The sequence below is a fragment of the uncultured Megamonas sp. genome (genome assembly GCF_958438645.1).
Lineage (GTDB): Bacteria > Bacillota > Negativicutes > Selenomonadales > Selenomonadaceae > Megamonas.
In genome coordinates this window covers 1-57671 of the sequence record NZ_CAUBSM010000004.1, presented here as the reverse complement: position 1 = coordinate 57671, position 57671 = coordinate 1, and the positions used below count along the sequence as shown (strand labels likewise).

General features: G+C 30.6%; 54 protein-coding genes (1 of these 54 running past the window's edge). 27 read left to right on the top strand and 27 right to left on the bottom strand.

Annotated elements, in window-relative coordinates:
• A protein-coding gene (mgtA, locus tag Q5I67_RS04760; RefSeq protein ID WP_302486526.1) for a magnesium-translocating P-type ATPase crosses the window boundary here: on the bottom strand, nt 1-1326 show its 5' portion. It extends 1398 nt beyond the left edge of the window; only the first 1326 of its 2724 coding nucleotides appear in the window; the start codon lies at nt 1324-1326; its stop codon lies beyond the left edge, outside the window.
• A gap of 233 nt (nt 1327-1559) precedes the next feature.
• Here mgtA and Q5I67_RS04755 point away from each other — a divergent pair, with 233 nt between their 5' ends.
• From Q5I67_RS04755 to Q5I67_RS04745, 3 genes are all read left to right on the top strand, one after another.
• Nucleotides 1560-3173: an MBL fold metallo-hydrolase RNA specificity domain-containing protein gene (locus Q5I67_RS04755; RefSeq protein WP_302486525.1), complete on the top strand. Its 1614-nt coding sequence runs from the start codon at nt 1560-1562 to the stop codon at nt 3171-3173.
• A gap of 107 nt (nt 3174-3280) precedes the next feature.
• Nucleotides 3281-3625 carry a DUF1292 domain-containing protein gene (locus tag Q5I67_RS04750; RefSeq protein WP_296896633.1) on the top strand — a complete coding sequence of 115 codons (345 nt, stop codon included), beginning with the start codon at nt 3281-3283 and terminating at the stop codon, nt 3623-3625.
• Between the two features lie 102 nt (nt 3626-3727).
• Nucleotides 3728-4588: a DUF4261 domain-containing protein gene (locus Q5I67_RS04745; RefSeq protein WP_302486524.1), complete on the top strand. Its 861-nt coding sequence runs from the start codon at nt 3728-3730 to the stop codon at nt 4586-4588.
• 63 nt (nt 4589-4651) lie between these two features.
• On the opposite strand, the gene dapA is transcribed toward Q5I67_RS04745, so the two are convergent.
• On the bottom strand, nt 4652-5548 hold the full coding sequence (gene dapA / locus Q5I67_RS04740) for a 4-hydroxy-tetrahydrodipicolinate synthase (protein ID WP_296923180.1): 897 nt from the start codon (nt 5546-5548) through the stop codon (nt 4652-4654).
• A 376-nt stretch (nt 5549-5924) separates the two neighbouring features.
• On the opposite strand from dapA, the gene Q5I67_RS04735 reads away from it, so the two are divergent.
• A complete protein-coding gene (locus Q5I67_RS04735) occupies nt 5925-6074 on the top strand; it encodes a hypothetical protein (RefSeq protein WP_302486523.1) in 150 nt (49 codons plus the stop codon).
• A gap of 74 nt (nt 6075-6148) precedes the next feature.
• On the opposite strand, the gene Q5I67_RS04730 is transcribed toward Q5I67_RS04735, so the two are convergent.
• On the bottom strand, nt 6149-7564 hold the full coding sequence (locus Q5I67_RS04730) for a sodium:alanine symporter family protein (protein ID WP_296898386.1): 1416 nt from the start codon (nt 7562-7564) through the stop codon (nt 6149-6151).
• 206 nt (nt 7565-7770) lie between these two features.
• Here Q5I67_RS04730 and Q5I67_RS04725 point away from each other — a divergent pair, with 206 nt between their 5' ends.
• Complete coding sequence (locus Q5I67_RS04725; protein WP_302486522.1) at nt 7771-11226, top strand: DNA polymerase III subunit alpha; 3456 nt, start codon at nt 7771-7773, stop codon at nt 11224-11226.
• 64 nt (nt 11227-11290) lie between these two features.
• Here Q5I67_RS04725 and Q5I67_RS04720 read toward each other — a convergent pair whose 3' ends face one another.
• Nucleotides 11291-11755, bottom strand: coding sequence for a regulatory protein RecX (locus Q5I67_RS04720; RefSeq protein WP_302486521.1), 465 nt, complete (start codon nt 11753-11755; stop codon nt 11291-11293).
• Nucleotides 11739-12809, bottom strand: coding sequence for a recombinase RecA (recA, locus tag Q5I67_RS04715; protein WP_302486520.1), 1071 nt, complete (start codon nt 12807-12809; stop codon nt 11739-11741). Before recA ends, Q5I67_RS04720 begins: the two co-directional genes overlap by 17 nt.
• A 200-nt stretch (nt 12810-13009) precedes the next feature.
• Between recA and Q5I67_RS04710 the strand changes: the two genes are divergently transcribed.
• The 3 genes from Q5I67_RS04710 (at nt 13010) to Q5I67_RS04700 (ending at nt 16778) form a co-directional block, all read left to right on the top strand.
• A complete protein-coding gene (locus Q5I67_RS04710) occupies nt 13010-13339 on the top strand; it encodes a DUF5713 family protein (RefSeq protein WP_302486519.1) in 330 nt (109 codons plus the stop codon).
• Between the two features lie 87 nt (nt 13340-13426).
• Nucleotides 13427-15346 carry a peptidase U32 family protein gene (locus tag Q5I67_RS04705; protein WP_302486518.1) on the top strand — a complete coding sequence of 640 codons (1920 nt, stop codon included), beginning with the start codon at nt 13427-13429 and terminating at the stop codon, nt 15344-15346.
• 142 nt (nt 15347-15488) lie between these two features.
• Nucleotides 15489-16778: an aspartate aminotransferase family protein gene (locus tag Q5I67_RS04700; RefSeq protein WP_302486517.1), complete on the top strand. Its 1290-nt coding sequence runs from the start codon at nt 15489-15491 to the stop codon at nt 16776-16778.
• Between the two features lie 68 nt (nt 16779-16846).
• Here Q5I67_RS04700 and zwf read toward each other — a convergent pair whose 3' ends face one another.
• Together zwf and Q5I67_RS04690 are read right to left on the bottom strand one after the other, a co-directional pair.
• A complete protein-coding gene (zwf, locus tag Q5I67_RS04695; protein ID WP_302486516.1) occupies nt 16847-18238 on the bottom strand; it encodes a glucose-6-phosphate dehydrogenase in 1392 nt (463 codons plus the stop codon).
• Nucleotides 18239-18286: 48 nt separating this feature from the next.
• Nucleotides 18287-19240 (bottom strand): beta-propeller fold lactonase family protein, encoded by a 954-nt coding sequence (locus tag Q5I67_RS04690; protein ID WP_302486515.1) that lies wholly within the window; start codon nt 19238-19240, stop codon nt 18287-18289.
• A gap of 306 nt (nt 19241-19546) precedes the next feature.
• Between Q5I67_RS04690 and Q5I67_RS04685 the strand changes: the two genes are divergently transcribed.
• From Q5I67_RS04685 to eno, 5 genes are all read left to right on the top strand, one after another.
• Nucleotides 19547-19825, top strand: a complete 279-nt coding sequence (locus Q5I67_RS04685; RefSeq protein ID WP_117585524.1) for an acylphosphatase — start codon at nt 19547-19549, stop codon at nt 19823-19825.
• 305 nt (nt 19826-20130) lie between these two features.
• Complete coding sequence (gene aroQ / locus Q5I67_RS04680; protein WP_115151440.1) at nt 20131-20580, top strand: type II 3-dehydroquinate dehydratase; 450 nt, start codon at nt 20131-20133, stop codon at nt 20578-20580.
• Nucleotides 20581-20583: 3 nt separating this feature from the next.
• A complete protein-coding gene (locus tag Q5I67_RS04675) occupies nt 20584-21663 on the top strand; it encodes a Xaa-Pro peptidase family protein (protein WP_302486514.1) in 1080 nt (359 codons plus the stop codon).
• Between the two features lie 74 nt (nt 21664-21737).
• Nucleotides 21738-22295, top strand: coding sequence for an elongation factor P (gene efp / locus Q5I67_RS04670; RefSeq protein WP_015562232.1), 558 nt, complete (start codon nt 21738-21740; stop codon nt 22293-22295).
• A gap of 169 nt (nt 22296-22464) precedes the next feature.
• Nucleotides 22465-23763 carry a phosphopyruvate hydratase gene (gene eno, locus Q5I67_RS04665; protein WP_302486513.1) on the top strand — a complete coding sequence of 433 codons (1299 nt, stop codon included), beginning with the start codon at nt 22465-22467 and terminating at the stop codon, nt 23761-23763.
• Nucleotides 23764-23864: 101 nt separating this feature from the next.
• On the opposite strand, the gene Q5I67_RS04660 is transcribed toward eno, so the two are convergent.
• From Q5I67_RS04660 to rsmB, 3 genes are read right to left on the bottom strand one after another with little or no spacing between them, the layout of a single operon-like run.
• Nucleotides 23865-24629 (bottom strand): FhaA domain-containing protein, encoded by a 765-nt coding sequence (locus Q5I67_RS04660; protein ID WP_296897526.1) that lies wholly within the window; start codon nt 24627-24629, stop codon nt 23865-23867.
• Between the two features lie 22 nt (nt 24630-24651).
• Nucleotides 24652-25689 carry a 23S rRNA (adenine(2503)-C(2))-methyltransferase RlmN gene (rlmN, locus tag Q5I67_RS04655; RefSeq protein ID WP_302486512.1) on the bottom strand — a complete coding sequence of 346 codons (1038 nt, stop codon included), beginning with the start codon at nt 25687-25689 and terminating at the stop codon, nt 24652-24654.
• A 45-nt stretch (nt 25690-25734) separates the two neighbouring features.
• Entirely contained in the window at nt 25735-27063 is a 1329-nt protein-coding gene (gene rsmB, locus Q5I67_RS04650; protein ID WP_302486511.1) for a 16S rRNA (cytosine(967)-C(5))-methyltransferase RsmB, read from the bottom strand.
• A gap of 250 nt (nt 27064-27313) precedes the next feature.
• On the opposite strand from rsmB, the gene Q5I67_RS04645 reads away from it, so the two are divergent.
• Nucleotides 27314-28195 carry a zinc ribbon domain-containing protein gene (locus Q5I67_RS04645; RefSeq protein WP_302486510.1) on the top strand — a complete coding sequence of 294 codons (882 nt, stop codon included), beginning with the start codon at nt 27314-27316 and terminating at the stop codon, nt 28193-28195.
• Between the two features lie 68 nt (nt 28196-28263).
• Here the strand turns inward: Q5I67_RS04645 and Q5I67_RS04640 are convergent, their stop codons facing one another.
• Genes Q5I67_RS04640 through mqnE (Q5I67_RS04625) form a run of 4 tightly spaced genes read right to left on the bottom strand, consistent with a single transcriptional unit; the run spans nt 28264 to nt 32362 of the window.
• Nucleotides 28264-29097, bottom strand: coding sequence for an MTAP family purine nucleoside phosphorylase (locus Q5I67_RS04640; RefSeq protein ID WP_022228147.1), 834 nt, complete (start codon nt 29095-29097; stop codon nt 28264-28266).
• A 25-nt stretch (nt 29098-29122) separates the two neighbouring features.
• Nucleotides 29123-30154: a cyclic dehypoxanthinyl futalosine synthase gene (mqnC, locus tag Q5I67_RS04635; protein WP_302486509.1), complete on the bottom strand. Its 1032-nt coding sequence runs from the start codon at nt 30152-30154 to the stop codon at nt 29123-29125.
• Nucleotides 30155-30170: 16 nt separating this feature from the next.
• Nucleotides 30171-31247 (bottom strand): aminofutalosine synthase MqnE, encoded by a 1077-nt coding sequence (gene mqnE / locus Q5I67_RS04630; RefSeq protein WP_302486508.1) that lies wholly within the window; start codon nt 31245-31247, stop codon nt 30171-30173.
• Nucleotides 31248-31276: 29 nt separating this feature from the next.
• Nucleotides 31277-32362 (bottom strand): aminofutalosine synthase MqnE, encoded by a 1086-nt coding sequence (mqnE, locus tag Q5I67_RS04625; RefSeq protein WP_278474685.1) that lies wholly within the window; start codon nt 32360-32362, stop codon nt 31277-31279.
• A gap of 169 nt (nt 32363-32531) precedes the next feature.
• On the opposite strand from mqnE (Q5I67_RS04625), the gene Q5I67_RS04620 reads away from it, so the two are divergent.
• Together Q5I67_RS04620 and Q5I67_RS04615 are read left to right on the top strand one after the other, a co-directional pair.
• Nucleotides 32532-33476 carry an AEC family transporter gene (locus tag Q5I67_RS04620; RefSeq protein WP_302486507.1) on the top strand — a complete coding sequence of 315 codons (945 nt, stop codon included), beginning with the start codon at nt 32532-32534 and terminating at the stop codon, nt 33474-33476.
• Nucleotides 33477-33666: 190 nt separating this feature from the next.
• On the top strand, nt 33667-36861 hold the full coding sequence (locus Q5I67_RS04615) for a hypothetical protein (RefSeq protein ID WP_302486506.1): 3195 nt from the start codon (nt 33667-33669) through the stop codon (nt 36859-36861).
• A gap of 85 nt (nt 36862-36946) precedes the next feature.
• Here the strand turns inward: Q5I67_RS04615 and Q5I67_RS04610 are convergent, their stop codons facing one another.
• The 9 genes from Q5I67_RS04610 to Q5I67_RS04575 form a co-directional block, all read right to left on the bottom strand.
• A complete protein-coding gene (locus Q5I67_RS04610; protein ID WP_302486505.1) occupies nt 36947-37651 on the bottom strand; it encodes a carboxymuconolactone decarboxylase family protein in 705 nt (234 codons plus the stop codon).
• A gap of 29 nt (nt 37652-37680) precedes the next feature.
• Nucleotides 37681-38346, bottom strand: coding sequence for a flavodoxin family protein (locus Q5I67_RS04605; protein WP_302486504.1), 666 nt, complete (start codon nt 38344-38346; stop codon nt 37681-37683).
• Between the two features lie 14 nt (nt 38347-38360).
• A complete protein-coding gene (locus tag Q5I67_RS04600) occupies nt 38361-38867 on the bottom strand; it encodes a cyclophilin-like fold protein (protein WP_302486503.1) in 507 nt (168 codons plus the stop codon).
• Between the two features lie 46 nt (nt 38868-38913).
• On the bottom strand, nt 38914-39561 hold the full coding sequence (locus tag Q5I67_RS10415) for a DUF4405 domain-containing protein (RefSeq protein WP_368043393.1): 648 nt from the start codon (nt 39559-39561) through the stop codon (nt 38914-38916).
• Between the two features lie 99 nt (nt 39562-39660).
• Nucleotides 39661-40131, bottom strand: a complete 471-nt coding sequence (locus Q5I67_RS04595) for a flavodoxin (protein WP_302486502.1) — start codon at nt 40129-40131, stop codon at nt 39661-39663.
• Nucleotides 40132-40147: 16 nt separating this feature from the next.
• Nucleotides 40148-41149 carry an aldo/keto reductase gene (locus Q5I67_RS04590; protein ID WP_302486501.1) on the bottom strand — a complete coding sequence of 334 codons (1002 nt, stop codon included), beginning with the start codon at nt 41147-41149 and terminating at the stop codon, nt 40148-40150.
• A 31-nt stretch (nt 41150-41180) separates the two neighbouring features.
• The gene (locus Q5I67_RS04585; protein ID WP_302486500.1) at nt 41181-42032 is read right to left on the bottom strand and encodes an aldo/keto reductase; all 852 of its coding nucleotides are present in this window, start codon (nt 42030-42032) and stop codon (nt 41181-41183) included.
• 71 nt (nt 42033-42103) lie between these two features.
• Entirely contained in the window at nt 42104-42457 is a 354-nt protein-coding gene (locus Q5I67_RS04580; protein WP_296898088.1) for a helix-turn-helix domain-containing protein, read from the bottom strand.
• A 155-nt stretch (nt 42458-42612) separates the two neighbouring features.
• Nucleotides 42613-43482, bottom strand: coding sequence for a LysR family transcriptional regulator (locus Q5I67_RS04575; RefSeq protein WP_302486499.1), 870 nt, complete (start codon nt 43480-43482; stop codon nt 42613-42615).
• 141 nt (nt 43483-43623) lie between these two features.
• Here Q5I67_RS04575 and Q5I67_RS04570 point away from each other — a divergent pair, with 141 nt between their 5' ends.
• From Q5I67_RS04570 to Q5I67_RS04525, 10 genes are all read left to right on the top strand, one after another.
• Complete coding sequence (locus Q5I67_RS04570; RefSeq protein WP_302486498.1) at nt 43624-44571, top strand: NAD(P)-dependent oxidoreductase; 948 nt, start codon at nt 43624-43626, stop codon at nt 44569-44571.
• A gap of 160 nt (nt 44572-44731) precedes the next feature.
• Nucleotides 44732-44962 (top strand): preprotein translocase subunit SecG, encoded by a 231-nt coding sequence (gene secG, locus Q5I67_RS04565; protein ID WP_008537917.1) that lies wholly within the window; start codon nt 44732-44734, stop codon nt 44960-44962.
• 122 nt (nt 44963-45084) lie between these two features.
• Nucleotides 45085-45819, top strand: a complete 735-nt coding sequence (locus Q5I67_RS04560; protein ID WP_296898094.1) for a carboxylesterase — start codon at nt 45085-45087, stop codon at nt 45817-45819.
• A gap of 33 nt (nt 45820-45852) precedes the next feature.
• Nucleotides 45853-48339, top strand: coding sequence for a ribonuclease R (gene rnr, locus Q5I67_RS04555; RefSeq protein ID WP_302486497.1), 2487 nt, complete (start codon nt 45853-45855; stop codon nt 48337-48339).
• A gap of 30 nt (nt 48340-48369) precedes the next feature.
• Nucleotides 48370-48843, top strand: a complete 474-nt coding sequence (gene smpB, locus Q5I67_RS04550; protein ID WP_296898098.1) for an SsrA-binding protein SmpB — start codon at nt 48370-48372, stop codon at nt 48841-48843.
• Between the two features lie 32 nt (nt 48844-48875).
• A complete protein-coding gene (gene mltG / locus Q5I67_RS04545) occupies nt 48876-49910 on the top strand; it encodes an endolytic transglycosylase MltG (RefSeq protein ID WP_302486496.1) in 1035 nt (344 codons plus the stop codon).
• Between the two features lie 24 nt (nt 49911-49934).
• A complete protein-coding gene (locus Q5I67_RS04540; protein WP_302486495.1) occupies nt 49935-50537 on the top strand; it encodes an O-methyltransferase in 603 nt (200 codons plus the stop codon).
• Nucleotides 50538-50552: 15 nt separating this feature from the next.
• On the top strand, nt 50553-51797 hold the full coding sequence (locus tag Q5I67_RS04535; protein ID WP_302486494.1) for a U32 family peptidase: 1245 nt from the start codon (nt 50553-50555) through the stop codon (nt 51795-51797).
• A gap of 88 nt (nt 51798-51885) precedes the next feature.
• Nucleotides 51886-52392 (top strand): helix-turn-helix domain-containing protein, encoded by a 507-nt coding sequence (locus Q5I67_RS04530; RefSeq protein WP_302486150.1) that lies wholly within the window; start codon nt 51886-51888, stop codon nt 52390-52392.
• On the top strand, nt 52368-53240 hold the full coding sequence (locus tag Q5I67_RS04525; RefSeq protein ID WP_302486493.1) for an IS3 family transposase: 873 nt from the start codon (nt 52368-52370) through the stop codon (nt 53238-53240). Before Q5I67_RS04530 ends, Q5I67_RS04525 begins: the two co-directional genes overlap by 25 nt.
• 102 nt (nt 53241-53342) lie before the next feature.
• On the opposite strand, the gene Q5I67_RS04520 is transcribed toward Q5I67_RS04525, so the two are convergent.
• Together Q5I67_RS04520 and Q5I67_RS04515 are read right to left on the bottom strand one after the other, a co-directional pair.
• Entirely contained in the window at nt 53343-53912 is a 570-nt protein-coding gene (locus Q5I67_RS04520; RefSeq protein WP_302486492.1) for a hypothetical protein, read from the bottom strand.
• A 71-nt stretch (nt 53913-53983) separates the two neighbouring features.
• The gene (locus Q5I67_RS04515) at nt 53984-54805 is read right to left on the bottom strand and encodes a hypothetical protein (RefSeq protein WP_302486491.1); all 822 of its coding nucleotides are present in this window, start codon (nt 54803-54805) and stop codon (nt 53984-53986) included.
• Between the two features lie 172 nt (nt 54806-54977).
• Here Q5I67_RS04515 and Q5I67_RS04510 point away from each other — a divergent pair, with 172 nt between their 5' ends.
• Entirely contained in the window at nt 54978-55517 is a 540-nt protein-coding gene (locus tag Q5I67_RS04510; protein ID WP_204966749.1) for an amidase domain-containing protein, read from the top strand.
• Between the two features lie 41 nt (nt 55518-55558).
• Here the strand turns inward: Q5I67_RS04510 and Q5I67_RS04505 are convergent, their stop codons facing one another.
• Nucleotides 55559-56911: a tetratricopeptide repeat protein gene (locus Q5I67_RS04505; RefSeq protein ID WP_302486490.1), complete on the bottom strand. Its 1353-nt coding sequence runs from the start codon at nt 56909-56911 to the stop codon at nt 55559-55561.
• Nucleotides 56912-57129: 218 nt separating this feature from the next.
• Nucleotides 57130-57630, bottom strand: a complete 501-nt coding sequence (locus tag Q5I67_RS04500) for a hypothetical protein (RefSeq protein ID WP_302486489.1) — start codon at nt 57628-57630, stop codon at nt 57130-57132.
• Nucleotides 57631-57671: the final 41 nt, after the last annotated feature.

The following is a 57671-nucleotide window of genomic DNA, read 5'->3' as shown; positions in this document are numbered from 1 at the left end:
CTTTACTACTATAGAAAGACGACGACGTGAAAAATCGAAAGGTATTTCATCTACTTTTGTATAGGCACTAGATAGATTTATTAAGTTAGGATTATTTTGTTCAATTTCTTCTGTTTTATTAATGATAGCTATATCCATTAAATTTTTATAGCCTGTTTGAAAATAACTATTTAAATAGGCATGACGTAAAACACGACTATCTTCATTTCCCAGTACATCTAAATGGTATTCTAAAACAACTTTATTCATGGTTAATGTACCAGTTTTATCAGTACAAAGAATATCCATAGCACCAAAATTTTGAATGGAATTTAAGTTTTTTACGATAGTTTTTTTCTTAGACATAGAAACGGCACCTTTAGCTAAGCAAGTAGTAACTATCATAGGTAACATTTCAGGTGTTAAGCCTACAGCAATGGAGATAGCAAATAAGAAAGCTTCTACCCAATCATTTTTAGTTATGCCATTGACAAAAAATACTATGGGTACCATAAATAACATAAAACGAATTAAAACCCAAGAGACAGAATTGACGCCTTTAGTAAAATTTGTTTCCACAGGTGTAGTAGAAACAGATGAAGCGATTGAACCAAATAAAGTATTATTGCCAACACCGATTACTACAGCAGTGGCACTGCCACTTATTACATTACTTCCCATGAATAAAATATTATTATAATCAGTAATAGAAAGATTTTTTTCTTGATAAGTTTTAGCAAATTTTTCTACTGGTTCACTTTCACCTGTTAATGAGGCTTGGCTAATGAATAAATCTTTAGCTTCTAAAATTCTAGCATCAGCAGGAATCATATCACCAGCACTTAGATGAATAATATCACCAATTACTACATCTTCTAAAGGAATTTCTGCTTTAGGGTGATATTGTCTAGTAACAGTGCAAGTAGTTGTTATTAAAGATAGAAGTTTTTCGGCTGCATTACCGGAACGGCTTTCTTGAACAAAACGCAAAGAGCCAGATATAAAGACCATTGTAAGAATTATAATAACGGTTACAGGATTTACATCATCAGGGCTGTTTTGCATGATAGGAATAATAATATCAGTAAAAATAGAAACTATAGCCAGACAAAATAAAATTGCTGTAAATGGGTTTATAAAAGCATTAGCAATACGTTTAATTAAAGATAATTTTTTTCCATGCACAATTTTATTATTGCCATATAAATTAAGATGTTCTTTAATTGTTTGCTCACTTAATCCCGTAAAAGAAGTGTTAAGAGCTTGTAATATTAGTTTGGTTGAATTAGTAGCACAAAAAATAATTTGTTCGTTCATTTTTTTTAGTGTTTTTGGATTAGTTGTCACAATTCTCCCTCCATAAAAATAAAATTAATAAATCACGTAACAAAGTATAAATTATTTGTTTATGTAATCATATGGCAGAATTCTTGCGATTTTATTACTTTTTTATAAAGATTTGAAAGAGCATATTATTTAATGAGATTTTAATGAAAGTTTTAAAGGGTTTTAATTTATATTTTTAGAATATATACAATATAAAGAAAATAATTAAAATCCTTAATAAAGGAGGGGTTTTTATGAATTTACAATTTTTAGGTGCGGCTCATACGGTTACAGGTTCTTGTTATTTATTAGAAGCAAATGACCATAAAATATTGATTGATTGCGGTATGTTTCAAGGTGCTAGAAATTTACGTGATTTAAATTATGAAGATTTTCGTTTTGTGCCATCGGATATTGATTGTGTGCTATTAACACATGCTCATGTAGATCATTGCGGTCTTATTCCTAAATTATGTAAACAGGGTTTTAAAGGCAGTATTTATGCGACAAAAGCAACTTGTGATTTAGTAAATATCATGCTTCCGGATAGTGCACATATTCAAGAAGCAGATGCTCAGATAACAAATCGTAAAGGGCAACGTATGGGTAAAACACCGATTGCTCCATTATATACTATAGATGATGCTATGGCTTCGTTAAAGCAATTTGTAGCGATTAATTATGATCAAGAAATAAATCCAGTAAATGGTATACGAGCTATTTATAAAGATGCTGGTCACATCATGGGATCAGCAATAATTGAAGTATATGTAATGGAAAATGGTGAAGAAACTAAAATTGTATTTACTGGTGATTTAGGACAACCTGATCAACCGATTATAAAAGACCCTACTCATATACAAGAAGCTGATTATTTAGTAATAGAGTCTACTTATGGTGATCGTAAACATCAAATTTATGATAAGGAAACCCCATTGGCTGAAATTGTAAATGATACAATGGACAGAGGAGGAAATTTAATTATTCCATCATTTGCAGTAGGTCGTACGCAGACTATGTTGTATTATTTATTCAAATTATGGAAAGCAAATCGCATTGAAGATTATTCAATCGTTGTCGATAGTCCTCTTGCTGTTGAAGCAACAAGAATTTTTGCTAAGAATACACAATATTTTGATGAAGAAGCAACGGAATATATAAAAAAACATGGTAAATTGCCTCAAATGCCACAATTACGTCTTTGTGAAAGTGCAAATGAATCTAAGGCTTTAAATACAGAAGAAGGCTCACGTATCATTCTATCAGCTAGTGGCATGGCGGATGCAGGTCGTGTACTTCATCATTTAAAACATAATCTTTGGCGTCCAGAATCTACAATTTTATTTGTAGGTTATCAAGCTGAAGGAAGTTTAGGCAGAAGATTGCTAGATGGTGCCAAGAAAGTAAAAGTATTAGGCGAAGAAATCAGCGTAAAAGCTAGAATTGTAAATATGGATGGATTTTCTGCTCATGCTGATTATTCACAGATGGAAGAATGGTTACAACATTTAACTATGTATAATGCTAAGCAGGTATTTGTAGTACATGGTGAAGCTACTGCAAGTAAAGCTGTAAAAGAAATGATAGAAGAAGAATTTGGCTGGAATGCATATATCCCATTTTATGCAGATAGAGCAATTATGAGTAAAACTGCATGTGAAATTAAAGCTGCAAATATTCCTCAAGTATCTGTACAGAAAGATATGGAAGAATTCTTTGTGGATATTGATGCAGATTATAGACAATTGCGTCGTAGAATTATTAATCTTGTGGTTAAAAATCCAGAACTTATGCCAGCAGCTATGAATACTATTCAAAAAGGATGGCGTTATGTTAAACGTTTGTTTAAGGATTTTGGTATTAGCTGATATTTTTCTTTATAAAAATTTTATCTGCTTTTTACGATAAATATTTTGGCAAGAAGAAAGAAATATGGTATCATTAGATTAAAGTTAAATCTTAGGAGGATTATATAATGGAAGAATTAAAAAACAATTCCGTTGTTGAAGAAGATAATGAAGGTACTGTAGTTGTTATTACTGACGAAGAAGGTAATGAATACAATTACGTAGAAGAAATGGTTTTCGATGCAGGTAGCGATAAATATGCGATTTTAGTTAGCATTGATGGCGACGAAGAATGCGAATGCCATGAACATGATGAAGAATGCGGCTGCGATGAAGAAGTAGATGTAATCTTAGCAAAAATTGTTAAAGATGAAAATGGTGAAGTTGAATATATTGAACCAACAGATGAAGAATTCGATTTAGCTCAAAAAGCTTATGAAGAATTAATGGATAAACTTGAAGCTGAAGAATAATCATCTAAAATGATTTTAATTCTATAAGTGTTAAAGAAGGTACCATAATAATGGTATCTTCTTTTTTGTGAATATATATTTTAATTGAGGTAGATTAAATTAATGGAAAATTTAGTTGAAGATATAAGTAAATCAGTAGTTATCGAATTACTTTTTGAAGAAGAACCTATAAGACCTACAGCAAATGCTATTTTTCGTGAAGCTAGAAATATATTTGGCGATATAAATATCGTTAGTAGAGATGAAAATGATACAGAGTTCAGCATGGATAAATTTGTAGCATATAATAAAGATAATACGACATCTGCTGTTGGTTTAGCTATGGGAAATGTATTATCTTTTGACGATAAGAAATCTGTAAGTGAATTTGAACGTACACAGATTTGGAATGTGGCTAATAGCGATGAATTATTAAGTAAATATAAGTATTGTGTTAAGATATGGGATGTTAATGCTCAAAGACAAATACCAAAAGAACGTGCTGTTATGCTTGTCGATTGGTTAAATATTGCTTTAAAATTATTTCCTAAATGTCAGGCTATATGGATAAAATCAGCAGGAAAATTCCAATTGGCACAATCTATAAAAAATCTTAAGGAAAACGGTATTGTTAAATATTTATTTAGCATGGTAAATATTCGTTTCTTTAATGTACCGCATACAAATGAATTTATCGTGGATAGCGTAGGTTTAGCAAATATTGGTTTGAGTGATGTACAATTTCATTTTAAAGGTATGAATCCAAATAAAGTTGCTAATTTAGCATATAGTTTAGCTCGTTATGTTTTAAATAATGATGATGTTTTGATAAAAGATGGCGATACGATTGACGGTATGAATGATGAAGGTAAAATGACACCAGATGTTCAATGGATTTGCAGATATGAAGATTCTTTAATTGAGCCACTTCGTCCAGTGTTAGATATAAATACTGGTAAATATGCTGCTGGCGATAGAAATTAAAAAAAACACTTTCTAATTTTAGATATTTCTAAGTTAGAAAGTGTTTTTTTATTTAAGTATTAATTATTTTATTAAGTTAAATTTACGCATTGCAGTTTTTAATTGTTCAAGATGAGCATCTTCCATTTCACAAAGAGGCATACGTAATGGTCCCATATTAAAGCCCATTAAACGAAGAGCAACTTTTACAGGAATAGGGTTTACTTCACAGAATAAAGCTTGAATTAATGGGATGTATTCAATTTGTTTTTTTGCAGCTTCTGCAACTTTGCCATCAAAAAACAATTGACACATATCATGTGTTTGCTGTGGCATAATATTAGAGAGTACAGAAATAACGCCTTGTGCACCTAATGACATTAATGGGATAACTTGATCATCGTTACCAGAATAGAATGTAAGTTTGTCACCGCAAAGAGACATTGTTTCAGCGACTTGACTGATATTTCCGCTTGCTTCTTTTACAGCTGCGATACGTGGATGTTCTGCTAAAACAGCATATGTTTCTGGTTTGATACCTACGCCAGTACGAGATGGCACATCATAAAGAATAATTGGAACATTTACGTTATCAGCGATAGATGTAAAATGTTTAATAAGACCTTTTTGTGTGCATTTATTATAGTATGGTGTAACTACTAATAATGCATCAGCACCAGCTTTATCAGCGTGCTGAGATAAATTAATAGCATATCTAGTATCATTGGAACCAGTACCAGCAATAACAGGAACACGTTTATTTACATAATCAACAGTAAATTTAATGATGTCTTCATGTTCTTCATCTGTCATAGTAGCGGATTCACCACTTGTGCCAGCAATAATAATGGCATCTGTACCATTATTTAAGTTAAAGTCAATTAAACGAGTTAGTTCATCATAATTAATACCATTTCCGTTTTCATAAAATGGAGTAGCAATAGCTACACCTGCACCTTTAAATATTGCATCTTTCTTCATAAAGAAAGCCTCCTTAATGACATCGTTTGATGTAGTTATTTATGATTATACAGGTAAAAATTTGTATTGTCTATAATATTTTAATTTTGTGCATGATTTTAAAACATTTTTCTGTATTTTTATTTTTTATTATTGTAATGTTATAACTTTTTTATTATTTGTATAACAAATCATGAAAGTATATATATTATATTTATTTGATATTAAATATAGTATAAGAATATGTATATCTATTAATTAATAAAATTAAAAAATGAACAAATAGAATAATTTTTAAAGGGGTTAATATTCTATAAGATATAGTAAAAGTTTATTAATAGTTTTATGCTATAATCTTATTGTAGTTTTATTTTTCTATTAAAGGAGAGATAATATTATGGATGATTTGGATTATATTGATGATAGAAATATGAAAATAAAAACTGAATTAATTGACGGCAAGATCTTTACAATAGCTCCACATCCTAGAGTTGAGCATGCTACTGTTTGTACAAATATTGCTAGAGATTTTATATGTTTTGTGTAATTATAATGATATAAATTTAAATAAAAAAGACTTGATTTATCAATTTTGAAATCAAGTCTTTTTATGTTTAATAATTATTTATTATTGTCTTTCCACCAATAAATACCGTCTTGTTTTGGTAAGATACTAGCTTTAAATACAGGATCTTTAATACCTTGTTTTTTCTGTTGAGTATAGTCATCTAAAGCAATGAAAGCATATTTACCTAAAAGTAAGATAGCGATAATATTTGTGATTGCCATTAAAGCCATGAATAAGTCGGCTAAATTCCAAACTAAACTTAATTCAGCAATGGAACCAAAGAATACCATAGCAACAACAAAGATGCGGAAGATATTTAAATATAATGGGTTATCAGATAGATGTTTTATATTGATTTCACCATAATAGTAATTACCTACAATAGAAGTGAAAGCAAATAATAATACAATAATTGCTATACCTGTGGAGGCAATATCACCGAAATATAGACTTAAGTCATATTGGATAAGCTGTATACCAGTTAAACCACTTGCTTGATAGTCACTGCTGAATAATACGATGAATGCAGAAGCTGTACAAATAAATAATGTATCAACAAATACACCAAAAGCTTGGATAAGACCTTGTTTTACAGGATGACTTACTTCAGCTGTTGCTGCTGCATTTGGTACAGAACCCATACCAGCTTCATTGGAGAACAATCCACGTTTAATACCAGTCATGATAGCAGCACCAAAGCTACCACCAGCAACAGATTCGATACCCCAAGCATCTTTGAAGATGATGGATAAAACAGTTGGCAATTCAGTGATATTATACAATGTAATACCTAAAGCTATGAGTAAATAGATACCAGCCATAATAGGTACCATATATTCAGTAACTTTAGCAATACGATGTAAACCACCAAATACAACAATACCTGATAATATTGCAATTACAATACCGATCATAGTTGCATCGAAATTGAATGCAGTTTGTAAAGATAAAGAAATTGTATTGGATTGTACAGAATTGAAGATAAGTCCATAAGTAATACTGATTAATATAGCAAAGAATACGGCTGTTTTAGGGCTATGAAGTGCATTATTGATGTAATAAGCAGGGCCACCAAGATATCCGTTACTATCAGTACGAGGAACTTTGTAAATCTGGGCGAGAGTACTTTCTACAAAGCCAGTTGCGGAACCTAATATAGCAATAATCCACATCCAAAATATAGCACCTGGCCCACCGAGAACAATAGCGATAGCGATACCAGCGATATTACCAACACCTACACGGGAAGCTGTACTTACACAGAAAGCCTGGAATGAGGAAATTTGTTGTCCTTCCATTTTGCTACCTGCATCGCTAGTTATGAGTCGTACCATTTCTTTGATAAATCTTATTTGTACAAATTTTGTACGAATAGTAAAGATAATACCAGCACCGATTAAGAGAATGATTAATACGTAGCTCCATAAGACATCATTGATTTGACCAACTATTGAGTTTAATAAATCCATGGAAATCCCTCCTATCAAAATAATATGTACATTATATCATAAATTTATGCTATAAGAATTTTTATTAATCAAATTAATAGAAAAATATATAAAATATTAACGAAAAGAACTAAGTTATGTTAAAATTATCTTAATAAATGTATCAAATAATATAGATATGATATGTAAGGTATACTGTTTATTATGTGAAAGAAAGAGAGGTTGTAATGGAATTAGCAAATTTAAATATAAATAATAATATAGATGATGTTAAAGTGAATGAAGAAAATATCGTAGATTTTACACATTTGCATGTGCATACAGAATATAGTTTGCTAGATGGTGCTAGTAGAGTAAAAAAATTAATTGCTCATGCTAAGGATTTAGGCATGAAATCCTTAGCGATTACTGATCATGGTACGATGTATGGAACGATTGCTTTTTATAAGGAAGCATTAAAACAGGGAATAAAACCTATTATTGGCTGTGAAGTTTATTTGGCACCAAAATCACGTTTTGATAATTTTGAAGTAGAAGGTACTCGTTATTATCATTTAATTTTGTTAGCAGAAAATAATAAAGGCTATCAAAATCTCATTAAATTAGTTTCACTAGCTAATATTGAAGGTATGTATTATAAGCCTCGTGTGGATAAAGATTTATTGCGTCAATATCATGAAGGTATTATTTGTTTGAGCAGTTGTATAGCCGGTGAAATACCTCAAGCGATTATTCGCGATAATATGGAACGTGCGGAAAAATTAGTACAAGAATATGTAGATATTTTTGGCAAGGATAATTTCTTTTTGGAGATACAAAATCATCAAATTCCAGAAGAAGCTAAGGCAAATAAAGGATTAATCAGTTTAGCTAAGAAATATGATTTAAAATTAGTAGCTACAAATGATATACATTATATAAAAAAAGAAGACAATGCTTTTCATGATGTGCTTTTATGTATTCAGACTGGCAGAACTTTAGATGATAAGGATAGAATGAAATTTTATAATGATGATTTCTATTTAAAATCTGGTGCAGAAATGCTTGCTTTATTTAAAGATACACCAGAAGTCATTACAAATACTTTAGAAATTGCAGAGCGTTGTAATGTGAGCTTTGAATTTGGTCATTTACATTTACCAAATTTTCCTTTGCCAGAGGGGATGACGGATGAACAGTATTTGCATAAATTATGTAAGGAAAAAATTCATAATAGATATCCTGAAGTTACAGAGGAAATACAGAAAAGATTAGATTATGAATTATCTATTATTAATCGCATGGGCTATGATAGTTATTTTTTGATTGTGTGGGATTTTATAAATTTTGCTCGCAGTCAAAATATAGCGGTGGGGCCTGGTCGTGGTTCGGCAGCTGGTAGTATTGTAGCATATATTTTGGGAATTACAGATATTGATCCGCTAAAATATAGTTTACTTTTTGAACGTTTTTTAAATCCTGAACGTGTGACAATGCCGGATATAGATATCGACTTTTGTTATATTCGTAGAGATGAAGTCATTGAATATGTAAAAAGAAGATATGGCGATGACCATGTAGCACAGATAATTACTTTTGGTACGATGGCGGCAAAAGGTGCAGTGCGAGATGTCGGTCGCGTTATGAATATGCCTTATAACGAAGTGGATAAGATAGCAAAATTAATTCCGCAAGAGTTAGGCATGACTTTAGATAAAGCATTAAAGGATTCATCAGAGTTATTGAGCCTTTATCAAGAAAATCTCGAAGTTCGTAAATTAATTGATTTTGCTAAAGACGTAGAAGGTATGCCACGCCATTCTTCAACTCATGCTGCGGGCGTAGTTATTTCTAAAGATCCTGTTACGGATTATGTACCTATTCAGATATCTGAAGGCACATTTGTGACGCAATATGATAAAGATTGTGTCGAAGAATTAGGTCTGTTGAAAATGGACTTTTTGGGATTGCGTACGCTTACAGTTATCGCTGATGCTTTAACAAATATAAAAAATAATCGCGGTATAGAGATAAATTTAGATGAAATTCCACTTGAAGATGAAATGACTTCGCAAATGCTTTGTCGAGGAGAAACAGGAGCAGTATTTCAATTGGAGTCTGCCGGCATGACTACCTTGGTAAAAGATTTGCAACCAACTGGATTTGCTGATTTAATTCCTGTTATGGCATTGTATCGACCAGGGCCTTTAGGTAGTGGCATGGTAACGGATTTTATCAATGGTAGACATGGTAGAAAAAAAGTAACATATATTCATCCAGATTTAGAGCCAATTTTAAAAGAAACTTTTGGTGTGATTTTGTATCAAGAACAGGTTATGCAGATAGTTCAAGTATTAGCTGGTTTCACTTTGGGGCAAGCTGATATTTTACGTCGTGCAATGGGTAAGAAAAAGCATGATGTCTTGATGTCACAAAAAGAAAATTTCTTAAAAGGTGCTAAAGATAATGGTGTAGATGATAAACTCGCAGAGACTATTTTTGATTTATTATTACATTTTGCCGATTATGGTTTTAATAAATCTCACAGTGCTGCTTATGCACTTGTATCATGGAGAACAGCTTATTTAAAAGCTCATTATCCACAGGAATTTATGGCGGCTATTTTGACTAGCTTGATGACAAGTAATAAAATTGGCGAATATATTGAACAATGTAAACATATGGGAATTGATATTTTGCCACCAGATATAAATGCTAGTCGTGATACATTTACTGTCGATAAAAATAGTATTCGTTTTGGCTTAGCGGCCGTAAAAAATGTAGGTGAAAATGCTTTAAAAACGATTGTAGATATTCGCGAAAAAGATGGTCTATTTAAATCTTTAGAGGATTTTTGTTCACGAGTTAGCAGTAGATGTATCAATAAAAGAGCTTTAGAAAATCTCATAAAATGTGGTGCATTTGATTCTTTAGGTTATAATCGTGCTCAATATATGGCTGTTTTAGACCAAGCTATGGATTTAGGCTCTAGACGTCAAAAAGATTTAGCTAGTGGACAGATGGATTTATTCGGTGATTTTATGGAGGAAGAAGAAAATATTGATAAATTGGAAATGCCAAGAATACAAGAATTTCCTAAAATAGAATTATTGAATATGGAAAAAGAGATCACAGGTTTTTATATCACAGGGCATCCACTAGAAGAATATAGAGAAAAAATACAGTATTTAACCACTGTTGAAAGTTTAGAAAAACAAAAAGATGGTAAATATGTATCTGTAGCAGGAATTATTCGTAAGGCAAAAAGAGTAACTACGAAAAAAGGCGATATGATGTGCTTTTTAGAAATCGAGGACTTTTTGGGTGTAGTGGAAGTCATTGTATTTCCAAAGGCGTTTTATGATAATATCAATTATTTAGTGCCAGATATTCCTGTTGTCGTCAGAGGAAAATTGGATAAAAGTGATGATACTAATAAAATCATCGCTGATAAAGTGATTGGTTTAGAGGATTATACGCCAGAATTTTGTATTATCGTAAAACCAGAGCAAGAAGATAATGCTTTCTTTAGCAAAATAACAGAAACATTGCAAGAAAATGCTGGTCCTTGCCCTGTTTATATGTATTTTATGAGCAGTAAAAAAATGATTAAGGGTAATCGAGAATTTTGGATTGATGGCAGTGAAACTGTAGTCAATAATTTAAAAAATCTTTTAGGCAAAAAATCAATAAAGCAAAGATAAATTTCAATTAAAAATCCCCCAAAATAGATGAATTATTTTGGGGGATAATTTTTATAGTATTAAATTAATTATTAAAGAAATCTTCAATAGCTAAGCGAATAGCTGAATAATTAAATCCTTTGCGATAGAGATAACCTTGGCATTTTAATTTATCAGCTTTACTGGGAAGATAACGGCTATTTAATAATCGCAAACAAACAGTATATTCATAATCTATTTCATCAATAGCTGTTTCTTCTTGGGCATTTTGAATATCACTTTGTGAAAAACCTTTTTCTATTAATTTATATTTAATAGCTTTTAGACTGCGATGTTGTTCATTGATATATGCTTGATATTGACGTTGACATAAATCTGTATCATCTAAATAATGTCGAGCTATTAAGCGATTAATAGTTGCTTCTATTTCTTCTGAGGAATATTCTTTGCGTTTTAACTTTGTAATTAATTGTTGAGTGCTATATGGTCTTATAGCGAGTAAATCTACAGCATAAACTAGTGCTGTTTTACAATTATTTTGCTGTTTCATTATCAGATGTTACCTTAGTCTTTTTAGCTGGTTCTTCAACTTTTTCTTCAGTAGGTTCATCTTTAGCGAAGAGTTTTTGACGAATTTTATTTTCAATTTCTAAGGCTGTATCAGCATGTTCTTTTAAATAAGCTTTTACATTTTCTTTACCTTGACCTAAACGAGTGCCTTGGTAAGAATACCATGTACCGCTTTTATCTAAGATTTCAAAAGCTGTACCCATATCAATCAAGCTACCTTCACGAGAGATGCCTTCACCGTACATGATATCAAATTCAGCTTGTTTGAATGGTGGAGCCACTTTATTTTTTACAACTTTAATTCTTGTTCTGCTACCTACAGGATCGTTACCTTGTTTTATTGTATCGATTTTACGCACATCTAAACGAATGGAAGCATAGAATTTTAAAGCTCTACCACCAGTTGTAGTTTCTGGATTACCGAACATAACGCCAACTTTTTCACGAATTTGGTTGATGAAGATTGCTGTTGTACGAGATTTGCTGATGATACCTGTCAATTTTCTCATAGCCTGAGACATTAAACGAGCTTGTAGACCAACATGAGAATCTCCCATGTCGCCTTCGATTTCTGCTTTAGGAACAAGTGCTGCGACAGAGTCAACAACAACGACATCGATAGCGCCACTGCGAACGAGAGCATCAGCAATTTCTAGAGCTTGTTCACCATTATCTGGCTGAGAAATCAATAAATTATCAATATCTACACCTAATTTTTTGGCATAAACTGGATCAAGTGCATGTTCAGCATCGATAAATGCAGCTACACCACCTATTTTTTGTGCTTCAGCTACGATGTGAAGTGCTACAGTTGTTTTACCAGAAGATTCTGGGCCAAATATTTCTACAATACGTCCGCGAGGAACACCACCAACACCGAGAGCTGCATCGAGTGGTAGACAACCTGTATGAATGACTTCGATATTCATATTGGCGGAAGCATCACCTAATTTCATGATGGAACCTTTACCAAAGTCGCGTTCAATTTGTTTTAAAGCACTTTCAAGTGCTTGTACTTTATCCATTTTATCCATGGGAATAAATCACCTGCTTTTTAAATCTTATCTAAAAAATATATATAAATTATACTCTATATATTCCTAAATAATCAAGCAAAAGTTCAGTTTTCCGAACAAATTTAGAGCAATTATGTTTAAGAAAAATAGCTTTAATTTCGAATATATTGTATAATATCAGATATAATTATTTTATTTGGAGGGTTATTTTTTATTAAATGGACAGTTTTGATGACCAGTATATTTTGCTCGAGGAATTATATGAAGATAGTTTTTATCCTGATTTTTTGATTGATAAAATAAAGTATTTATTGGAAGATTTTATTAATTATGTGGAACAAAAACCTAATGATATGACTGAAGTAGAAGATAAAATATATGAATTAATTCAAAATGCCAATAATCTGCAATATGAATTTCTTGATAATGATAGCGAATATGATAATCTTGCACGTGAATGTCTTATTCGCAATTTGGAATATATTATACAATGGTTTCATTTGCCGATTGATTTAGAGGAAGTATTAGCAGAACGTGAATGGGATTAAACCTATTTGATGATAAATATTATTAATTTAAAAGCATAAAATTTTATGTTATACTTATAGTAGTTTATTTATTTGGAGGATTGTTTAATGTTATTAAATAAAAAGTCTGTAGAACTTTTAGCTCCAGCTGGTAATTGGGAAACATTAGTTGCTGCCATTGATGCTGGGGCTGATGCTATTTATTTGGGTGGAAAACATTTTAATATGCGTATGCTCAAATCAGACGCTAATTTTGATAATGAGATGTTAAAAAAAGCTGTGGAATATGCTCATGCTCATGGAGTAATGCTTTATATTACGATTAATAATTTAATTAGCGATGAAGAAATTCCAGAACTTGAAGAGTATTTAATTTATTTGAATGAAATTCAACCAGATGCTATTTTAATTCAAGATTTAGCTATTGCTCAAATTGTGAAAAAACTTGGATTGCATATAACAATGCATGCATCTATCATGATGAATTCCCATAATAATGCTGCTATAAAAAAATTAAAAGAATATGGTATTCGCCGTGTAGTTGTCAGCCGTGAAATGTCTTTAAAAGAACTCAGCGAATTAAAAGCTGTAGATAGTGATTTTGAACTTGAATATTTTGTTCATGGTGATATGTGTATTTCTGAAAGTGGACAATGTATTCATTCTGGTGTTTTATTTGCAAATAGCAGTAATCGCGGTCGTTGTATGAAGGCTTGTCGTTGGCCATATAAAATCATTGATGAACAAACAGGTCAAGAACAAGAAACTACAACAGATGGGGATTATCGCTTAGCACTAAAAGATATGTGTATGTACAGAAATATTCCAGATTTAATTCAATCTGGAGTATATTCTTTTAAAATTGAAGGTCGTATGCGTAGTGCTGATTTCGTGGCAAATATTGTAAGTATTTATCGTCGTGCCATTGATAATTACGTAGCTGATCCTGCTGGTTATCATGTAAATGAAGATGATTGGAAAAATCTTTTTGAAAATCGTGTACGTGATTATTCTACTTGTTTTGCTATGGATAAACCTGATAGTAGAGCTATTGGCTATACTGGAAAACGCGAACCAAGATTTTTCAGCTATGCGGCTAAAGAAGCAGATTTAAATTGTGAATGGCTCAATGATTTAGATGCTATAAGAACTGCTAGTAATAAACCAAAACTTGCTGTTAAAGCTGCAACATTAGCACACGCTCGTGAAGCTTTAGCAAATGGTGCTGATGTTGTTTATGTAGCAGGCGAAGTTTATCGTCCACATACTCCATGGACTTTAGGAGATATAAAAACTATTTTGCAAGAAGCTCATGATGTTGGGGCAAAAGTAATAGTTAATACACCTAGAACAACTTTAAAAGATCAGTGCAGTGAATTAGAACAATTATGTCATGATTTAAATGAAATAAAACCAGATGGTATCATGGTGGGAAATTTAGGAGCTGCTACTATTGTACGTGAGCTTACAGATTTACCTATTTATGCTGACCATAGTTTCAATGTATTTAATCATGTAGCTACAGAATTTTTACAAGAAAATGGTATTGTAAATGCAACAGCTTCTTATGAATTGCCTTATGCTGAAGTAAAAACTTTAGTTGAAAGCAGTAAATTGCCAATGACAATCATTGTTCATGGTAATGTAGAAGCTATGATTTCCGATACAAATATTCCTGCATTGAATTTAAAATATGATCCACTTACTAATCCAGAATTCAATGATAAACATTTTGCTTTATTGGATACAGTTGGCGGTAAACATTCTATGCGTATGGATCAATTTGGTAGAATTCATATTTTATTTACTAATGATTTATGTCTTCTTCCTTACATTGATAAATTGATGGGTGCAGATACTCTTCGTATCGAAGCTCAAGATTATACAGCAGAGGTTACTGGTATGTTGACTAAAATCTATCGCGACGCTATTGATAATGGCAAAAATAACGATATGATCGAAAAAATCAAAGAAGTAAGTCCTCGTCCAGTTGGTATTGGTGTTTATCGTCATAAAAAATCTTATTAATTATTCATAGTCATTTTAGAATTGTCATTTTTATTTTAGGCTTTATGGCTTATTATATTAATGACAATTCTTTCTAATGTTTATTATCAATATTATTTATACATAACATTAGAAAATATAAAATAATGAAAGGAAGTTTGTTATGTCTCAATATTTAGGTCCTGAAAAATGTCTTGAAAAGAAAAAGAAATATATCATGCCTTGTTTAGGTCATTTTTTTGCTAATCCTCCACAATTTGTAAAAGGTGAAATGCAATATCTTTACGACCATGAAGGCAAAAAATATTTAGATTGTTTTGCTGGTGTATCTGTTATAAACTGCGGTCATTGCAATCCTGAAATCACGCAAAAAGTAGCAAAACAAGTGCAGACTCTACAACATGTTTGCAATATCTATTTGACAGAAGATATTTATAATTTAGCTGAAAAATTAGCTCAAGTAACACCAGGCAGATTACAAAAATCTTTCTTTTGTTCTACAGGAACAGAAGCAAATGAAGGTGCGTTACTTTTAGCAAATATTTATAATGGAAAAAGTGAATTATTAGCTCTTCGCAATGGCTTACATGGCAGAACAAAACTCACTATGAATTTGACAGGTATCGGTATGTGGAGAACTGATCCAAATCCTGTGGGTGGTATTCATTTTGCACCAAACCCTTATTGTTACCGTTGCCCAATGGGTAAAAAATTCCCAGAATGTGATTATGCTTGTGCAAATGCTGTAGAAGATATTATCAGTTATGCAACTTCTGGAAATGTTTCTGCTATGATTTGCGAAACTATCCAAGGTAATGCAGGTATTGTAGTACCTCCAAAAGGATATTTTAAACGTTTAAAAGAAATTTTAGAAAAACACAATATTTTATTGATCATTGACGAAGTACAAACAGGTTTTGCACGTACTGGAAAGATGTTTGCCATTGAAAATTATGATGTTGAACCAGATATTATGACAATGGCTAAAGCTTTAGGCAATGGTGCTCCTATTAGCTGTTTTATTTCTCGCAGTGAAATCGCAGATAAATACACTCGTCCTGGTGCTTCTACATTAGGTGGAAATCCTGTTTCTTCTACAGCTGGTATCGCTGTACTTGATTATATTGAAGAACACAATCTTGTTGGAAAAGCCCGCGTTCGTGGAAAACAATTAAAAGATGGCTTGACTGCTCTTCAAGAAAAATATCCGTTTATCGGTGATGTTCGTGGTTTAGGCTTAATGGTAGGTGCAGAGCTTATTAATCCAGATAAATCACCAGCTCCAGATAAGCTAGAATTTGTAGTGGAAACAATGAAAGATAGAGGCTTCCTCATCGGTAAAAATGGTATAGCTAGAAATGTTCTTGCATTCCAACCACCACTTATCATAACTGAAGAAAATATCAATGATTTATTGAACAATCTTGATGATGTTATGTCTCAGGTAAAATAAAATATATAAATAAAAAAATAGTCCCTAGTAGTTTATGCTACTGGGGACTATTTTTATGAGTTTTTAAATTAGAATACCCATTCATCACCGAAGCGTTTTAATAAATTATCGGCTTCTGCAGGGCCATCGGAGCCTTGTTCATATGTGAATACTGGAAGTTTATCCCAACGATATAAATCTTTTAAGTGTTCAATATAATCCCAACTTGTTTCGATTTGATCCCATTGAGAGAACCATGAGCGTTCACCTTTGATACAAGCTGTGATTAAACGTTCATATGCTTCAGGAGTGTTTATTCTACTAGAAATGGAACTGCTTTGGCTAAAGTCCATTTTTGCTTGTGTGATTTCTTCAGTATCTCCTGGAGTTTTTACATTAAATTGAAGATGTACACCTTCATTTGGCTGAATCTTTATGATTAAGATATTGCGTGGAGCAGAAATAAATGTTTGACGGAAAACGATTGCTATTTGCATTTCACGATAGCGAAGTTTTTTGCCTGTACGAATATAAAATGGAGTATTCCACCAACGTTCATTGTCGATAAACAAGCGAAGTGCAGCATATGTTTCTGTTGTAGAGTCTGTAGGAATGGATTTTTCTTGGCGATAACCTTTATATTGACCTAAAACTAAAGTATCACGAATATCTTCTACAGGACGAAGTGCACGCAGTACACGTAGTTGAGCGTCATGCATAGCTGTAGTGGAGAATTGTTCTGGCCATTCCATGGCAACTATGGATAAAATCTGGAATAAATGGTTTTGAACCATATCTTTTAAAGCTCCGCTAGTGTCATAGTAACCACCACGTGTGCCGATACCTAAATCTTCAAAAGCGGAAATCTGTACAGATTCAATATACTGTGAGTTCCAAAGATTAGCAAAGATAGGGTTGGTAAAACGAATTGTCTGGATATTACGTACCATTTCTTTACCGAGATAATGGTCAATGCGATAGATATTTTCTGCAGGGAAGAAGCTTTCTAATTGTTTGTTAAGTTCTTTAGCAGATTCTAAATTTTCACCAAATGGTTTTTCTAAAATAACCTTACCTAAAGAAGCTTCTTTTACTGCTTTTAATCCACTTGCAATTACACCGAAAAATTTTGGAGCTACTGCAAGATAAAATACATGGTCATCAATATTTTCAGCAGTATAATATTCGGATAAACGAGTATATTCGTTTAAATCGGAGATATCCATTTTAAAATAAGAGATACGTTTAGCAAAAACTTCAAAAGTTTTTTCTTCATATGGTAAACGAGCGAATTTTTTTACCCAATCACGAACTAATTCGCAATACTGTTCTGTAGTATAATCGCGTCTACCAATGATGATAATTCTGGATTGAGCTTCTTCGGCATTTGCCGCAGTCATATTGTACTGTGCAGGCATAAGTTTTCTAAAAGTCAAATCACCAGTACCACCAAAAATTGTAAAAGCTTTATTTAAAGACATGTTAACTCTCTCTTTCATAAATAATTCATAAATAAAAATAAATATATATTATAAAATTATACCTATAGCATGAGGTACTTTATCTGTATTGATTAATTTAACAATTTTTCCATTTGTTTTATCTAATTGGAAGCTACTCATATCATCAGTATCTTTATTTACGACTAAAAGATATTGTTCATCTTCACTTAAGATAAAATCTCTAGGGTGCATACCACCACTGTTTATTTGTTGAATGATTTCAGGTTCGTTTTCAAGGCTAATAACAGTGAGTAAATCTGCTCCACGAGTGGAGATATATATGAAACGATTATCTTTTGTCATACGGATAGCAGCACTAGAAGTGTTATCAAGTTTATCTTTAGGTAGTAGATTTAATTTTGTATTCAAAGTAAATTCTAGATTATCTACGCTAAAATCAAAAAATTCACTGCTTAATTCACTTACTAAATAAAAATGAGAATAATCATGATTGAATATTCCATGACGTGGGCCTGTTTTTGCAGGGAATGTTAAAGTTTTTACTAGAGTATAATCATTGTTCATATCAAAGATACGAATTTCATCAAGCAATAAGCAAGGTACCATTAGATAATTTTTATATAATATTACTTGATGACAACCTGCTTTGTTTTGAATGGAGATTTGTTTTATTAATTTTAATTTATCATTAATTATTTGATAAATCATAACGACACCATCATGATAGTTAGCTGTGTAAATAAAATTATCATGATGTTTTACAAAACATGGAGAATTGTTTTCTAGAAGAATTTCATCTAATAAAGTTTTAGTAGAAATATCGATTAAAGCAATGCCACTTTTGTTATTTTTACTAGTAGTAATTATTAGTTTATCTTCATATTTGTCAACGCATTTTGCATCGTCGATACTAAGAAAAGATTCTATATTAGAGATTTTTCCAGTAGTTTCTTCAAAGGAAAATTGATAAATTCCTTTAGTAGATGTAGTATTGTAAGTACCAATATAACCAGTTAGCATAAAATAAACACTTCCTTAATTTTATATTTAAATACTTAAAATAAATTGTATTTAATTGGCACAAGCCATTAATATACTGATTATATAGTATAAATTATAAATAAACAAGTAAGAGTCATATCTTTGGTATAAAAATTTTTTATATAAACGATATGTTAAATTTTATTAAATCAAAAAAATATATAAGAAAAATTAATAATAGATGTACTTGTATTTTAAAAAAAAATAAACTATACTAAATTTAAATCAGTGATATATATTTTAAGTATATATTTATTGATATAAAAAAATAAGGAGTGTTTTTTTATGGAACAAATTAAACGTTACAAAGCAGTAATCACAGGCAATGTACAAGGTGTAGGTCTTCGTTTTTTTGTTGTGGACAATGCAAGCAAACTTGGTATTACTGGCTGGGTAAAAAATATGGCAGATGGAACTGTAGAAATGGAAGCACAAGGCAATCCAGATAAATTAGATCAGTTATTTGCTACTATAAAAAAAGGTAACTTTATTATTAAAGTTGATAATATTGATTGCACAGAAATTGACTGTGTTGAAGAAGCATCATTTATCATTAAATACTAATGATAAATGATATGAAAATTAAAGATGCGTTATATAAGGAATTATGAGAGAGCAATGTCGATAAACTTTGGGATGGAGATTATCGACATTTTTTTATTTTCCAAGAATAAGATTTATACATAAAAATTTTAGTGAATTTGATAATATATTGATAGATAAAAATGAGCTTTGAAAACTAAAATGATGCATAAAATTTATAATAAATTATGAGAAATCGTTGTCAGTATTGACGTATTAATAGGATTTTCGTTATAATTGATATGTAAAATATAGATGTTAGAACTTGCTTAAGGATAGTGATTTTTATGAAAATAAATAAAGTATTAGTTATACATGGACCAAATTTAAATTTACTTGGCACTCGTGAACCAGAAATTTATGGTAGTATGACTATGCAAGATATTAATGAAGATTTAGCAAAACAGGCTAAGGAACATAATGTCGAAATAGATTTTTTTCAAAGTAATCATGAAGGAGCTATTATTGATACTTTACATAATGCTCGTGGTCAATATGGCTATATTATTTTAAATGCTGGTGCATTTACACATTATAGTATTGCTATACGTGATGCTTTAGCTGCTATTGATATACCTGTAATAGAAGTACATCTATCTAATATCCACAAAAGAGAAGAATTTAGACATCATTCTGTAATTGCACCTGTAGTTGAAGGTCAGATTTGCGGTTTTGGTTTGGAAAGTTATAAATCTGCGTTATTTATTGCTATTAGTAGACTACAAAAAGAGGATTAAATTATGTGTCAAAATAATCGTATAGAAAATCTTAGAAATGTATTGCAGGCAAATTATTGTGATGCAATGCTTATAAGTAAAGAAGAAAATTTACATTATTTTAGTGGTTTTACAGGTGATGATACATTTTTAGTAATCACTTTAAATGATTGTTTTTTGATTACTGATTCACGTTATACACAACAAGCTAGTGAACAGACTTCATTTACTATTATTGAACAAAAAACTGGTTTACTTAGCAAAACTGTAGAACTTATAAAGAAATTAAATATTAATAGTTTAGCATTTGAAGGTAATGCTTTGATTTTTAATCAATATAATTATTTAGCTAAAAATTTAGATGATATTGAAGTTGATTTCTCTACATCTTTAGATTTAACTAAACTTCGCATTATAAAGGATGAAAATGAGATAGAATTAATAAAAAAAGCTATTAATATCAGTGATAAAGCATATTCACATATATTAAAATTTGTAAAAGCAGGTATGAGCGAACAAGAAGTAGCGACTGAATTAGAATATTTTATGCGCAAATTGGGTAGTGAACGACCTGCATTTACTACTATAGTAGCTTCTGGTGTTAGAGGGGCATTACCTCATGGAGTTGCTACAGATAAGTTGATAAATAATGGTGAATTTGTTACAATAGACTTTGGTGCTGTTTACAAGGGATATCATTCAGATATTACGCGTACTTTTTGTGTAGGAAAAGCAAGTGATAGACAAAAAGAGATTTATGATATTGTTTTGCAAGCACAATTATTAGGGCTAAAAGAAATTGCACCTAATAAAAGTGGCAGAGAAGTTGATTTTCCTGTAAGAGAATATATAAAAAATGCAGGTTATGGTGATTTCTTTGGGCATGGCTTAGGGCATGGTGTTGGTCTTGAAATTCATGAGTTACCTCGTTTATCACCACTTAGTCCAACAGATAAGCTTAAAGAAAATATGATAGTTACTAATGAGCCGGGGATTTATGTGCCTGACTTTGGCGGTGTTCGTATTGAAGACACTGTTTTAGTTACTGCAAATGGATGCCAAGCACTTACACAAAGTGATAAACGGCTTGTTGAAATAATGTGACCGCAATAATTGAGAGTCGGGTATTTCACATTATATAAATAAAATTAGATAATATATTTTGGAGGAATGTTTTAATGATTTCCAGCAGTGATTTCCGTACAGGTCTTACACTTGAAATTGATAACGGTGTATGGCAGATTGTTGATTTCCAACATGTAAAACCAGGTAAAGGTGCAGCTTTCGTTCGTACAAAAATTAAAAACGTACAGACTGGTGCAGTTGTAGAACGTACTTTTAACCCTAATGAAAAATTACCAGCAGCTCATGTAGAAACTAGAGCTATGCAGTATTTATATGAAGCAGATGGTATGTACACTTTCATGGATAATGAAACTTATGATCAGATTGAACTTACAAAAGATCAATTAGGTAGTGCATTAAACTTCTTAAAAGAAAACATGGATATTAGCTTACAGTCTTTCAAAGGCAATATCATTGGTATTACTTTACCAAACTCTGTAAATCTTGAAGTTGTTGAATGTGAACCAAGCGTTAAAGGTGATACTGCAACTGGTGCTACTAAAATGGCAAAAGTTGAAACTGGTTATGAAGTTCGTGTACCACTCTTCGTTAACGAAGGCGACGTATTAAGAATTGATACTCGTACTGGTAACTATATCGAACGTGCATAATAATTAAATTATTAGGTATTTTTTAGAGGATAGATAAAATTGTTATCTATCCTCTTTTTATTTTACAAAAAAGTATTGATAATATTTATCAACTATGATATATTATAAGCGAAATGATAATTAATATCATTTAAGTAAAATGATGATAATACAAAAGGAGATTTCGTTTATGTTTAATAAATTAATAATAAAAAAAGTTGTGGGTAGAGAAATTATGGATTCTAGAGGTAATCCAACAGTAGAAGCAGAAGTTTTATTAGCTGATGGTACAATCGGCAGAGGTTGTGCTCCTAGTGGTGCATCTACAGGTGTATTTGAGGCATTAGAGCTTCGTGATGGAGATAAATCACGTTATAATGGAAAAGGTGTTTTAAACGCTGTAAAAAATATAAATACAGTAATCAATGATGTTTTGGTAGGAATGGATGCTTCTGATATCTATGCTGTAGATAATGCTATGATAAAAGCAGACGGTACAAAAGATAAATCAAATTTAGGAGCAAATGCTATTTTAGCAGTATCAATAGCTAGTGCTCAAGCTGCTAGTAAATCTTTAGGCATTCCACTTTATCGCTATTTTGGTGGTATTAACGGCAATAGATTACCTGTACCTATGATGAATATTTTAAACGGTGGTGCTCATGCTACTAATACAGTGGATATTCAGGAATTTATGATTATGCCAGTGGGAGCGTCTAGTTTTAAAGAAGCACTTCGCTGGTGCAGTGAAGTTTTCCACGCTTTACAAAAGATATTAAAAGATAGAGGATTAGCAACTTCTGTTGGTGATGAAGGTGGTTTTGCTCCAAATCTTGCCAGCGATGAAGAAACTATAGAAGTTATTTTAGAAGCTGTAAAAATGGCAGGATATGAACCAAGAAAAGATTTTATGATTGCTATTGATGCAGCTGCTAGTGAATGGAAAGGCAATAAAATAGGAGAGTATGTCTTGCCTAAATCTGGCAAAAAGTTTACTACTGATGAATTAATTGCTCATTGGAAAATGTTAGTGGAAAAATATCCAATTGTTTCTTTGGAAGATGGTCTTGATGAGGAAGATTGGGAAGGTTGGAAGAAATTAACTGATGCTATCGGTGATAAAGTTCAGCTTGTAGGTGATGACTTATTTGTAACTAATACTGAAAGATTATCTCGTGGCATAAAAGAAGGTGCAGGAAATTCTATTTTGATCAAGTTAAATCAGATTGGCTCTATTTCTGAAACTTTAGAAGCTATTAAAATGGCTCATAAAGCTGGTTATACTGCTGTTACTTCTCATCGTTCTGGAGAAACAGAAGATACTACTATAGCTGATTTAGCGGTGGCTTTAAATACTTGCCAAATAAAAACTGGTGCACCAAGCCGAAGTGAACGTGTAGCTAAATACAATCAATTGTTGAGAATTGAAGAAGATTTGAAACAGTCCGCTATTTATCCAGGAATTGATGCTTTTAATCAGAAGCATTAAGATTATTAGATAATAGATTAATAATTAATAGGCAAAATAAAAGTGAAGTAGTCAAATAAAAAGACTACTTCACTTTTTTATTTTATTGCAACTGTATTTTTTTAAATAATATCGTAAACGATACGTGTATTGCCTATATGAATAGTATCACCAGGACAAAGACAGAAATTGGAAATTGGTTTATCATTGACTAATGTGCCATTTAAACTATTAGCATCTCGTAGTATATGTCGACCATGTTCAAAAGTTATATAAGCATGAAGTCTAGATACATTTACATCTGTCAACAAAAATTCATTTTTGTCACGTCTACCAATATGAATTTGATTAGAGCCAAATGCTAAATAAGAGTCTTTATCTGGCCCTTCAATAATAGTTAAGGAAGCAAAATTTAAAGCTTGTTGTTTGTGTGAAGGATTGGTGAATTCTTTGATATCAATATTAGGTACGATAATAGTACCTTGTTCTAAGTCATCTGTACTATTATCAGTAGTTGATGAAGATTTATCGCTACTAAATTTCGCTGTTATATCACAGACACCTAGTTTGAATTCAGGAGATTTTAAGATATGAATGGTAGGCAATGTTTCCATAAAATAATCTTTTTGAATGACAGATTTATAGAGAAATAATTTTAAGTGGTTTTGTGTTTCTATGTTATTTAATTGGTTAAAATCTTCATTACTCATAGTGATAGTAAATTCATCAGGAACAAAGATAGCACGATTTACGCGTTTTTTCTGGCGGATTAAAATGCGATCAATGATTTTTTCTATTTCTGCCATTTGTAGATTACTTGAGAATTTACGATTAAAAAAACCTTCGATATTTTTTTCAAGAAAATTTTCCATACGTGAAAAAAACATAAAAATTCAACTCCTAGAGTTTTTATTTTGTTAAATGTTTATTACGCAATTGACCACAAGCAGCTTGAATATCTGTTCCCATTTCTTGACGAATGGTAGCTGTGAGATGATGGTCATTTAAATACTTAGCGAAAGCTTTTATTCTAGCTAAAGAAGGACGATTGTAATTACGCTCTTTGACTGGATTGATAGGGATTAAGTTCACATTAGCTAATTGATTTTTTAAGAGTTTACATAATTCTACTGCTTCAGTCATGTTATCATTGTATTTATCAATTAAGATATATTCATAAGTTATGCGTCTTTTAGTAGTATTAGCATAATTTACAGCAGCTTTAATTACTTCTTCGATAGGATAGCGTTTATTTATAGGCATTAGTTCTGTACGCAATTCATTATTCGGTGCATGTAAGGAAATAGATAAGGTGATAGGTAGATTTTCTTGAGCTAATTTATTTATTCCAGGCACGATACCAGATGTGGAAATTGTGATATTGCGATAACCTAAATTTAAGCAATAAGGCTCATGTACTAAACGAATGAAGTTTAATACATTATCATAGTTGAGCATAGGCTCACCTGAACCCATGATTACTATATTATTGATTTGCTCGCCTGTTTGATTTAATAATTCTTGTATAAACATTGCTTGAGCTAAGATTTCACCTGTGGATAAGTTTCTAGCCATGCCGTGAAGCGTAGAAGCACAGAAGCTACAGCCCATATTACAGCCTGCTTGTGAGGAAACACAGATGCTATTACCATAAGGTTGACGCATTAAAACTGTTTCTACACCGATACCATCGCCAAATTCTAATAAAAATTTAGTTGTTTTGCCATCACTAGAGTCTAGTCTATCACAAGATTTAGCACGTTCAATAGTAAATTCTTGTGCTAATTTTTCACGTAAATCTTTAGAAAGATTGGTCATTTCATCAAATGATGTAGCGTGTTTTTGATAGAGCCACTCAATAATTTGTTTTGCTCTAAATTTTGGTAGGTTTAAATCTGTAATTAGTGAAGTAAGTTCAGTTAAATTTAAGCCAAAAATATTGGTCATTATAAATTCCCTTCTAAAATAAATATAAATAATAGTTTAAGATTTTTATACTTTTTTGTACATACGAGCGATAAAGAAGCCATCTGTATTATCTTTATATGGCATTAATTGTAATGTTTTCTCTTTGCTTTTAGTTTTAAATGGTAAATATTTGCGGATATCTTCTAAAACGAATTCTGGATGTTTAGCTAAAAATTGATTGATGATTTCTATATTTTCTTGTGGCATGATTGTACAAGTACTATAGACTAATACACCTTGAGGTTTTACAGCCAGAGAAGCTGATTCTAAGATAGCTAATTGAAGAGGTGGTAATTCTTCAAAGATTTCTGCTGTTTTGTTCCAACGAGAGTCAGGTTTACGGCGAAGTACGCCCATTCCAGAACATGGTGCATCAACTAATACTTTATCTGCTTGATTTTCATATTGATTGCCGATTTCACGGGCATCTAATAATTTAGGCTCAATGATGTTGATACCTAATCTATTAGCATTATCTTGAATTAGTTTTAATTTATGTTCGTAGATATCACAAGCTATGATTTTTCCTTTATTTTGCATCAAAGTAGCCATATGTGTAGTTTTACCACCAGGGGCACTACATGTATCAATGATGAATTCATTAGGTTTAGGATCAACTACATGAGCTACAAGCATAGAACTTTCATCTTGCACTTGGGCAAAACCATTTTGTAATGGTGTTAGTTGATTTAATGAAGTATGCGTTTTGCAAATAATTCCTTCTGGTGCTAATTTCGAAGGAATAACTTCGCAACCTGCATTTATAAGCTCTGTGATTAATTCTTGTCGCGTTGTTTTCAAAGTATTGGTACGCAATACAAGTGGAGCATTAGTATTATTGAATTGACAAAGCTTGATAGCAGCTTCACTGCCAAAAGTATGAATGAATTTTTTTACTAGCCAAAGAGGGTGTTGTTCTCTAATAGCTAATTCACTAGCTTTATTGCCTGTAGGCATAGCGTATTTTTCTGGTTGGCGGATTAAGTTACGCAAAACGCCATTTACAAATTTTGCAGAACCTTGATTGGAATATTTTTTAGCAAGATTTACAGCTTCATTGCAAGCTGCTGATTCAGGAATTTTGTCCATGAATACAATTTGATAAATACCTAATCGCAATATATTAATAATTGTTGGTTCAATTTTATTTAAAGGTCTATTTACAAATTTTTTTAAAATCCAAAGTAGAGTATCACCTGCTTTTACTGTACCATAAACCAATTCAGTGATGAAACGGCGGTCTTGATCAGATAATTGATTTTTTTGCAAATGGCGTGATAGGGATATATTAGCATAAGCTTGTTGAGTATATACTTCATTTAAAATATTTAAAGCAACTTCACGAGCGTTCATAAAATCTCCTTTGCATTTAGTAAACTAAAAAAGACGCTAAGAAAAGCGCCCCTTGAGAATACGTATTTATATTAATATATAATCTTGGTTACAAATTTATTATATAATATAGATAGAAGCTATGCAAGTTAGTAAAAAATAAAGTAAAAATAAGATGATTTTTATTATTAGAAAAGCAACTTTCCTATATGTTCCTGTTCATTTTCATCTATTTTGTTATACTTTATTTTAGTAAGTGTAACAAAGGGAGATGATTATTATTTTTTGTCCTAATTGTGGTAATCAGATAAATGATAATGAAAAGTTTTGTTCTAAATGTGGAAATCAAATTAAGCAAAATAATAATGAGCAAATGAAGCAAAGCGAAAAAACAATAAGCGATAATGTCAGTCAAAATGTAGATGCCCAAAAAAGTTATACGAAATATAAATATATAGGTATTTTTATCGCTGTAATTTTATTATTAGGATTGGTTTCTTTTGGTGCGTATAGTTATTTTGCTCATAAAGACACGAAACAAGTTGAGCAAAATGTGACGGCAACGAAAAATGAAGAAAATACTGTAAGTGAAGATAAAAATAATGCAGTTAAAGAAGATGTTAAACAACCAGTAGAGGATATTGTTAATTTAGAATATACTCAAAACGATAAATTTATATTAGGCGATAAGGAAGTAGCATATTTCCCTAATAGTAAGATATCTTTTAAAAATGTAGGTAATAATTGCTCAGTTATGCTAGATGATAAAAATCAAGTTTTAATGAACTTTTATACAAATAGAGATGTACCAGATTTAAGTATAAAAGAGATAAAATTGGCAAATTCCGATAAACTTTTCTATGAAGTAAAATGTACAGCAGGAGCTCATGCAAAATTAGAAGGCTATTGGCTAGTAGGCAAAAAAGATGGCGAATGGACTGTATTTATTTCCATGGATAATCTAAAGAGTTTTGGTATAAATCCAGATAAGTATTATAATATGAATAATAAAATTGTAAATGGAAAACTCATCATCAATTGTTTTCATTTAGAAGTTCCTGAAGGAAAATCTATGGCGGAAGGTAAAAAAGTCGATGATTGTTATGTAAAAGTAGATTGGGATAATAATAAGCAGACTTTTAGAATGTATTGATAAAAGTAAATAGTAAAATCAATAGAAAAGACGTATACAAATAAATGTATACGTCTTATTTTTATATCTTAATCGTCATAAATGCCTTTTAATAAAGTTTCTTTACGTAAAGATAAGCATTCGCAATTTCTATCTTGTTGAGCTAAAGAACGGATTGTGTCTAAAAGAATTTTGCTGATCATAGGTGCATCATCATAGAAGATATCTTCTAATACTTGATGAGACCATGGTTTGATACCTTCGCCATAATTTACTACATAGTACAAACCAGCATAACAAGCTCCGATTTCACGAGCGAGATATACTTCAGGGCAGATGGATTGACCTACGATATCTGCATGACCATTTAACATAGCGATTTCTGCAGGGCTTTCAAAATGGCGACCGTCTGTATTAGCATAAGTGCCACGTGTAAAAATTCTACCGCTGAAATGTTTACGTGTATTTTTGATTAATTCTTCACGCATTTGAGGGCAAAGTGCATCACGCATAACAAGTAAATATTTACCTTCAAGTCCGACATCTTTGCGAACAGACATATCAAGATAATCATCAGGAATGAGAAAATCTCTAGTGTCTAATAATTTATTAATAGTACCTACGCCACCTTCAGAGAAAATGCGTTTTACACCGGCTTCGCGGAAAGTCCAGAATAATTGGCGGGAAGCATCAGCACGATTGACTCCACTTCTCCAACCATGCATTTTGCAGGTTAAAACGCGTGTACCTGCTACTTCAAATAAGCGAAGTTCAGTAGTTTTGCCATAAGGTGTATCAAAAACCATGCGGTCTTGAATTATTTTTACATCATCACATTTAGCACCTAATGGAAAATTGCTGGATAATGTGCCAGAACCACCGATAATGGCAAAATCGGCTTGAGGAATGTTTTGTGTATTCATAGAAAATCTCCTTAATTAAATTTTATTAAAATCGACGAATGATATTATATTCTGTATCACGCTGAGCTGCTTTAAAATCAGCTTTTTCGATTGTATTTACCATTTTGTCAATGGACATTTGATAAGCAGTACCGGCTGCACGAACGACATTTTCTTCAAGCATGATACTACCTAAATCATCAGCACCAAAGGCTAATGTTATTTGTCCAATTTGTTGACCTTGTGTAACCCAAGAGCCTTGAATATGAGAGATATTATCAAAATAGAGTCTAGATACTGCTAGAGTTTTTAGATATTCCCATGAGGATAATTTATTGCCACCTAATTGAGTATTTCCAGGTTGGAAAGTCCACATGATGAAAGCTCTGAAGCCACCTGTTTTATCTTGAAGGTCGCGAACACGTCGCATATGTTCAATGCGTTCTTCAATAGTTTCGCCTAGTCCTAAAACCATAGTAGCTGTACTTTCCATGCCGATAGAGTGAGCAGTTTCCATTACTTTTAGCCAATCATCTGTCATGATTTTTTTAGGGCTTACAATTTTACGCACGCGGTCAACTAAGATTTCAGCTCCACCACCTGGAAGTGAAGCAAGACCAGCAGAACGTAAATCTTGTAGAGTTTCTTTGATAGATTTATTGGCTATCTTGGAAAAATGAAGTATTTCCGCAGGAGAAAAAGAATGGATTACAATATCAGGAAAGGCTGTTTTGATGGTATTAATCATATTTAGGTAATATTCAAAAGGTAAAGAAGGGTGTAGTCCTCCTTGTAACATGATTTGAGTACCACCAGCTTCTTGAGTTTCTTTTACTTTTTGTAAAATAGTTTCTATTGGCAATAAATAAGCGTCTTTGTGATTTTCACGACGGAAAAAAGCACAGAAACGACATTCATTAAGGCAAACATTAGTGTAATTGATATTGCGGTCTACAATGAAGGTAACAGTATTGCCAGGGTGTTTTTCTTGGCGGATTTTATTTGCTTGTTGACCTAATTTTAAAATATCACCATGTTTTAAAAGGTCAATAGCTTCTTTATCAGAAAGTCTGTTCATTAATCATACCTCTAATTTATTTTATTTTTCGATATAAGGAATCACGTTGAACAGGTGTATAGCCTGTTTCGGTGATGATTTTTTGCAATTGTGTAGTAGTCATTTTCTGACCTGTTTTAGCACCAGCAGCATGAATAATTTGTTCTTCTTCAACTGTACCATCTAAATCATCAGCACCAAAAGCAAGGGCTAATTGAGCGATAGGCAAGGTGAGCATCATCCAAAAGGCTTTGATATGAGGAATGTTATCCAATACGAGTCGAGAAATAGCGATAAAACGCAAGCTTTCATAAGATGTAATCGGCTTTATATTTTCTAATTGAGTATTTTGCGGATGAAATGGGAAAGAAATAAACGCTTGGAAACCATTTGTTTCATCTTGAATTTCTCTAAGTGTGAATAAATGCTGTAATCTTTGTTCTATAGTTTCAATATGACCATAGAGTTCAGAAGCATTAGTTTTCATACCGAGTTTATGAGCTGTTTTTATAGTTTCAATCCATTCTTGTGTATTGGCTTTGTTTGGGCAGATTTTAGCACGTATTTCATTATCTAAAATTTCTGCTCCACCACCTGGGAGGGAATCAAGACCTGCTTGTTGTAAAATAGTTAAGACTTCGTAAATGCTTTTTTGAGAAATCTTGGCAAAATGGACTATTTCCACAGGTGTGAAAGCTTGAATATGCACATTAGGCAAAAGTTTTTTTATGGATTTAATGATTTCTATATAGTAATTAAAATCATTAGTAGGATGGAGAGAGCTTACAATGTGTATTTCTGTTAATCCTTTGACATGAGCGATAGTATCTTTAATTTTAGCTTCAACATCTTCTTTAGTTAAGACAAAACCTCGTTTATCGCCATCTTCGCAAGAGAAAGCACATAGGGGGCAATTAGCAGTGCAGATATTGGATAAATTTATATGGCGGTTGATATTATAATAGACTTCTTTTTGGCTATGACGTTCTTTGGCTTTTCTTGCCCATGTAGCTAAGTCTAAAATATCAGCGTATTTGTATAGATATAGTGCTTCATCAAAAGATAAACGCTCTCCATTTTGAGCTTTTGTTATAGCTTGTTGATTGATATTCATAAATAAAAATCCTTTACAAAATAATTAGCTTAATATGTTCTGATTATATTGAAATTGCAATCACATTCAGCAGGTATTCTGCCTGTTTGTTTGATTAAATTGATTAAATTATCACGAGTGAGTGCTTTTGGTGAATTTGCTCCAGCATCGTGCATGATTTTTTCTTCGCTGATAGTGCCGTCCACATCATTTGCACCAAAGCCTAAAGCTAATTGAGCGATAGGTAAAGTGAGCATTACCCAATATGCTTTGATATTATGAATATTATCAAGCATTAATCTACAGATAGCCATAGTTTTTAAATCGTCCCAAACATTAGTGCGATGAATAGTTTTACCTAATTTTGTATTAGCAGGGTGGAATGGGAAGCAAATAAATGTCTGAATGCCACCTGTTTCATCTTGAAGATTGCGAAGTGTGATTAAATGGTCTACACGTTCTTCAATAGTTTCAATATGACCATAGAGCATGGAAGCGTTTGTCTTGATACCGAGCTGATGAGCAGTGCGAGAAACTTCTAACCATTCTTGAGCTGTAGCTTTATTAGGGCAGAGTTTCTGACGAATTCGGTCATTTAAAATTTCAGCTCCACCACCTGGCATAGCTTCAATGCCTGCATCTTTTAGTTCTTGTAATACTTCACGAATAGATTTTCCAGAAATCTTAGCAAAATGAGTAATTTCCACACCAGTAAAACCTTTTAAGTGAAGTTGAGGAAATTCTTTTTTGAGCATTTTAATAATGTCTACATAATAAGAAAATGGCCAATCAGGATGTAATCCACTTACGATATGCAGATTTTTCATATTTGGATCTTTGCAGGCATTAGCTACTTTATTATAAATTTGTTCCATAGTCATAGCATATGCTTTTTTATCTGTAGCTTCACAACCGAAAGCACAAAAATCACAAAGAGCTGTGCAAATATTAGTTAAATTTAAATGACAATTTACATTGTAATAAACGTAATCTCCGCTGATACGTTTACGCACTAAATCTGCAAGATAACCTATGCGAGCAAGGTCATTAGAGGCAAAAAGAGCCAAACCATCTTCTTTTGTTAGACGTTCATTATTTAAAATCTTTTGTTCTATTTTATCTAATGTATTAATCACGAGAACACCTCTTAAGTTAAAAAATTCACTTATTAGATTTTACTCTTTTTTTATATATGTATCAACTATAATTATTGAATGGAAAAATAAGTTTTATAAATATTATTAGTGAATAAAATTTTGTGCTATAATAAAAAATACTTATTAATTTTGATGAGGAAGGATTTTTATGGATAATTTAATTTTTAGTTTGAATGCGACTATACCAGTCTTTTTAATGATGGTATTGGGTATGGTTTTTCGTAAAATAGGATTATTTGATGAAGCTTTTATTACAAAAATGAATAAATTTGTATTTGTGGTGGCTTTGCCAGCATTATTATTTGAAGATATTGGTTCAGCTAATTTTTATGAAGCTTGGGACACTACATATGTTTTATATTGTTTTGGGGCAACTTTGCTCAGTATATTGATTTCTTTTTTTATTTCTATACCTTTTAGAAAAAATGTTTCTCAAGGTGAATTTGTGCAAGCTGCATATCGCAGTAGTGCTGCTATAATCGGTATGGCTTTTGTACAAAATATTTATGGTGATTATGGTATGGCTTCTTTGATGATAATAGGTACTGTGCCTTTGTATAATGTGATGGCGGTTGTCGTATTGGCTTTATTGAAACCTGGTCAAAGTAGTTTAACTTTTGCCTTGATGAAAAAAACTATTAAAGGTATTATTACTAATCCGATTATATTAGGTATAGTAGTGGGTGTTATTTGGTCACTTTTGAAAATTCCAACTCCAGTGATTGTACATAAGACTGTATCTTTGCTTGCTGTTTTGGCTACACCTATGGGGCTTATGGCTATGGGAGCAGCATTTAAGTTTCAAGGATTTAGTCAAAATATAAAGCCTATTATTGTTTGTAGTGTTATGAAATTAGTTGTATTTGTAATGATATTTATGCCATTTGCTATTTATTTAGGCTTTACAGAAAGTAAATTGGTTGCAGCATTGATTATGTTGGGTTCAGCTACAACTGTAAGCTGTTATATCATGGCACGGAATATGGGACACGACGGTAATTTGACTGCTGGAGCAGTAATGTTAACAACCCTCGGAAGTGCGTTCTCATTGACTTTCTGGCTCTACGTGTTAAAGTGTATGAACTTAGTATGAAATAGCTCAAAAAGGGCATTTGTTACCATTTTGTTACCATTTTAAAACGATGTATATTTTTAAATTATAAAATCTATATAAAGTAAAACCCTTAGGAAATCTTACTTCCTAAGGGTTTTATATTATCAAATCATAAGTATATGGTATAATTTTTATAGATAAGTATTAGGAAACCATTATTAAGCAGATTTTGGATATTATTTTTATTATATTAAAAAATGATAAAATAATATTTATTATAGGTATATTTTTATGTATAAGTTTTTTTATTAGAAAGGAATTCTTTATGGAAGAATATAGATTAGAAGATCATTTAAAAGAATGTAGTGAGAAATATCCTAGGTATGAAAATTTATATGCTACTTGGAATTTAAATAAAGAAACATGTATTAATGCACTTAAATCAGTAAGTATAAATTATACTCATTTTAGTGAGCATGATGCTAGTCATTCTCAAACAATTATTGATAAAATTGAAATGTTATTAGGTGATAGAATAAAAAATTTATCGCCTACAGATACATGGCTTATTCTTCATGCAGCATATACACATGATTTAGGTATGCTTTTAAAAATGAAAGATTTAGAAGATGCATGGAAAAGTGAAGAATTTGAAGAATTTTTGGAACAAGCACGTAATGGAATAGATGAAGATTTAAAAGAAGCAATAGAAGCAATTTATAATTTGGAAAAGTATAAAGATAGTTATTATAATTCCTTAAAAATTTATAGATATGTTAATTTAATAAATCAATCTTATTTTAGACGAAAACACTCAAACATATCAGAACAATACTTGACATCTTTAGGTAGAAATCTAAAAATTGATTTAACTTGTAATGGTAGAATAAACGCTAACTTATTTTATTTATTAGGTGAAATATGTGGTTTGCATACAGCCAATGAAAATGAAATATTAAAATTAGATTATGAAACAAATGGATTTAGTACAGATTATGCTCATCCTCGTTTTGTGGCTGTTTTATTAAGATTAGGTGATTTATTGGATATAGATAATGGTAGATTTAATCCATTTACTGCGTTAGTAGCAGGTGATCCACCAGAACAAACTAAACCACATATAGAAAAACATCAATCAACAAGACATTTATTAATAACTCCTGAAAAAATTGAGTTTAGAAGTGATTGTTCTTCTGATGAAGCATATAGAGAAATAAGAAATACTATTAAATGGTTAGAAAAAGAAATTAAATTCTTAACATTAAATTGGTCTCAAATTGTACCTAAAAATCTTGGTGGATATGCTCCTAGATTTGATAAAAAAGAACTTCTTTTAAAAGGTGTGCCTGATATAGAAGGAACAAGTGATTTAAAATTGCAAATTTCTCAAGAAAAAGCATTTGATATAATAGAAGGATACAATATTTATGATGATAAATTTGTTTTTATTAGAGAAGTTATACAAAATGCTTTAGATGCAACAAAATTAAAATTGTGGCAAGATTTAAAAAATGGAATATATGATTTTGCCATAAAAAGAAAAGAAGTTTTAAATAATTTAAGAGAATTAAAACCGTTTGATTTGAGTGAAGAAATTTATAAAAATTATATGATAAATATTAAGTTAAGCACATTGGATAATGGAGATGTTAAATTTGAAATACAAGATAGAGGTATAGGTATAGATGTTGAAGGCTTTAAACGTATGAGCCAAGTAGCTATAAGTAATACAGATTATCGAAGTTTGAAAAAATATATTTCTAAAATGCCTAGATGGTTAAGACCTACTGCTGGATTTGGTATAGGATTGCAAACTATATATTTAGTTGCTGATAGTTTTAAAATTATAACAAATAATGGAATAGAAACACTTGAGGCTAATATTAATAGTATAAAAAAAGGAGGTTTTATAAAATTAAATAGATATGATGAAAAAATAAGAGAGGAAAAAATAAAACAAGGTACTATTATAGAGATTGTATTAAAAAAAGATGTTTTGAAAAATTTAAATGGAATAAGAAGGGATATTATAGAAGACTACAATAATAATATGGATCCTTTAGATAAAGATACACATAAATATTTTAATGAAATGAAGTTATTATCTAGATTAGATAGTAATTTAAATAATATAAATTGGTTTTCTATAAAAGTAAAATCAGAAATAGTAGGTGAAAAGGAATATTGTTCAAAAATAAGATTAGATTATACAAACAATCATATCATTAAAGATAATTATATAATTATAAATAAGAATAATTATAAAGATGTTATTATTTGGGATAAAAATACAGATACTTATGCTAAATTTTCATTAGATGAAAAAAATAGAGGATTGTCGGTATATTTAAAAGGAATACGATTGTCAGAGTCTAATTTAATAAATAATAGGCAATCTATTGATATAGATATCGATTTTTATGGTTTAGACTTGAAAGAAAATATACAATTAAATAGGGAAAAATTAACTTCAAAAGGAATAGATAAAGTTACGAATATTATAAAAAATATTGTTAACTGTTATCAAGATTATATTTTTGAAAATAATGGTAAAAATTTTATAGAGAATATAGATGAATATTCTGATTCTAGTATAGAAAATTTGTGGCTCTTTTGTGATATTAAACATAAAATGAAGTTTAGTGAACAACTTAATCAAAAAATTGCTAATATACCTATTACAGTTTTTCGTTTAAATAAAAATAATAAATATGTTTTAGACAATACTATATTAAATGAAATTTTACCATTAAATGAAAGTGTATATTTTGTAAGTATTCATAATTATAAATTTGATACAATAAAAGAACCTAAAGAAGTGTTAGAAATATTAAATCAAATTCCAGATAATATAAAACAACAGAGATTGGTGTTGAATACGGAAAATATGCATTTTATAGATAATTTATTATATAAAGATTTATATTTTCAAAAAAAAGGTAATTTGAAAGTATTTACAGTGTATTTAGAAGATGAATTAACTGATTTAAAAAAATATGTAATAAATTTATCTAAAGAAAGTAAAAATCTTATGTTAAGCTTTTTAAGTGAAAAAAAAAATAATAATAGATGTATTATACCTGCAATTAATATGTATAAAAGTATTGCTGTAGATTTATGGAACAAATCTATATCACCAGGATTTAGAATAAACTATGGGTTACGTTCAAGAGCACATATAATATCTCCGTTTACAGGAAATCAAGCACAAAAGAGAAAGATTTATTCTAAATCTTGTTTTATTGATGAAATATGTAGTTTAGAAACTTTTAATAGATGTGTAGAATTTACAAAGGAATATGCTGTATATAAAGATGTTAGTATCGATAATATTAGAGAAACCTATAAACAGCTTATAGGGGATTATTATGATGCTATGGATGATAGCTATGATAAACAGAATAATTTAAGTGATAGTAAGTAATATAAAAAAGACTTTATAGTATAAAAAATACACCTTAAAGGTTAATGAAAATAACTTTTAAGGTGTATCTTTTTTATATGATATTTTATTTAGAAGAGGCAAGATAGTTATCTAGGGTTTCTTGAGCATGTTGAGCTAATTGGGTATTAACTTTTGCATCTAAAGTATTGATTATATCCTGTAATTGAGTTTTGCTAAGTCCTGCATTAATACCAATATTTAAATGGGATAGAAGTTGGCTTTCTGTTCCATTCATACTTGCTAAAGCAGAGATTGTAGCAATTTCACGTTCTGGATAAGTCAAGATATCGCGAGCAAATAAATCACCGAAGAGATGTGCTTTCAACATGTAATCAATGCCAGAAGAACTAGCAATATTCACTGGTGCTCCTGCTAATTGAGTTTGAACTCTAGTACCTAGAGCTAAAATATCTGTATTTGCTGGTAGTGGTGTTGCCTCATCGCCCATAGTGTCATGAATATTTTTGTTTTGTCGTTCGGATAAAACTTCATCTACAGTAGCAAGACCATTTAAAGCACGAGGAAAACCACAATAAGCGTAGAGATGAACCATTATTTCTTTTGTTTCATTAATGGTTAATCCACTATCTAAGCCTTCATTTACAGCTGTTTTTAAATTATTTAAATCTCCAGTAGCTGTATAGGAAGCGATGGGAATAATAGCTTGTTGTTTTGCTGTTAAAGAACCAGCTTGATAATTAGCAAAACTAGAACTTATGCCTAAGAATAAAACACTACAAAAGGTCAATATAGATAGTAAGTATTTCATAAATATCCCTCACTTTTAAATGAATTTTATTAAAGGTTATAGCCTAATTGATATGCTTGATTAGGAAAATCTGTACGTTCAATGATAGGACGAGAGCCACAACCAATGGCCAAAATTTTGCCGATATCTTGCCATTCCATATAACGTACAAGTGTTTCATAATGGTGAACTAAAGCTTCCATAGTCCAATCAGCACTATTATAAGCAGTTGCCATTAAAATTGATTTTTTATGATGCAATGAGTTTGTACGTGAATAAAATCTATCAACAACAGTTTTTATTTGTGCAGACATACCATAATAATAAAGAGGTGTAATTAAAACAATTAAATCCGCACCAATTAATTTTGGCATGAGTGTTTGTTCAATAGCATCATTTTGAATACAAGGCCCATTCATACCGCAATGATTACAACCTTGGCAAGGATGAATATCTTCAAATGCAGAATTAAAACGAAAGACTTCATGCCCAGCACTTGTTGCTCCTTCGATAAATTTATCAGCTAATAGGGCTGAAGTTCCTGCTTTATGAGGACTACCTGTAATAACTACGATTTTCATTTTATTTTCTCCTATATGATCATTAGCATTAGCTGTTGTTTCAGGTTTATTTGTCAATGCAGATAATCCACAACCACTCAAAAATAGAGTCAATAAACCTGATCCACTTAATTTGATAAAATCTCTACGATTCATGATAAATAACCTCATTAATTAGGCATAGCTTCAATAGTTACTGTACCTGATAGCTCGGATACTATATCTCCACCAGAAATAACATGACCTAATTCGTATAAATCATTATTAGCACGGAAATCATCATAGAAAATAACAACATCTCCCCATGGCTCATAATAAGCTAAAATTCCGATTTTGGGTGTGGCTTTAGGTGTATTTTCTACAGATAATTTTTGAGGAGGATAAAAGATTTTTTCGTTATTACTATAATTTTCTAGATTAATAGATAAAGGAAGTTGATTATATAAATCATTAGCAGCAGGACTATTGTTTAATTCTAAGGTAATAATATTATTATTAGATGTTGTTAATTTTATAATTTTTTGATTTATATTCGTATTAGTTTCTAGTTGATTAGACGAAGTTGTTGTTGCTACATTTGTATTTGTTGTGTTATTTGTAGTTTGTGGTTCTGCACTACAAGCTGTAAAAAATATAGTTGTAATTAATAAACTTAAGAGTAAAATAATCTTTTTCATGAAAATCACCTGCTTTCGTAAATTTTAATCATTGATGATTTAATAATTAAGATATGTGTATATTATCTTTTTTTAAGCAGAATTTAAAATCAGATATTGGAATTAATTTTAATCCGTAATGTGCAAGTGTTATAAACAATCCACTAATAGATATATAATCTAATATAAATAATAGTAGGGATTGTGTAGGATCAAAAAACACAAAGTTATTTTGATAAAACATATACGATAATAAATCATAATGTAGAAATGAATTTAAACCGTAAAAAGCAATAATTAAGGATAAAATTAAATTTATTTTAGGAAATGCTTGTAATATTTTATTTATGGCTATAGGTAGCCTTTTTAAAATTAAATTATAAATCATTTTCCAATGTAATCCACAATGAAGACTGATAAAGCAAAATCCCCAATATGTAGATAATAAATGTATAATACGAGCAAAATTTATTAGGTTGATATCATATATATTAGGAATATAGTCAAGAAAAATAAGACTGGATATAATTAAACCTAACATGGAAATAAGAGTTCCTAAATTTATGATAAAAAAGATTATTTTTTGTAAATTAAATTTAAAATGAAATAAAGAGTAATAATATTTTTGGTGATTAAAACAATGAATAATAAACAATATACATAGAGCAATTCCTATATATTCATGTATTTTAATGCCGATTAAGGAATATGACATACAACCCAATAATAAAATAAACATACAAATATCGATTAATAAATTTAATTTAAGTTGTTTATTCATGATATACTCCTTATGTTTATGGATGAAAAATAATCAAATGTCTAGTTTGGATAACCATTTTTTTACTTCTTGTAGATTAATACTGCTACCATAATTAGCAAATCCATTTAAGACAGTAGCATTTTTGCAAAGTCTTTTTATATCTTGAGGAATATGACCAAAGCCACCTCCACCATGAGTACAGAATGGAATGATTTTTTTTGCCGAAAGATCATTAGTATCAATGAAAGTAGCAATTGGTGGTGCAATGCTACTCCACCAGTTTGGTGAACCTATAAAGATAGTAGTATATTTATTTAAATTAATTTGAGCATTTTTTAAAGCAGGTCGAAAATTGCGAGATATTTCCTGTTTAGCTTGATTTACTACACTAGTATAATCATTAGGATATGGCTTTTCTGGTATGATTTCTAAGCAATCTGCATCTATTTGTTGAGCAATTAAATTTGCTAATTTACGAGTATTTCCAGAATGAGAATAATAAACTATTAATGTATTTGACATAGTAAACACTCCTTTATTATTTATCTATTAAACTTTCTTGTGATTGAGGATATCTTGCACCTTGAATAGTAATTGAGTTTAAATGCTTGTTAATCATGGATAATTCTTCAGCAGAGAATTTTACATTTATACTATTGATATTTTCCTGTAGTCGAGAAACTTTTTTAGTTCCAGGAATAGGTACTATCCAAGGTTTTTGAGCTAAAAGCCAACCGAGAGCAATTTGTGCAGGTGAAACTTGTTTTTCTTGTGCTAATTTTTGTACATATTCAATTAAAACATAATTGTGATTTAAATTTTCACTATTGAAACGAGGTATTTGACTGCGAAAATCATCTTTAGCAAAATGAGTATCTTTATTAAATCGTCCTGTTAAAACAGCTTTACCTAAAGGACTGAAAGGAACAAAGCCGATATTAAGTTCCTCAAGCGTAGGTAATAATTCTTTTTCAACTTCACGATACCACATGGAATATTCACTTTGTACGGCAGTTACAGGGCAGATAGCATGGGCTTTACGAATAGTCTTAGCACTAGCTTCCGATAATCCCCAATGTAAAATTTTACCTTCTTTGATTAAATCTTTCATAGTTTCGGCTACTTCTTCAATCGGAGTTTGTGGATCAACACGATGTTGATAATATAAATCAATGTAATCTGTTTGTAATCGTTTTAAAGAGCCTTCAAGTGCATTGCGAATATCTTGAGGTTTACTAGAAAGAGCTATAGGTCGATTAGCATTATCCATTTTATGAGTTAAATCAAAACCAAATTTTGTAGCGAGAACAATTTGGGAACGATATGGTTTTAATGCTTTGCCTAATAATTCTTCATTTGTATATGGGCCATATACTTCAGCTGTATCAAAAAAGTTAATGCCTAAATCAACAGCTTGCTGTAATACAAAGATAGCTTCATTTTCAGGAAGATATGGCGGATAACTTTGAGTAAATCCCATACAACCTAAACCTAAAGCAGATACTTTTAATTTATCTTTACCTAAATATCTATATTGCATAATTATTTCTCCTTTATTGTAGATTATTTTGTTATTGAATAAATTTAGTATTGTGTAAGCGATAAACTTCGTTTATATCGTGTAAATCAAGAATGATGCTATGTTTTTTATCTAATTGAGTAAGAGCATCTAATTCTTCTGCTGTTAAAGTAAAATTATTTAATTGTATATTTTCTTGAAGATGTGTATAATTCGTAGATTTTGGAATACTGATGATATTATTTTGTCTTAGCCATTTCAAAATAATCTGTGCTGTAGTTTTGTTATATTTTTTAGCTAAAGAAATCAATAGAGGATTTTCAAAAATTTTTTCTTTGCCTTCAATAAACGGAGCCCATGCCATAGGTTTTATATCATATTTTTTCATGAGTTTTAATAATTCTTGTTGTTGACAAAATAAATGGAGTTCTATTTGATTGACTGCTGGTATAATATTATGACTTAAAATCAAATCAACTAATCTATCTGGTAGAAAATTGCAAACACCAATAGCTTTTATTTTTCCAGAAGCATATAATTCTTCCATAGCTTGCCAACTGCCATGGTAATCACCAAAAGGCATATGAATAAGATATAAATCTAAATAATCTGTTTGTAAATTTTCTAATGTTTTAGCAAATGATTGTTTTGTCTTTTGGTAACCAGCATCTTGTATCCAAACTTTAGACGATATAAAAATATCTTCACGAGGAATTTGACTTTTTTTGATTGCATTGCCAACGGCTTTTTCATTGCCATAACAAGCGGCTGTATCTATTAAGTGATAACCCATTTTTAAAGCATTTAATACAGTATGTTCACATTCATCAAGATTATTTATTTGATATACACCTAATCCTGTAAGTGGTATTGTTACTTGGTTGTTTAATGTAAGTTTATCCATATTTAAGTACCTCGTTTTATAATTTAATCTTAATCCTTGTAGCTAACTCCAAGTCAATAGGATTTTTCAAATTATTTAGTATATTTATGTTCGATTTTGTAACGGAGATAGTTTAAGCGTTCTAATTGCTTTTCACGGAAATGAATTTCATCAAGAAGTTCATTGCGTTTTTTATTTAAACTATATAATTGCAAATTATCATTGTTATTTTTATCTAATAATAATCGCATATAATTTTCGATTTCGTTAATATTAAAGCCAATATCATGTAAAGTCATAATTAAGCTTAAATTTTCTAAATCACTATCATCATATTGCCATGAACCCATGACTTTTTTTACTGCATTACATAAACCCCATTTTTCATATTCATGTAAGATTTCTAGGGGAATATTATAGCGTTTACTAGCTTCATCAATTGTCATATTAATACTTCCTTATTTCGTTTTATTTGAATTTAATAGTGAGTATTTTATTTTGCAAAATAAAAAAGTAGGTATTCTATTTCTTTGAACACCTACATTGTAATATATTTATTTAATTATGACTAATACTTATATTTAATGATAAATAATGCCTTTTAAGCATTTTTAATTGTATTCAAAAAGTGTAACATGGTCTGTGAGTATATATGATCTTTTTTCCAAATGAGTACAGCACCAGTTTTTATTTCTGGATATAATGGTATAAATTTTAACTCATGGTAAATTTCTCCAAGATTAAGATTAAAACAAAGGGCAATACCTATTTGATGTTTTACCATATTAGCAGCATTTAAAATTAAATTATATGTTGCTACAATGTTTAACTTTTCTGGAGAATTATTAAACCAATTAATTAATTCATTTTGCACTGCTGTACGTTTGGTAATGATTAGTGGTTCATTGACTAGATCGTCTGGTGTGATGAATTTTTTCTGTGCTAATCGGTGCTTTTCATGAATTAAAATGCCCCATTCTTCTTTTTTAGGTAATCGAATAAAATTGTATTTACTGATATCAACAGGTTCGGTTACTAGTCCCATATCTAAAAGACCATTTTCTATACGTTCTTTAATTTCATCGGCTGTAGTACTATGAATATGGAATTTTACTAAAGGGTGGACTTTGTGAAAATTGCTTATTTTTTGAGATAAATATGACATATTTTGAGTTTCTCCACAACCTATAGAAATTTCTCCAACTAAATCATCGCATTCTTTTGTCAATTCTTGTTGTGTTTTTTCCATCAAAGAAATTATTTCGTTGGCTCGACGACGCAATAACATACCATCTTCAGTTAAAATAATGCGATGTTTACTTCTTTGAAATAAAGTTACTCCGAGTTCTTCTTCTAATTGAATAAGTTGTCTAGATAAAGTGGGCTGTGTGATGTGTAATAAATTGGCTGCTTTTGTTATATTTTCTTCGCGAGCTACCATTAAAAAATATTTTAATAAACGAAATTCCATAAAAGCACCTTCTAAAATTTTTATTTGATGTAATTATAGGATATATAAATATATTTGGCTAGAATTTAATTTGCAGGTATTTATTGTTTAATAGCGAATAAAATTTTATAGTGAATAAATTTATGGTTAGGAAGTGGATTTATGAGTTTAAATTTAGTTATCGCGGAAACAATAGGTATAGATGAAAAAACATTGAATGAATTAGCAAAAGATATTTTACCTCAAGATGTAGAAATCAAGTATTATAATTCTTTAGCAGATAGCGATGAAGAAAAAATCAAACGCTGTAAAGATGCTGATGCAGTGATAATAGCTAATAAACCGTATAGAGAAAATGTTTTGAAAGCATGTAGTAATTTAAAAATGCTTTCTGTTGCTTTTACTGGTGTAGACCATGTAGATATGGATTATTGTCATGAACATGATATCTTAGTTTCTAATTGTTCAGGATATGCAAATGAAGCTGTCAGCGAGCTTGTAATCGGTATGTGTATAAGTCTGTATAGAAAATTAGCTGAGTGTGGTATAGCTGCAAAAAATCATGAGACAAGTAATGGTCTTCGCGGGTTAGAACTTTGTCATAAAAAATTCGGTATTATTGGAGCAGGTGCTATTGGTTTAAAAGTAGCAAAAATAGCTAAAGCTTTTGGTTGTGAAGTATATTGTTATCGCAGACATGTTCCTGAAAATAGTGAATTTAAATTTGTGGATATGGATACTATTTTGAAAGAATGCGATATTATTTCACTGCATATGCCACTTACAAAAGAAACTACATGTATGATAAATGCAGAAAAAATTGCTTTAATGAAGAAAAATGCTATTTTAATCAATACAGCTAGAGGAAAAGTTATCGATACACAAGCTTTAGCTGATGCTTTAAATAAAGGAAAAATTGCTGGTGCTGGCATTGATGTTTTTGATACAGAACCACCTATTGGAGCAGAAAACCCATTGTTAACTGCAAAAAATATTGTATTATCTCCACATATTGGATTTGATACGCAAGAAGCTATGCAAAAAAGAGCTATTATAGCTTTAGAAAATATTGCAAAATGGATTGAGGGAAAACCACAAAATATTATGTAAATATTATGTGAAATTTTATAGAAAATATTAGAAAATTTATCTATATAAGGATAAAGTCTGATTATATAAGGCTTTATTCTAGCGAATTTATAACTTGTAATCAAAGATACAGATATGCTATTATAGTACTAGCAGGTTTAAGTTTGTGGGGAGGATAAATATGTTATTAACTATTTTGATGATTATAGATGCGTTAGTAGCGATTGGATTGATTGCTTCCGTGCTTATGCAAGAAGGTAAAACTGCTGGTATGGGAAGTTTATCAGGACAAAATGAGACAGCTTTTAGTAGCAGTGCTCGTGGTATGGATGCTCTAATGGCTCGTTTTACTGTGTTTTTTGCAGTACTGTTTATGATAATTACTTTAATCATAGCTAAGATGGTAGCATAAAAAATTATTCTCTATCTATTTGAATTAATTTGAAGTAGATAGGGAATTTTTTTTATCATAGAATTTAACATTTTGATTATTAATTTATTTTAATAATATTTTTAGATTTAGGAGGTATTTTTATGATTATTAGTGGTGCAGAGCCATTTTTATTACCTGGAGGTTCAAAAGGTGTATTATTGATACATGGATTTACAGGCTCGCCTTCTGAAATGATATTATTAGGAAATTATTTATATAGACAAGGCTATACTGTGCTAGGTGTGCGATTGGCTGGTCATGGTACAACTGTAGAGGAAATGGCTCATACAAATTGGCATGAATGGTATCACAGTGCGTGTGATGGATATCATTTATTACGCGGTATATGTAGTGAGATTTCTGTTATTGGTTTATCCATGGGTGGTTTATTAGCTATGAGAATTGGTAGAGATTTTCCTGTAAAGAAAATAATCTCAATGTCTGCTCCTGTATATATAGCTAATGAACGCAATTTAAGATTTTTACCACCACTTGAAAAATCAGTGGGACGATATCAACGTAAAAATAGAAGAGAATTACCTGAACTGGCTAAGAGATATAATGTATCTTATAATAAAATGCCTCTTGTCTGCGTTCATCAATTATTAGATATAATAGCAAAAACAAAAGAAATTCTACCAGAAATTTCTAAACCAATATTAATTGTTCAAAGTAAAAATGATCACACTGTTAAAGAAGAAAGTGGTCAGTATATTTATGATCATGTTGGCAGTAAAGACAAAGAATTATTTAAATTAAATTTTTCTGGTCATTTAGTAACTTTGGATATTGAACATGATAAGTTATTTAGCAAGATTGAAGATTTTTTGAAATAAATTATTTGGAGATTTTAGATAGAGGATAAATTTATGAATTTACAAGAAAAAATAATGGAATATATGCAAACTAAGGCTAAAAGACCGATGAGTCAAGAAGATTTATTATATGCTTTAGCTTTAGAAGCAGATGAAATAAGACAATTGCCAACTGCTATGGAAGAATTAGAGAAGAAAAATTTACTCATTCAAAATAGAAGTGGTTTATTTGGTTTGCCAAAACATATGAATTTAGTTGTAGGTAAAATGAGCATCACGTCTAAAGGCTTTGGCTTTGTTATTCCAGATAATGGATTAGAAGAAGGCAAAGCTAAAGTTGATGATATTTTTATTCCTGCTGGTATGTTAAATTCAGCGATGAATAATGATAAAGTATTAGTACGCATCACTACTGAAAGAAGTAATTTTTCTAAGCGTGAAGGTGAAGTAATTCGCATTTTAGAGCGTGCTAATAATAAAGTTGTAGGTACTTTTGAGAGCAGTAGAACATTTGGTTTTGTAGTTCCAGATGATAATCGTTTAAATCAGGATATTTTTATTGAAGGTCGTAATTTTAATGGAGCAAAAGTGGGAATGAAAGTAGTGGCTGAAATCACTAAATGGCCTACGAAAAATCACAGTCCAGAAGGTAAAATTGTAGAAGTTTTGGGGAAAATAGGTGCTCCTGGTGTAGATATTTTATCTGTAATGCGTCAATATGATTTGGCTGAGCAATTTCCTATAGATGTACAAGAAGAAGCTAAACAAATTGAACAAGTACCTAGTAAAGCAGAATGTAATAAACGTAAAGATAGACGCCATTTACAAATAGTAACTATTGATGGTGAAGATGCCAAAGACTTAGATGATGGTGTTTATGCTGAAAAATTGCCAAATGGTAATTTTTTCTTAGGTGTATATATTGCTGATGTTAGTCATTATGTAAAAGCTTTTTCACCTTTAGATAAAGAAGCTTATAATCGTGGTACAAGTGTATATTTGGCGGATAGAGTTATTCCTATGTTACCTGTAGAATTATCTAATGGTATCTGTAGTTTAAATGCTGGTGAAGATAGACTTTCCATGTGTGCGGAAATGGAAATTGATGCAAATGGTACTGTGATCAAATACGATATTTTTCCTACTGTCATTCATGTATATCGCCGATTGACTTATAAGTTAGTAAATCGTATCTTAGTAGAAAAAGATATGCAGATGGTTGAAGATAACCAAGATATTTTGCCATTGTTGCATAATTTAGAAGCAGTATATAAAGTTTTAAATAAACGACGTCAAATGCGTGGTTCTATAGATTTTGATATTCCTGAAGTTAAAGTAAAATTAAATGCTAAAGGTCAAGCTGTAGGTCTTGTAAAACGTGAACATGGTTTGGGTGAATCTATCATTGAAGAATGTATGTTAGTGGCGAATGAAACTGTAGCTGAACATATGGCTAAAAAAGAATTGCCTTTTATTTATCGTGTGCATGAAGAGCCTGTAGAAGATAAAATGTTTGCTTTAAATGAATTATTGGCTAATTTTAATTTACATCTTAATCGCAATACTGAAGGTGAAATTGAGCCTAGAGCTATTCAAGAGGTATTAAATTCTATAAAAGGAAAACCAGAAGAAAAAATCATTTCTGCTGTAGCTTTACGTAGTATGCAACAAGCTAAGTATAAGGCAGAAAATTTGGGGCATTTTGGTTTGGCTGCTAAATATTATACGCATTTTACTTCACCGATTAGACGTTATCCAGATTTAATCGTTCATCGTTTATTAAAAGAACAATTAAATGGAAAAATGACAGCAGAACGTCAAGAAAAGTTAAAATCAAGATTACCTGAAGTAGCTACACATACATCTAAACAAGAACGAGTGGCTACGGAAGCGGAACGCGAGACAACTTTAATTAAAGAAATCGAATATATGGCTCGTTTCTTGGGTGACGAATTCCATGGTATTATCAGTGGTGTTACAGCTTTTGGTATTTTTGTAGAATTAGATAATGGTGTTGAAGGTCTAGTTCATGTATCTACTATGGTAAATGATTATTATGAATATGTAGAAAAAGAATATGCTCTTGTTGGTGAAATGACTAATTTCAGATATCGTTTAGGTGATGAAGTAACTGTTATTTTGACAAGAGCAAGTATAAAAGAGCGTGCTATTGATTTTATCTTAAAAGATAATGGTAAAATGCCTCTTGTTTTTGAAGATGATATAATCGCTAAACCATTTTTTGCAGAAATCAATAATAATGTAAAAAAAGATTTAAAGATAAAAGAAAATTTTGCTAGAGAAAATAAAGCTAGTAAAAAGCAAGCGGATAAATATAAACGTAAAAAACGTAAAGATAAAGAGCATAAAAAAATAGAGGAGAAAAAGAAAAAATCTATTACTAAGATAGAAAGCAAGAAAAAAGATAACAAGAAAAGTGCTTTTTATGATAAAATCTATACGAAGAAATCTCGCAAAAAAAGTGGATCTAAAGAACGTGTGCGAGATAGAGTTTCAAAAGGCAAACGCCGTAAGAAATAAATATTTTAGATAATAAGTAAGGTTGATTTTATGGGAAAGAAAAATGCAAGTGTAAAAATTGTTTGTGAAAATAGAAAGGCTCGTCATGATTATTTTATTCATGAAACATATGAAGCTGGAATTGTTTTAGTGGGTACAGAAGTTAAATCTCTTCGTGCTGGTAAAGCTAATTTAAAAGATAGCTTTGCTAAAATCAAAAATAATGAAATCTTTTTAGATAATATGCACATCAGCCCTTATGAACAGGGAAATATTTTCAATCATGATCCACTTCGTGCTAGAAAATTACTGATGCATAAAATGGAAATAGTGAAATTATCCAGTAAGATCAAAGAAAAAGGTTTTACATTAGTACCATTAAAAGTTTATTTTAGCAAAGGTAGAGCAAAAGTGGCTTTAGGTCTTGCTACTGGTAAGAAAAATTATGATAAACGTCAAGCTTTAGCAGAAAAAGCTGCCAAACGTGATGTTGAACGTGCATTGAAGGAACGTCAAAAATATTAAATATAGCTAAGTGAGATGGTGATTAATTATTTATGTGGGAAAAGATAAAATCTGTATTAACTACTACTAAATATCAAGTTCGAATTGGTTTGGCTGTAGTATTAATATTTTTAGGCGGATATAATTTATTTTTCATCGGTGATGATGAAGGTCATGGCGATAATATTTCTATAAATATAGAAAGTGGCATGTCTACAGCAGAAATTGCTCAAAATTTGCAAGAACATGCTATAATAAACAATGGTCTTGGTTTTCGCATTTTAGCTCGTTTGGAAGGTAAGGATACTCAATTTAAAGAAGGAATTTATTATTTTCGCGTAGGTATGAATATAAATTCTGTACTTGATAGATTGGTTCAAGGCCCAGAAAGTCAAGTGGTGAGAATAACTATTCCAGAAGGTTTCACTGTAGAAGATATTGCTAATTTATTAGAAAAAGAAAATTTGACTACAAAAGAAGAATTTTGCAAGGTAGCAAAAGATTATACTCCATATGATTATATGAAAGAAGCTACAGAAAATAAGGATATCAAATATGCTGTAGAGGGTTTTTTATTTCCTGATACTTACGATATTGATAGGTCTTATGGTGCAAAACAAATCATGCAAATCATGGTAGATAATTTTGACCATAGATTAAATAGTAAAATGCGTGAACGTGCTAAAGAGGAAAATTTATCTATTTTTAAATTAGTAACCATGGCATCTTTAGTGGAAAAAGAAGCTAAATTTGCAGAAGATAGACCAATTATTGCTGATGTATTTTTCAAACGACTAGAAAATCATATGATGTTACAATCTGATGCGACTATTCAATATGCTCTAGATGAACATAAGGAAGAATTTAGCATTGAAGATACAAAGCTTGATTCTCCATATAATACGTATCAACATGAAGGTTTGACGCCAGGCCCTATTGGAAATCCTGGTCTTGCTTCTATTGAGGCTGTGTTATATCCAGCAAATACAGATTATTTGTATTTTGTGGCAGATAGTGAAGGGCATAATCATTATAGTGTAACGTATGATGAACATTTAAAAGTTATTGATGAAATATATGGCAAATAAATGATAATTAAGAGGAATTAAAACGTGGAAGCTTTATTTAAGCAAATGGAAGATTTTGCAAAAGAAAATAAAGTACCAATCATCAATGAAAACGGCAGAAAAGTTTTTATTGATATAGTAAAAAAATATAAGCCACAAAGAGTTTTAGAAATTGGTACTGCGATAGGATATTCTGCACTATTAACTATTTATTATGGTGCAGAAAATGCAAAGATTATTTCTTTGGAATTAGATGAGGAACGTGCAACACAAGCTCAAAATTTTATAAATCAATCTAAATACAAGGATCAGATTGAAATAATCTTAGGTGATGCTGCTGAAAATATAGGAAAGTTAGATAAAAATTATAAATTTGATATGGTTTTTATCGATGCAGCGAAAGGGCAATATCCTGATTATTTAAAAAAAGTATTGCCATTATTAGCTGATGATGGAATTATCTTGGCTGATAATGTATTATTCCGTGGATATGTAATGAGTGAAGAAAAGCCCCCTCGCCGATATAAGACGATTGTAAAAAGATTGCGAGAATACATTGCTATGGTAAGTGATACAGATAAATTTACAACAGAGATTTTTGAAAATGGCGATGGCTTAGCTTTAACTAAAAGATTGAAAACTAATTAATTATTTGGAGGAACAATGCAAAATACAATAAAAAAACCTGAATTATTAGCACCAGCAGGAAATCTAGAAAAATTAAAAATGGCTATTTTATATGGAGCAGATGCTGTATATCTTGGCGGAAAACGCTTTGGGCTTCGTGCTTATGGCGGTAATTTTTCCAAAGAAGAAATGATTGAAGGTATTAAATTTGCTCATGAACGCGGTAGAAAAGTCTATGTAACAGCAAATATTTTTCCGCATAATAATGATATAAATGAGATTTTACCATATCTACAAGAATTGGTAGAGGTTGGAGTTGATGCTGTTTTAGTATCTGATATTGGTTTATTCATGCTCATAAAAAATGAAGTACCTGGTCTTGAAGTACATGTTAGTACACAGGCTAATAATACTAACTGGAGAGCTGTCAAAGCATGGCAAAATTTAGGAGCAGAACGTGTTGTATTAGCTCGTGAACTTTCCTTTGCTGAAATAAAGGAAATTCGCGAAAAAACTGATGTAGAATTAGAAATGTTTGTACATGGTGCAATGTGTATTTCTTATTCTGGTCGTTGCTTAATCAGTAATTATTTAACAGGTAGAGATTCTAATCGTGGAGCATGCACACAACCTTGCCGTTGGAAATATAATTTGACTGAAGAAAAACGTCCTGGTCAATTTTTCCCTGTAACTGAAGATGAAAATGGAACATATTTCTTTAATTCTAAAGATATGTGTTTACTTCCTTATCTAAAAGATATCATCGAATGTGGTGTAGATAGCTTAAAAATTGAAGGTCGTATGAAATCTATTCATTATGTAGCTAGTGTAGTAAGTGCATACCGTCATGCTATCGATAGTTATTTTGAAAATCCAGAAGAATTTATAATCAAACAAGAATGGATAGATGAATTAAATAAAGTTTCTCATCGTGAATATACAAGTGGTTTCTCTTATCATAAAACTTCTTGTGATGATCAAATTTACAACACAACATCTTATGAACATACATCTGATTTTGTAGGCTTAGTACTTGATTATGATGAAGAAACTAAAATTGCTACTATACAGCAACGTAATCATTTAACAGTTGGACAAAAAATAGAATTCTTCCAACCTGATGCACCTTTATTTAAACAAACTATTACAGAAATGTTTAATGATGAAGGTATTTCCATAGAAGTAGCACCACATCCACAACAGATTATTACTATGAAAATGGATAAACCTGTTGTGCCATATACAATTTTAAGACGTGATGTAGTTACTGAAGAAAATTAAATAAAAAAGCGTTATAATCATTTATTTACAGATTGAACTGCACCCCAAAAGTTGGACAAAAAACAACTTTTGGAGGTGCAGTTTTTTTATGACTAAATACTCAAATGAATTTAAAGTTAAAGCAATTAAAATGGTTTTAAAAGGAGATTCTATTTCTCATGTAGCTAAAATTCTAAACATGCCAGATATAGCTCCTCTTTGCAGATGGATATCTCATTATGAACATGGTGGTATTCCACAACTTCTTCATAAAAATCGTAAATATACTCCTATCTTTAAGCAAAAAGTTATTGAATATAAATGGCTACATCATTTATCATTAAATCAAACAGCAGCCAAATTTTCCATTCCTAATACTGGTACAATTTCTACATGGGAAAAGTTGTATCGTTCTTATGGATTTTCTGGCTTACTTGCTAAGAAACGAGGTAGACCATCTATGAAAAAATCTAAAAACAAAGTTAACAAACCTAAAAAAGAACTTTCTTACGTTGAACAATTGGAACAAGAAAATTATCAATTAAGGATGGAAAATGACCTATTAAAAAAGTGGCATGCCTTAATGAAGCAATGGGAAAAGGAAGGAAGACACTAGTTCTAGTAATTGCTAAATTAAGGAAAAAATATACTCTAAAAGCCCTATTAAACTATACAAAATTAGCTAAAAGCACATATTATGATGCATTAAAAAAATTATCTAGAGAAGATAAATATAAAGGATTAAAAACATTAATTCATAATATTTGTAATAAAAATCATGGAAGATATGGATATAGAAGAGTAACTTTGCAGCTGCATAAACAAGGAATAAAAGTCAATCATAAAGTAGTTATGAGATTAATGAAAGAAGAAAATTTAACATGCAAAGTAAGAGCAAAGAAATATAAATCGTATAGAGGGCAAGAAGGAAAAATAGCTAAAAATATATTAAATAGAAATTTCAAAGCAGAAAAACCAAACGAAAAATGGGCAACAGATGTAACAGAATTTGCATTATGTAATGAAAAAATATACTTATCACCAATAATAGATTTATATAACGGAGAAATAATAAGTTATAAAATATCGAAAAGACCAATACTAAAGCAAGTATTAGATATGGTAGAAGATGCAACAAGAAAGATAAAAGAAACGAAAGGGATAATTCTACATTCAGACCAAGGCTGGCAATATCAAAATAAGAGGTATCAGAAGTTATTAAAAGAAAAAGGCATTATCCAAAGCATGAGCCGAAAAGGCAATTGCTTAGATAATACCGTAATAGAAAATTTCTTTGGTTTACTAAAAAGCGAATTATTCTATTTAAAAAAATTCAAATCTGTTGAAGATTTTATAAAAGAGTTAAAATCTTATATAAAATATTATAATACAAAACGGATAAAGATAAAACTAAAAGGACTTAGTCCCGTAGAATACAGAACTAAGTCTCAATTAGTAGCTTAATTAATATGTCCAATATTTTGGGTGCATATCAAAGTTGAATGAACAGCTTTATAGGTCTTTTTTATCGTATGCCATAAGATGTAATAAAAAATAAGGCAAATATTATATTTGATGTGTTTCATACAAATAGTTAAAGTATTTTTCATAGAATGCAGGAACGCCGTCGATGATATCCTGTACAGAAATTTCATCAACCGCCGTGCCCTGCCATACGGTCAGTTTGCCGTCATTTGTTACAGCAGTCGGTTTACCAAAATTTTTTGTCATAGCGCGTTTTAGAAGATAATATTTCGTGAAATTTGCATACTGCTGTTTATCTGAATTAAGTTTTTTATTAAAAAACAGGGCGGCTTTATATAATTTGTTGTTATACATATATAAAATAATAAACGATTCATCAGGCGAATATTTTTCTGTTGGAAGCAAAACGTATGATTCGTAATATCTGCCTTTATAGCCGTAGTATTTAAGATTGTACAGCTGATTTATTTTTATTAAATCATCATTCCAATCCAAATTGAAATCATTGTGCATAATATCGTCATAGATATAATGAAAAGGCGGATTATTAGGAAGCGGTTTATAAATATATACGTCTTCATCTGTTTGAGCAAAAGCAGAATTGATAGGCATTAACAAAAGAAAACAGAAAAACATTAGAAACTTTTTCATAGATAAACTCCTCCAATCTAATAAAATATAAGGCAAAATAAAGCGGTTTTGATTTTATTGGAACTGTTTTTTTATTTATATCGCCAATCAGAAGATACAGGTTCATCATATCCAATAAGATACCATGTATTGTTTTCTATTAGAACAGTAAATTGCTGATAATCTTGACCGCCGGAGATGTGATTGTTATTTGCATCTTCTAAAATCATAGTTGAGCGGGTATCTACATAGATAATACGAGAGTCATTTTTATCTTGTTTTTGATACAGTTCAGTCAGTTCCAATGTGCCGAAATGGTCTAATTTTGGATAATATTTTTTTTGATTGAGCTGTTTAAAAATTTTTTCGGGCATATGTTCGGCTATTTTCTCATCATAGCCGTTTTGCGTAGTGATGGCGTATTTTATGGTAGGGATGATATCGACATATTCTGTATAAGGCTGATGAGTTTCAATATAACGATTTTTGGCTATACGAAACGGAATGTAAAGAGTAAATACACTTGTTCCGATAATGAAAAGACAAAGAATAATTCTTGCAACTATATCTAAAAATTTGAAACGTAAAGAAATCGAGCAGTACAGATAAGCTATTAATAAAGTTAGAACAAAAGCGATAATTATCTGTTTAAATACAATATCACCGAAGCAGGAAAATAAACAGATAAAATATATGAAACTGGCAATAATTTTCGTAAAAATGATGCGTGATTTAGGCTGAAAAAATTTTTCCAATGGCAGAAGGATATAAAGCAGAGGTATGAATAATATTATTAAATTAAAAATTCCTTCCTTATGAGGTAAAATGGAAAAAGAATAAATGTAAGGATCAGTAAACATAGCAATAATAAAACTTATAAACGGTACAGTCAATAAGATTTTTAATAACTTCAAGATAATTACCTCCTTTAAAATATATAATCCCTATAAATTACATATATCTTTGCACAGTGATTTTGAAATGTCAAATCGAAAAAAATTTTTTGTACGGGTTTAATTTTGAGATACAGAAGAACTCTATATAAATGTAATCGGTTACAGAATAAAAATTAAGGAGACATGTAAAATGAGTCAATGGTTAGATGTGAATAAAGCAATAAGTTATGCTTCAGCATGGGCAACATGGAATAATGATGGAAATTATTACAGAGAAGGTGACGATTGTACGAACTTTGTATCGCAATGTTGGCATGAAGGTGGTATAAAAATGTGTTCTTATTGGGCTAATGATATTAGTCGATATATTTTTACACCTGCATGGGCGGAAGTAGAAACTTTTTGTTATTTTATGACAACTTCTTCTGCGGATTTAGATCCAAATGCAGATGGTATGCCTATTGCTAAAATTGTACAGGAAATAAGTACACCATTAAATGATTATACTAATATTATTCAACCAGGGGATATTGTACAGTGTTATAATGCGGATAAAGGATGGCATCACTCAATTATTATCATGGATTTAGTAAACGGTATGCCGCGTTACTGTGCGCATAGTTCTTTTGCTAATTACATGGATTTGACGGTACAGTTTTCTTCAGCAGGAGATTCGCCAAACTCTAAAATTAGAATTATTCGTGCTCTTAATATAATCTATAATAGTTAAGATAAAAGGCTATTGCATAAATTAATGCAATAGCCTTTTTATCAATTTATAAATGGATATGAATTTAATTCGACATATGTATTATCATTTATATTTATTATTATTGATGGTAGATAAGTAATTTGTTCATTTTTGTTTGGATAATATTTTGTCGGAATATCATATTCAGAATTTAAGGCTAAAGCTGTGTGATAATAAATTTGAGCAAGTTGAGTATTACCTAAAATATCATAGGCTTTGGCATAACTTAAGTAAACAGGAGCATTTATCGGGTCGGGATTATCTATACTTAACATTTGTTTTTGTGATATAAGCCAGTTATAAGCTAATGAATGGGCTTTGATAATATCTCCAGATTTTTTATACGTTTCAGCAAGTATTATAATAAGTTTAGAATATTGAGAACAGGTTCTAGGCATTAGATTTAAAGATTTTTGATAATTTTTTATGGCATTATCGGTATCATTATAAATCTGCTGATAGATATCACCTAAAATCCAGTAAATTCTCGGATTTTGCGGAGATAATTTTAAAGCTTTTAGTTGAGATATTTGTGCATCTTCTGTTTGTCCATTGCCAGCAAAAGCAAAACTTTGCCACATATATAATTCAGCTAAAATATCTGTTGGCAAATTGTTTGACTGAATGCCGTATTTAGCAGTATTTAGTGCTGTTTGATAATATTTGTAGTTTATGGCGGATTTTAATATTTCAAGGAAAAACCATGATTTATTTTCAGTATTTGTTGTCAAAATAGTATAAGATGGGTTAAATGAATGCAGTAAATTTTGGTAATTAACTACATCAAAAAAATAACTGTAAGCATGTCTATACATTTCACATTTATTATAATAAACAGCTTTATTTAATGCGGTATTCCAAGCAATATATTTTCTATTGTTATTTAATAAAGGATAAGATTTACTGGTAAATTTACTGTTCATTAAACAAGCTGTGTTATAATCTTTTTCTGCTGCATTTTTATTAAATTGATTATATTGGGCATAGCCTCGTTCAAAATAATAATCGCCGTTTGTGTTATTTAGGGAAACAGCATTATTTAGATAAGTTAGGGCTTCTGTATGATTTATATAGTTGTAGGTGATACCGAGTTTATAGTTAAAAGTTGCGTTATCAGATTGTTGTTTTAAAGCGGTTTTATAATCAGCGATAGCTTCGATATAGTTGTTAGTGGCGAAATAAGCATCACCGCGAACAATATAAGCGTCAATGAAATCTGGATTAATGAAATTTATAATGTAAGTAGCAACAGCAATCTGTTGTCTATAATCAAGTTTGTCGATATTTTTCCATATATCCTGCCAGGCGGTTTCAAACGGTACAATTTGTTTATTATTAATTATTTTGTAAGTTTGACCGGGAATGGGTTCCACCTTTAAAATATTGGGAAAAATTAATTCACTAAGAAAGAGTATAAATATTGATAGAAAAATGACTTTTTTCATAGTGTTCACCTCCAATTTGAATAATAGAGATTATACTCATATATTATCACAGAATGAACAAAAGAGTAATCGACTAGAACATTGTTAGTCAATTACTCTTTTGTTTTAAGGCAATAATTTTCTTAGTTTGTTTAAAGCACGTTTTTCTAATTTATATACTGCTTGAACTGAAACCTTATTTTTCTTGGCAATTCACTTACGGAAAATCCGTATTTGTACTTGTTGATGATAACGTTTCGTTCTTTATCGGTTAAATCCTTTAATAAGTTTAAGAACTCTAAATCACTGAATACCCTATTTTCGGATATATAGTTGGCAGGATTTTCTTCATAATTTATTTCGTCAAGAAAATTAAGTTCAGTGTTAGATTGATTATATTGCTGTTTAAAGTATTTGTAGAACTTAAATTTAATGCTATGTGATATATATGAAATCAAGGTTTTATCATTAGTGTTATTCATTTTATCTAAAGATATTGTATTAATAAGATGGAGTAGGAAAATATATAAGTCCTGCTGTATATCTTCAGATTGTGCTTTTCTGCCGTAACATTTGATTTGATCTTGAAAGATAGTTAGAATATCTGTTATTTTTTCTTTATTGCCTTTTTGGATAGTATCAATCAACTCAAAGATATGTTTATCCATGTATAACACTTCCTGTCATACATAAAGAGTTGTTTGATATG

Excerpts from the sequence above, each read along its gene's own strand:
- Q5I67_RS04755 (WP_302486525.1), top strand. The coding sequence starts at position 1,560 with ATGAATTTACAATTTTTAGGTGCGGCTCATACGGTTACAGGTTCTTGT.
- Q5I67_RS04750 (WP_296896633.1), top strand. The coding sequence starts at position 3,281 with ATGGAAGAATTAAAAAACAATTCCGTTGTTGAAGAAGATAATGAAGGT.
- Q5I67_RS04745 (WP_302486524.1), top strand. The coding sequence starts at position 3,728 with ATGGAAAATTTAGTTGAAGATATAAGTAAATCAGTAGTTATCGAATTA.
- dapA (WP_296923180.1), bottom strand. The coding sequence starts at position 5,548 with ATGAAGAAAGATGCAATATTTAAAGGTGCAGGTGTAGCTATTGCTACT.
- Q5I67_RS04735 (WP_302486523.1), top strand. The coding sequence starts at position 5,925 with ATGGATGATTTGGATTATATTGATGATAGAAATATGAAAATAAAAACT.
- Q5I67_RS04730 (WP_296898386.1), bottom strand. The coding sequence starts at position 7,564 with ATGGATTTATTAAACTCAATAGTTGGTCAAATCAATGATGTCTTATGG.
- Q5I67_RS04725 (WP_302486522.1), top strand. The coding sequence starts at position 7,771 with ATGGAATTAGCAAATTTAAATATAAATAATAATATAGATGATGTTAAA.
- Q5I67_RS04720 (WP_302486521.1), bottom strand. The coding sequence starts at position 11,755 with ATGAAACAGCAAAATAATTGTAAAACAGCACTAGTTTATGCTGTAGAT.
- recA (WP_302486520.1), bottom strand. The coding sequence starts at position 12,809 with ATGGATAAAATGGATAAAGTACAAGCACTTGAAAGTGCTTTAAAACAA.
- Q5I67_RS04710 (WP_302486519.1), top strand. The coding sequence starts at position 13,010 with ATGGACAGTTTTGATGACCAGTATATTTTGCTCGAGGAATTATATGAA.
- Q5I67_RS04705 (WP_302486518.1), top strand. The coding sequence starts at position 13,427 with ATGTTATTAAATAAAAAGTCTGTAGAACTTTTAGCTCCAGCTGGTAAT.
- Q5I67_RS04700 (WP_302486517.1), top strand. The coding sequence starts at position 15,489 with ATGTCTCAATATTTAGGTCCTGAAAAATGTCTTGAAAAGAAAAAGAAA.
- zwf (WP_302486516.1), bottom strand. The coding sequence starts at position 18,238 with ATGTCTTTAAATAAAGCTTTTACAATTTTTGGTGGTACTGGTGATTTG.
- Q5I67_RS04690 (WP_302486515.1), bottom strand. The coding sequence starts at position 19,240 with ATGCTAACTGGTTATATTGGTACTTACAATACTACATCTACTAAAGGA.
- Q5I67_RS04685 (WP_117585524.1), top strand. The coding sequence starts at position 19,547 with ATGGAACAAATTAAACGTTACAAAGCAGTAATCACAGGCAATGTACAA.
- aroQ (WP_115151440.1), top strand. The coding sequence starts at position 20,131 with ATGAAAATAAATAAAGTATTAGTTATACATGGACCAAATTTAAATTTA.
- Q5I67_RS04675 (WP_302486514.1), top strand. The coding sequence starts at position 20,584 with ATGTGTCAAAATAATCGTATAGAAAATCTTAGAAATGTATTGCAGGCA.
- efp (WP_015562232.1), top strand. The coding sequence starts at position 21,738 with ATGATTTCCAGCAGTGATTTCCGTACAGGTCTTACACTTGAAATTGAT.
- eno (WP_302486513.1), top strand. The coding sequence starts at position 22,465 with ATGTTTAATAAATTAATAATAAAAAAAGTTGTGGGTAGAGAAATTATG.
- Q5I67_RS04660 (WP_296897526.1), bottom strand. The coding sequence starts at position 24,629 with ATGTTTTTTTCACGTATGGAAAATTTTCTTGAAAAAAATATCGAAGGT.
- rlmN (WP_302486512.1), bottom strand. The coding sequence starts at position 25,689 with ATGACCAATATTTTTGGCTTAAATTTAACTGAACTTACTTCACTAATT.
- rsmB (WP_302486511.1), bottom strand. The coding sequence starts at position 27,063 with ATGAACGCTCGTGAAGTTGCTTTAAATATTTTAAATGAAGTATATACT.
- Q5I67_RS04645 (WP_302486510.1), top strand. The coding sequence starts at position 27,314 with ATGATTATTATTTTTTGTCCTAATTGTGGTAATCAGATAAATGATAAT.
- Q5I67_RS04640 (WP_022228147.1), bottom strand. The coding sequence starts at position 29,097 with ATGAATACACAAAACATTCCTCAAGCCGATTTTGCCATTATCGGTGGT.
- mqnC (WP_302486509.1), bottom strand. The coding sequence starts at position 30,154 with ATGAACAGACTTTCTGATAAAGAAGCTATTGACCTTTTAAAACATGGT.
- mqnE (WP_302486508.1), bottom strand. The coding sequence starts at position 31,247 with ATGAATATCAATCAACAAGCTATAACAAAAGCTCAAAATGGAGAGCGT.
- Q5I67_RS04620 (WP_302486507.1), top strand. The coding sequence starts at position 32,532 with ATGGATAATTTAATTTTTAGTTTGAATGCGACTATACCAGTCTTTTTA.
- Q5I67_RS04610 (WP_302486505.1), bottom strand. The coding sequence starts at position 37,651 with ATGAAATACTTACTATCTATATTGACCTTTTGTAGTGTTTTATTCTTA.
- Q5I67_RS04605 (WP_302486504.1), bottom strand. The coding sequence starts at position 38,346 with ATGAATCGTAGAGATTTTATCAAATTAAGTGGATCAGGTTTATTGACT.
- Q5I67_RS04600 (WP_302486503.1), bottom strand. The coding sequence starts at position 38,867 with ATGAAAAAGATTATTTTACTCTTAAGTTTATTAATTACAACTATATTT.
- Q5I67_RS10415 (WP_368043393.1), bottom strand. The coding sequence starts at position 39,561 with ATGTCATATTCCTTAATCGGCATTAAAATACATGAATATATAGGAATT.
- Q5I67_RS04595 (WP_302486502.1), bottom strand. The coding sequence starts at position 40,131 with ATGTCAAATACATTAATAGTTTATTATTCTCATTCTGGAAATACTCGT.
- Q5I67_RS04590 (WP_302486501.1), bottom strand. The coding sequence starts at position 41,149 with ATGCAATATAGATATTTAGGTAAAGATAAATTAAAAGTATCTGCTTTA.
- Q5I67_RS04585 (WP_302486500.1), bottom strand. The coding sequence starts at position 42,032 with ATGGATAAACTTACATTAAACAACCAAGTAACAATACCACTTACAGGA.
- Q5I67_RS04580 (WP_296898088.1), bottom strand. The coding sequence starts at position 42,457 with ATGACAATTGATGAAGCTAGTAAACGCTATAATATTCCCCTAGAAATC.
- Q5I67_RS04575 (WP_302486499.1), bottom strand. The coding sequence starts at position 43,482 with ATGGAATTTCGTTTATTAAAATATTTTTTAATGGTAGCTCGCGAAGAA.
- Q5I67_RS04570 (WP_302486498.1), top strand. The coding sequence starts at position 43,624 with ATGAGTTTAAATTTAGTTATCGCGGAAACAATAGGTATAGATGAAAAA.
- secG (WP_008537917.1), top strand. The coding sequence starts at position 44,732 with ATGTTATTAACTATTTTGATGATTATAGATGCGTTAGTAGCGATTGGA.
- Q5I67_RS04560 (WP_296898094.1), top strand. The coding sequence starts at position 45,085 with ATGATTATTAGTGGTGCAGAGCCATTTTTATTACCTGGAGGTTCAAAA.
- rnr (WP_302486497.1), top strand. The coding sequence starts at position 45,853 with ATGAATTTACAAGAAAAAATAATGGAATATATGCAAACTAAGGCTAAA.
- smpB (WP_296898098.1), top strand. The coding sequence starts at position 48,370 with ATGGGAAAGAAAAATGCAAGTGTAAAAATTGTTTGTGAAAATAGAAAG.
- mltG (WP_302486496.1), top strand. The coding sequence starts at position 48,876 with ATGTGGGAAAAGATAAAATCTGTATTAACTACTACTAAATATCAAGTT.
- Q5I67_RS04535 (WP_302486494.1), top strand. The coding sequence starts at position 50,553 with ATGCAAAATACAATAAAAAAACCTGAATTATTAGCACCAGCAGGAAAT.
- Q5I67_RS04530 (WP_302486150.1), top strand. The coding sequence starts at position 51,886 with ATGACTAAATACTCAAATGAATTTAAAGTTAAAGCAATTAAAATGGTT.
- Q5I67_RS04525 (WP_302486493.1), top strand. The coding sequence starts at position 52,368 with ATGGGAAAAGGAAGGAAGACACTAGTTCTAGTAATTGCTAAATTAAGG.
- Q5I67_RS04520 (WP_302486492.1), bottom strand. The coding sequence starts at position 53,912 with ATGAAAAAGTTTCTAATGTTTTTCTGTTTTCTTTTGTTAATGCCTATC.
- Q5I67_RS04510 (WP_204966749.1), top strand. The coding sequence starts at position 54,978 with ATGAGTCAATGGTTAGATGTGAATAAAGCAATAAGTTATGCTTCAGCA.
- Q5I67_RS04500 (WP_302486489.1), bottom strand. The coding sequence starts at position 57,630 with ATGGATAAACATATCTTTGAGTTGATTGATACTATCCAAAAAGGCAAT.